General features: G+C 59.4%; 56 protein-coding genes (1 of these 56 running past the window's edge). 24 read left to right on the top strand and 32 right to left on the bottom strand.

The window, feature by feature from the left end; translation table 11 throughout:
- From MWU49_RS14960 to rplM, 4 genes are all read right to left on the bottom strand, one after another.
- Positions 1–1,185 carry the 5' portion of a cytochrome bc complex cytochrome b subunit gene (locus tag MWU49_RS14960; RefSeq protein ID WP_246973971.1) on the bottom strand. The gene continues 90 nt to the left of window position 1, outside the view, so 1,185 of the gene's 1,275 nt are visible here — the first part of the coding sequence; its start codon is at positions 1,183–1,185; the stop codon falls past the left edge of the window.
- Positions 1,186–1,190: 5 nt separating this feature from the next.
- A complete protein-coding gene (gene petA, locus MWU49_RS14955) occupies positions 1,191–1,778 on the bottom strand; it encodes a ubiquinol-cytochrome c reductase iron-sulfur subunit (protein ID WP_246973852.1) in 588 nt (195 codons plus the stop codon).
- 213 nt (positions 1,779–1,991) lie between these two features.
- Positions 1,992–2,387, bottom strand: a complete 396-nt coding sequence (rpsI, locus tag MWU49_RS14950) for a 30S ribosomal protein S9 (RefSeq protein WP_246973850.1) — start codon at positions 2,385–2,387, stop codon at positions 1,992–1,994.
- A 13-nt stretch (positions 2,388–2,400) separates the two neighbouring features.
- Positions 2,401–2,829, bottom strand: coding sequence for a 50S ribosomal protein L13 (gene rplM, locus MWU49_RS14945; RefSeq protein ID WP_246973848.1), 429 nt, complete (start codon positions 2,827–2,829; stop codon positions 2,401–2,403).
- A 248-nt stretch (positions 2,830–3,077) separates the two neighbouring features.
- Between rplM and MWU49_RS14940 the strand changes: the two genes are divergently transcribed.
- The 4 genes from MWU49_RS14940 (at position 3,078) to MWU49_RS14925 (ending at position 7,732) form a co-directional block, all read left to right on the top strand.
- A complete protein-coding gene (locus MWU49_RS14940) occupies positions 3,078–4,115 on the top strand; it encodes an aldo/keto reductase (protein ID WP_246973847.1) in 1,038 nt (345 codons plus the stop codon).
- Between the two features lie 664 nt (positions 4,116–4,779).
- The gene (locus MWU49_RS14935; protein ID WP_246973845.1) at positions 4,780–5,403 is read left to right on the top strand and encodes a TetR/AcrR family transcriptional regulator; all 624 of its coding nucleotides are present in this window, start codon (positions 4,780–4,782) and stop codon (positions 5,401–5,403) included.
- Positions 5,400–7,025: an NAD(P)/FAD-dependent oxidoreductase gene (locus MWU49_RS14930; protein WP_246973844.1), complete on the top strand. Its 1,626-nt coding sequence runs from the start codon at positions 5,400–5,402 to the stop codon at positions 7,023–7,025. The genes MWU49_RS14935 and MWU49_RS14930 overlap by 4 nt, the downstream gene beginning before the upstream one ends.
- Complete coding sequence (locus MWU49_RS14925) at positions 7,025–7,732, top strand: SGNH/GDSL hydrolase family protein (RefSeq protein WP_246973843.1); 708 nt, start codon at positions 7,025–7,027, stop codon at positions 7,730–7,732. The genes MWU49_RS14930 and MWU49_RS14925 overlap by 1 nt, the downstream gene beginning before the upstream one ends.
- On the opposite strand, the gene MWU49_RS14920 is transcribed toward MWU49_RS14925, so the two are convergent.
- From MWU49_RS14920 to MWU49_RS14900, 5 genes are all read right to left on the bottom strand, one after another.
- Positions 7,725–8,387 (bottom strand): outer membrane beta-barrel protein, encoded by a 663-nt coding sequence (locus tag MWU49_RS14920; protein ID WP_246973842.1) that lies wholly within the window; start codon positions 8,385–8,387, stop codon positions 7,725–7,727. The two genes, MWU49_RS14925 and MWU49_RS14920, sit on opposite strands and share 8 nt — an antisense overlap.
- Before the next feature lie 361 nt (positions 8,388–8,748).
- The gene (locus MWU49_RS14915; protein WP_246973841.1) at positions 8,749–10,017 is read right to left on the bottom strand and encodes an outer membrane protein transport protein; all 1,269 of its coding nucleotides are present in this window, start codon (positions 10,015–10,017) and stop codon (positions 8,749–8,751) included.
- Between the two features lie 346 nt (positions 10,018–10,363).
- Positions 10,364–11,509, bottom strand: a complete 1,146-nt coding sequence (locus tag MWU49_RS14910; RefSeq protein WP_246973840.1) for an acyl-CoA dehydrogenase family protein — start codon at positions 11,507–11,509, stop codon at positions 10,364–10,366.
- Between the two features lie 183 nt (positions 11,510–11,692).
- Entirely contained in the window at positions 11,693–12,775 is a 1,083-nt protein-coding gene (zapE, locus tag MWU49_RS14905) for a cell division protein ZapE (RefSeq protein WP_246973838.1), read from the bottom strand.
- Between the two features lie 67 nt (positions 12,776–12,842).
- On the bottom strand, positions 12,843–13,475 hold the full coding sequence (locus MWU49_RS14900) for an alpha/beta fold hydrolase (RefSeq protein WP_246973837.1): 633 nt from the start codon (positions 13,473–13,475) through the stop codon (positions 12,843–12,845).
- 116 nt (positions 13,476–13,591) lie between these two features.
- On the opposite strand from MWU49_RS14900, the gene MWU49_RS14895 reads away from it, so the two are divergent.
- Positions 13,592–14,137, top strand: a complete 546-nt coding sequence (locus tag MWU49_RS14895; protein WP_246973836.1) for a YhcB family protein — start codon at positions 13,592–13,594, stop codon at positions 14,135–14,137.
- A gap of 291 nt (positions 14,138–14,428) precedes the next feature.
- On the opposite strand, the gene MWU49_RS14890 is transcribed toward MWU49_RS14895, so the two are convergent.
- Both MWU49_RS14890 and MWU49_RS14885 read right to left on the bottom strand, forming a co-directional pair.
- Complete coding sequence (locus MWU49_RS14890; protein ID WP_246973834.1) at positions 14,429–15,304, bottom strand: diacylglycerol kinase family protein; 876 nt, start codon at positions 15,302–15,304, stop codon at positions 14,429–14,431.
- Between the two features lie 62 nt (positions 15,305–15,366).
- The gene (locus MWU49_RS14885) at positions 15,367–16,122 is read right to left on the bottom strand and encodes a Nif3-like dinuclear metal center hexameric protein (RefSeq protein ID WP_246973833.1); all 756 of its coding nucleotides are present in this window, start codon (positions 16,120–16,122) and stop codon (positions 15,367–15,369) included.
- 226 nt (positions 16,123–16,348) lie between these two features.
- Here MWU49_RS14885 and MWU49_RS14880 point away from each other — a divergent pair, with 226 nt between their 5' ends.
- A complete protein-coding gene (locus MWU49_RS14880) occupies positions 16,349–17,446 on the top strand; it encodes a trypsin-like peptidase domain-containing protein (protein ID WP_246973832.1) in 1,098 nt (365 codons plus the stop codon).
- A gap of 316 nt (positions 17,447–17,762) precedes the next feature.
- On the opposite strand, the gene hisC is transcribed toward MWU49_RS14880, so the two are convergent.
- From hisC to MWU49_RS14850, 6 genes are all read right to left on the bottom strand, one after another.
- Positions 17,763–18,821, bottom strand: coding sequence for a histidinol-phosphate transaminase (gene hisC, locus MWU49_RS14875; RefSeq protein ID WP_246973831.1), 1,059 nt, complete (start codon positions 18,819–18,821; stop codon positions 17,763–17,765).
- A gap of 72 nt (positions 18,822–18,893) precedes the next feature.
- Positions 18,894–20,192: a histidinol dehydrogenase gene (gene hisD / locus MWU49_RS14870; protein ID WP_246973830.1), complete on the bottom strand. Its 1,299-nt coding sequence runs from the start codon at positions 20,190–20,192 to the stop codon at positions 18,894–18,896.
- A gap of 187 nt (positions 20,193–20,379) precedes the next feature.
- A complete protein-coding gene (gene hisG / locus MWU49_RS14865; RefSeq protein WP_246973827.1) occupies positions 20,380–21,021 on the bottom strand; it encodes an ATP phosphoribosyltransferase in 642 nt (213 codons plus the stop codon).
- Positions 21,022–21,031: 10 nt separating this feature from the next.
- Positions 21,032–22,294 carry a UDP-N-acetylglucosamine 1-carboxyvinyltransferase gene (gene murA, locus MWU49_RS14860; protein WP_246973825.1) on the bottom strand — a complete coding sequence of 421 codons (1,263 nt, stop codon included), beginning with the start codon at positions 22,292–22,294 and terminating at the stop codon, positions 21,032–21,034.
- 41 nt (positions 22,295–22,335) lie between these two features.
- Positions 22,336–22,590, bottom strand: coding sequence for a BolA/IbaG family iron-sulfur metabolism protein (locus MWU49_RS14855; protein WP_246973823.1), 255 nt, complete (start codon positions 22,588–22,590; stop codon positions 22,336–22,338).
- A gap of 140 nt (positions 22,591–22,730) precedes the next feature.
- On the bottom strand, positions 22,731–23,411 hold the full coding sequence (locus tag MWU49_RS14850; protein ID WP_246973821.1) for an ABC transporter substrate-binding protein: 681 nt from the start codon (positions 23,409–23,411) through the stop codon (positions 22,731–22,733).
- A 172-nt stretch (positions 23,412–23,583) separates the two neighbouring features.
- On the opposite strand from MWU49_RS14850, the gene MWU49_RS14845 reads away from it, so the two are divergent.
- From MWU49_RS14845 to mgtE, 11 genes are all read left to right on the top strand, one after another.
- Positions 23,584–24,552, top strand: a complete 969-nt coding sequence (locus MWU49_RS14845) for a KpsF/GutQ family sugar-phosphate isomerase (protein WP_246973820.1) — start codon at positions 23,584–23,586, stop codon at positions 24,550–24,552.
- The gene (locus tag MWU49_RS14840) at positions 24,552–25,049 is read left to right on the top strand and encodes an HAD hydrolase family protein (RefSeq protein WP_246973819.1); all 498 of its coding nucleotides are present in this window, start codon (positions 24,552–24,554) and stop codon (positions 25,047–25,049) included. The genes MWU49_RS14845 and MWU49_RS14840 overlap by 1 nt, the downstream gene beginning before the upstream one ends.
- A complete protein-coding gene (gene lptC / locus MWU49_RS14835) occupies positions 25,046–25,603 on the top strand; it encodes an LPS export ABC transporter periplasmic protein LptC (RefSeq protein ID WP_246973818.1) in 558 nt (185 codons plus the stop codon). Before MWU49_RS14840 ends, lptC begins: the two co-directional genes overlap by 4 nt.
- Positions 25,587–26,105 carry a lipopolysaccharide transport periplasmic protein LptA gene (gene lptA / locus MWU49_RS14830; protein WP_246973970.1) on the top strand — a complete coding sequence of 173 codons (519 nt, stop codon included), beginning with the start codon at positions 25,587–25,589 and terminating at the stop codon, positions 26,103–26,105. The genes lptC and lptA overlap by 17 nt, the downstream gene beginning before the upstream one ends.
- A complete protein-coding gene (lptB, locus tag MWU49_RS14825; RefSeq protein WP_246973817.1) occupies positions 26,102–26,827 on the top strand; it encodes an LPS export ABC transporter ATP-binding protein in 726 nt (241 codons plus the stop codon). The genes lptA and lptB overlap by 4 nt, the downstream gene beginning before the upstream one ends.
- Before the next feature lie 240 nt (positions 26,828–27,067).
- On the top strand, positions 27,068–28,528 hold the full coding sequence (locus MWU49_RS14820; protein WP_246973816.1) for an RNA polymerase factor sigma-54: 1,461 nt from the start codon (positions 27,068–27,070) through the stop codon (positions 28,526–28,528).
- A 41-nt stretch (positions 28,529–28,569) separates the two neighbouring features.
- Positions 28,570–28,869 carry a ribosome-associated translation inhibitor RaiA gene (gene raiA / locus MWU49_RS14815; protein WP_035231672.1) on the top strand — a complete coding sequence of 100 codons (300 nt, stop codon included), beginning with the start codon at positions 28,570–28,572 and terminating at the stop codon, positions 28,867–28,869.
- Positions 28,870–28,884: 15 nt separating this feature from the next.
- Positions 28,885–29,358, top strand: a complete 474-nt coding sequence (gene ptsN / locus MWU49_RS14810) for a PTS IIA-like nitrogen regulatory protein PtsN (RefSeq protein WP_246973815.1) — start codon at positions 28,885–28,887, stop codon at positions 29,356–29,358.
- A gap of 81 nt (positions 29,359–29,439) precedes the next feature.
- Positions 29,440–30,291, top strand: coding sequence for an RNase adapter RapZ (gene rapZ, locus MWU49_RS14805; protein ID WP_246973812.1), 852 nt, complete (start codon positions 29,440–29,442; stop codon positions 30,289–30,291).
- 35 nt (positions 30,292–30,326) lie between these two features.
- Positions 30,327–30,596 (top strand): HPr family phosphocarrier protein, encoded by a 270-nt coding sequence (locus tag MWU49_RS14800; RefSeq protein ID WP_246973810.1) that lies wholly within the window; start codon positions 30,327–30,329, stop codon positions 30,594–30,596.
- Positions 30,597–30,751: 155 nt separating this feature from the next.
- The gene (gene mgtE / locus MWU49_RS14795; RefSeq protein ID WP_246973809.1) at positions 30,752–32,116 is read left to right on the top strand and encodes a magnesium transporter; all 1,365 of its coding nucleotides are present in this window, start codon (positions 30,752–30,754) and stop codon (positions 32,114–32,116) included.
- A gap of 529 nt (positions 32,117–32,645) precedes the next feature.
- Here the strand turns inward: mgtE and MWU49_RS14790 are convergent.
- Entirely contained in the window at positions 32,646–33,437 is a 792-nt protein-coding gene (locus MWU49_RS14790; protein ID WP_246973808.1) for a BPSS1780 family membrane protein, read from the bottom strand.
- Between the two features lie 30 nt (positions 33,438–33,467).
- A complete protein-coding gene (pmbA, locus tag MWU49_RS14785; protein WP_246973807.1) occupies positions 33,468–34,823 on the bottom strand; it encodes a metalloprotease PmbA in 1,356 nt (451 codons plus the stop codon).
- 42 nt (positions 34,824–34,865) lie between these two features.
- Here pmbA and yjgA point away from each other — a divergent pair, with 42 nt between their 5' ends.
- Positions 34,866–35,405 carry a ribosome biogenesis factor YjgA gene (gene yjgA / locus MWU49_RS14780; protein ID WP_246973806.1) on the top strand — a complete coding sequence of 180 codons (540 nt, stop codon included), beginning with the start codon at positions 34,866–34,868 and terminating at the stop codon, positions 35,403–35,405.
- Between the two features lie 137 nt (positions 35,406–35,542).
- Here yjgA and MWU49_RS14775 read toward each other — a convergent pair whose 3' ends face one another.
- From MWU49_RS14775 to MWU49_RS14735, 9 genes are all read right to left on the bottom strand, one after another.
- Entirely contained in the window at positions 35,543–37,036 is a 1,494-nt protein-coding gene (locus MWU49_RS14775) for a C13 family peptidase (protein WP_246973805.1), read from the bottom strand.
- Positions 37,037–37,077: 41 nt separating this feature from the next.
- Positions 37,078–37,539, bottom strand: a complete 462-nt coding sequence (locus MWU49_RS14770; protein WP_246973804.1) for a cyclic nucleotide-binding domain-containing protein — start codon at positions 37,537–37,539, stop codon at positions 37,078–37,080.
- Complete coding sequence (tldD, locus tag MWU49_RS14765) at positions 37,539–38,975, bottom strand: metalloprotease TldD (RefSeq protein WP_246973803.1); 1,437 nt, start codon at positions 38,973–38,975, stop codon at positions 37,539–37,541. Before tldD ends, MWU49_RS14770 begins: the two co-directional genes overlap by 1 nt.
- Positions 38,975–39,811, bottom strand: a complete 837-nt coding sequence (locus tag MWU49_RS14760) for a carbon-nitrogen hydrolase family protein (protein ID WP_246973801.1) — start codon at positions 39,809–39,811, stop codon at positions 38,975–38,977. Before MWU49_RS14760 ends, tldD begins: the two co-directional genes overlap by 1 nt.
- Complete coding sequence (locus MWU49_RS14755; protein WP_246973800.1) at positions 39,808–43,671, bottom strand: YhdP family protein; 3,864 nt, start codon at positions 43,669–43,671, stop codon at positions 39,808–39,810. Before MWU49_RS14755 ends, MWU49_RS14760 begins: the two co-directional genes overlap by 4 nt.
- The gene (locus tag MWU49_RS14750) at positions 43,659–44,252 is read right to left on the bottom strand and encodes a Maf family protein (protein WP_246973799.1); all 594 of its coding nucleotides are present in this window, start codon (positions 44,250–44,252) and stop codon (positions 43,659–43,661) included. The genes MWU49_RS14755 and MWU49_RS14750 overlap by 13 nt, the downstream gene beginning before the upstream one ends.
- 136 nt (positions 44,253–44,388) lie before the next feature.
- Positions 44,389–44,880 carry a rod shape-determining protein MreD gene (gene mreD, locus MWU49_RS14745; protein ID WP_246973797.1) on the bottom strand — a complete coding sequence of 164 codons (492 nt, stop codon included), beginning with the start codon at positions 44,878–44,880 and terminating at the stop codon, positions 44,389–44,391.
- Entirely contained in the window at positions 44,870–45,718 is an 849-nt protein-coding gene (gene mreC / locus MWU49_RS14740) for a rod shape-determining protein MreC (protein WP_246973796.1), read from the bottom strand. The genes mreD and mreC overlap by 11 nt, the downstream gene beginning before the upstream one ends.
- Positions 45,718–46,755: a rod shape-determining protein gene (locus MWU49_RS14735; RefSeq protein ID WP_246973795.1), complete on the bottom strand. Its 1,038-nt coding sequence runs from the start codon at positions 46,753–46,755 to the stop codon at positions 45,718–45,720. Before MWU49_RS14735 ends, mreC begins: the two co-directional genes overlap by 1 nt.
- A 284-nt stretch (positions 46,756–47,039) precedes the next feature.
- Here MWU49_RS14735 and gatC point away from each other — a divergent pair, with 284 nt between their 5' ends.
- The 6 genes from gatC to MWU49_RS14705 all read left to right on the top strand — a co-directional run bounded on the left by gatC (position 47,040) and on the right by MWU49_RS14705 (position 52,350).
- Complete coding sequence (gene gatC / locus MWU49_RS14730; RefSeq protein WP_246973794.1) at positions 47,040–47,327, top strand: Asp-tRNA(Asn)/Glu-tRNA(Gln) amidotransferase subunit GatC; 288 nt, start codon at positions 47,040–47,042, stop codon at positions 47,325–47,327.
- 15 nt (positions 47,328–47,342) lie between these two features.
- Positions 47,343–48,803, top strand: a complete 1,461-nt coding sequence (gatA, locus tag MWU49_RS14725) for an Asp-tRNA(Asn)/Glu-tRNA(Gln) amidotransferase subunit GatA (RefSeq protein WP_246973969.1) — start codon at positions 47,343–47,345, stop codon at positions 48,801–48,803.
- Complete coding sequence (gatB, locus tag MWU49_RS14720) at positions 48,800–50,239, top strand: Asp-tRNA(Asn)/Glu-tRNA(Gln) amidotransferase subunit GatB (RefSeq protein ID WP_246973793.1); 1,440 nt, start codon at positions 48,800–48,802, stop codon at positions 50,237–50,239. The genes gatA and gatB overlap by 4 nt, the downstream gene beginning before the upstream one ends.
- 84 nt (positions 50,240–50,323) lie before the next feature.
- Positions 50,324–51,139 carry a crotonase/enoyl-CoA hydratase family protein gene (locus MWU49_RS14715; RefSeq protein ID WP_246973791.1) on the top strand — a complete coding sequence of 272 codons (816 nt, stop codon included), beginning with the start codon at positions 50,324–50,326 and terminating at the stop codon, positions 51,137–51,139.
- Between the two features lie 237 nt (positions 51,140–51,376).
- Positions 51,377–52,159: a cyclic nucleotide-binding domain-containing protein gene (locus MWU49_RS14710; RefSeq protein ID WP_246973789.1), complete on the top strand. Its 783-nt coding sequence runs from the start codon at positions 51,377–51,379 to the stop codon at positions 52,157–52,159.
- Between the two features lie 32 nt (positions 52,160–52,191).
- Complete coding sequence (locus MWU49_RS14705; protein ID WP_246973786.1) at positions 52,192–52,350, top strand: hypothetical protein; 159 nt, start codon at positions 52,192–52,194, stop codon at positions 52,348–52,350.
- Between the two features lie 7 nt (positions 52,351–52,357).
- Here MWU49_RS14705 and MWU49_RS14700 read toward each other — a convergent pair whose 3' ends face one another.
- The 4 genes from MWU49_RS14700 to hemA all read right to left on the bottom strand — a co-directional run bounded on the left by MWU49_RS14700 (position 52,358) and on the right by hemA (position 56,465).
- Positions 52,358–53,122, bottom strand: coding sequence for a HesA/MoeB/ThiF family protein (locus tag MWU49_RS14700; RefSeq protein WP_246973783.1), 765 nt, complete (start codon positions 53,120–53,122; stop codon positions 52,358–52,360).
- A gap of 86 nt (positions 53,123–53,208) precedes the next feature.
- Entirely contained in the window at positions 53,209–54,045 is an 837-nt protein-coding gene (prmC, locus tag MWU49_RS14695) for a peptide chain release factor N(5)-glutamine methyltransferase (RefSeq protein WP_246973780.1), read from the bottom strand.
- Between the two features lies 1 nt (position 54,046).
- A complete protein-coding gene (gene prfA, locus MWU49_RS14690; RefSeq protein ID WP_246973778.1) occupies positions 54,047–55,132 on the bottom strand; it encodes a peptide chain release factor 1 in 1,086 nt (361 codons plus the stop codon).
- 70 nt (positions 55,133–55,202) lie between these two features.
- Positions 55,203–56,465: a glutamyl-tRNA reductase gene (gene hemA, locus MWU49_RS14685; protein ID WP_246973776.1), complete on the bottom strand. Its 1,263-nt coding sequence runs from the start codon at positions 56,463–56,465 to the stop codon at positions 55,203–55,205.
- Between the last annotated feature and the right edge of the window lie 152 nt (positions 56,466–56,617).

The raw sequence follows: 56,617 nt of genomic DNA, 5'->3' as shown, positions 1-56,617 counted from the left end.
ATAAATCGTGCCGAACTGCGCCATCATGGTCTTGCCCGGAGTCGCCGGCTGGGTACCGAAGTAGCCCAGCATCAGGAAGTCCAGAACGAAGATAGCCATGAAGATCTTGCTCCAGATACCGCGATAACGGATGGACTTGACCGGATGACGGTCCAGCCACGGAATCACGAACAGGATCACGATGGCACCACCCATGGCTACCAGACCCCAGGCCTTGGAAGACATGATGAAATCGATGGTCGTGGCACGCAGCATGGCGTAATACGGGCCGTAGTACCAAACCGGCGCGATGTGATCCGGGGTCTTCAGCGGGTTGGCCGGCTCGAAGTTCGGTTTCTCCAGCAGGTAACCACCGCCATCAGGGAAGAAGAAGATCACTACAGCAAAGATCATCAGGAAGACGATAACGCCCGGCAGATCCTTCACGGTGTAGTAAGGGTGGAACGGGATGCCGTCTACCGGAATGCCGTTTTCATCCTTGTTCTTCTTGATTTCCACGCCGTCCGGGTTGTTGGAACCCACTTCGTGCAGCGCCAGGATGTGCAGCACCACCAGGGCCAGCAACACGATCGGGATGGCCACAACGTGCAGCGCGAAGAACTTGTTCACGGTCGCGGTGGAAAGCAGGTAGTCACCACGCACCCAGGTGGTCAGGCCTTCACCAATTTCCTTGGCGTCTGCCGGGCTGATGCCAGGCAGCAGCTCAAACGGGATGGCACCGGCCAGGGAAATGATTACCTGGGCACCCCAGTAGGACATGTTGCCCCAGGGCAGTACATAACCGAGGAAACCTTCCGCCATCAGCGCCAGATAGATCAGCATACCGAAGATCCACACCAGCTCGCGCGGCGGCTTGTAGGAGCCGTACATGAGACCACGGAACATGTGCAGGTACACCACAGCGAAGAACGCGGATGCGCCCACGGCGTGCATGTAACGGATCAGCCAGCCCCACTCCACATCACGCATGATGTATTCAACGGAGGCAAAACCTTCGCTGGGAGAGAAGAACATGGTCAGCCAGATACCGGTGAGCAGCTGGTTGACCAGTACAACGATGGACAGCACGCCAAAGTAGTACCAGAAGTTGAAGTTCTTCGGTGCGTAGTATTCGGACATGTGACGCTTGTAAGCGTCAACCACGGGCAGACGCGCATCTACCCAGTCAATCACGCGATTCACCATTCCCATCATGCCTTGGTCTCCCCTTCTTCAGAGCCAACAATGACGACGGATTCGCTCAGGTACGAGTGAGGCGGAACCACCAGGTTGGTCGGCGCCGGCACGCTCTTGTACACGCGGCCAGCCAGGTCGAATTTGGAACCGTGACAGGGGCAGAAGAAACCGCCGAATTCCAGTTCCACGGTAGGCTGTTGCTCAAACAAGGGAGAACAACCCAGGTGGGTACAGGTGCCCACCAGTACCAGATATTCTTTCTTGATGGAACGCCATTCGTTCTTGGCATATTCCGGCTGCTGGTCTGCGTCAGACGCAGGGTCACGAAGATTCTCGTCCAGCTTGGAAAGAGAGCCCAGCATGTCTTCGGTACGACGCACAACCCAGATGGGCTGACCTCGCCATTCCTCGACCACGCGCTGGCCAGCCTCCAGTTTGCCAATATCAATCTTTACCGGGGCACCGGCATTCTTGGCCTTGGCACTGGGTTGCCAGGATTTTACGAATGGAACAGCCACACCGACCGCACCCGCAGCACCAATTGCCGAGGTCAGGCCGATCAAAAACGTGCGGCGGCTGCTATTTACGCCGTCGTTGCTCATTGAGTTTTTCTCCCCTTAGATCCCACGCTCGGGGTTTGCCGGGACACGAGGCTCATCCTCGTGCTACGGGCGGAGTAAGGCGGCGCAAATGGTAAAGAAAAAGCCCACACCTGACAACCGGTTATTCCCTGCCCGAAAACCCTAAACGCCTGATTTAGACACAAAAAAGCCCAGCATTGCTGGGCTTTTTTGTGAACCGGTTGACCGGAAGTATCAACGCTTGGAGAACTGCGGACGACGACGCGCCTTACGCAGACCAACCTTCTTACGTTCAACTTCACGAGCATCACGGGTCACGTAACCGGCACGACGCAGCTGACCACGCAGCTCGCCATCGTATTCCATCAGCGCACGGGTGATACCGTGACGGATGGCGCCAGCCTGACCGTTGTTGCCGCCACCGCTAACGGTAACCAGCACATCAAACTTGTCAGTAGCTTCAACCAGTTCCAGCGGCTGACGAACAACCATCTGGTTGGTCTTGCGACCGAAGTACACGTCCAGCGGACGACCATTCACGGTGATCTTGCCACTGCCCGGACGCAGGAATACACGAGCAGCAGAAGTCTTGCGGCGACCGGTGCCGTAGTTGGTTTCTACAGTTGCCATCGTCTAAAACCCCTTAGATTTCCAGCTGCTGCGGCTGCTGAGCAGTATGAGGATGCTCGGCGCCTGCATAAACTTTCAGTTTGCGATACATGTCGCGACCCAGCGGGTTACGCGGCAGCATGCCTTTCACAGCCTTCTCGATGATCATCTCCGGCTTTTCAGCCTGCAGAGTCGCGAAATTGGCTTCTTTCAGGCCACCCGGGTAACCGGTGTGACGGTAGTACATCTTGTCGTTAGCCTTGTTACCGGTAACGGCCACTTTTTCGGCATTGATTACGACAATGTAATCACCGGTGTCGACGTGTGGAGTGTACTCCGGCTTGTGCTTACCGCGCAGACGGCTTGCGACTTCGGTCGCCAACCGACCCAGCGTTTTGCCGGAGGCGTCTACCACATACCAGTCGCGCTTTACGCTTTCCGGTTTTGCGCTGTAGGTCTTCATGGAATTCTGCCCTAAAATCAATATGTTACGGGTCGTAAACACCCGCCGGCGGCAGTTCCGCCGGGCAAGAGAGCGCGAATTCTACCCAAGCCCCCCACAGAACACAAGCGGTAAAGAGGGGAATTGTTGCATTGTCGCGCCCAACAATGGTCAGGACCATTTCCGCCCTTGTGGACGACAGGCCTGCATGATCAGATTGGGCGCCTATCATGGCGCAGTTTGACGCCGCAGTAAAACAGGAGTGAAACATGGAATACCGTCGTCTCGGGCGCACCGACCTGAAGGTGAGCAGCCTGTGCCTTGGCACCATGACCTGGGGCAATCAGAACACCAGCGAGGAAGGCCATGCCCAGATGGACATGGCGCTGGATCACGGCATCAATTTTTTCGACACCGCCGAGATGTATGCGGTGCCCGCCAGCCCGGAAACCTCTTTCCGTACCGAAACCATCATTGGTGAGTGGTTCGCCAACACCGGCAACCGCGACAAGGTCATCCTGGCGACCAAGGCGGCCGGCCCCGGCGATTACGTCAAGCATATCCGTGGCGGCCCGCGCTTTTCTGCCGACAGCATGGCAGACGCACTGGAAGGCAGCCTGAAACGCTTGCAGACTGACGTGATCGACCTGTACCAGCTGCACTGGCCTGAACGCACCACCAACTATTTCGGCCGGCTGGGCTACAAGCACCGGGACGGCGAAGACGGCATCGCCATCAGTGAAACCGTTGCCGGCCTGAAGAAACTGATGGATGCCGGCAAGATCCGCCACTGGGGACTCTCCAACGAAACCCCATGGGGCGTGATGACCTTTATTCATGAAGCAGAAAAGATCGGCCTGCCCCGCCCGGTGAGCATCCAGAACCCCTACTCCCTGCTCAACCGAAGCTACGAAGTGGGCCTGGCGGAAGTGAGCCATCGTGAAGACGTGGGCCTGCTGGCCTATTCTCCGCTGGCCTTCGGCATGCTCACCGGCAAGTACCGCAATGACAACTGGCCGGAAAAAGGCCGCCTGACCCTGTTCAAACAGTTCTCCCGCTACACCAATGCCGAGTCCATTGCCGCCACGGAAGCCTACTGCCAGCTTGCAGAGGAACGCGGCATCCGTGTCACCCAGATGGCCCTGCAGTTCGTCACCACCCGCCCCTTCGTCACCAGCAACATCATTGGCGCCACCAACCTTGAGCAGCTAGAGGAAAACCTGAAGAGCGTGGACCTGTCCCGGGACAAGGAGCTGGAAAAAGCCCTGGAAGCGATTCATACCCGCTTCCCGTATCCGGCACCTTAAGAGAGACGCAACACGCATCACGCTGCACGCACCATGCACAGAAAACAGGGCCGCTATCGCGGCCTTTTGTTTGACTGCCTGACTGCCTGACGCCTGACGCCTGACGCCTGACGCCTGACGCCTGACGCCTGACGCCTGACGCCTGACGCCTGACGCCTGACGCCTGACGCCTGACGCCTGACGCCTGACGCCTGACGCCTGACGCCTGACGCCTGACGCAAAAAAGGCCCGCCCGGTTTCCCGGGCGGGCCTTTTTTGCGTCGGCACAACACTCGCTAGAACCTGCTGTAGGAACCGGAGTGCAACGGAGGTAACAGCCGCAGGCTGGCCCGTAGGGTGAGCGAAGCGAATAACTTGCCTGCAAGCGATCCGAGCCTTGGCTAGGTAAGGATTCCAGAAGAGAGTTTCGAGTGACGAGTTTCGAAAACCTAAAACCATTGGCCAGATTCGGGGGTTGTGTTTTGCCTTTCGAAACTCGCTTCTCGCAACTCGAAACTCATTCCTCGCCAAGGCTCGGATCGCTTGCAGGCAAGCTCCAACAGCGGCTTTGACCATAACACCACAGCAGCTCCGCCCAGCCCCATAGCCGCTCTGACAAAGGCTCTTGACGACAACGCTCCTGCCATGCCAATGTTAACACCGTTAACTTAAATAACGGATCAGCATGGCACGCACCGCATACCACCACGGCGACCTGCAGCAGCAGGCCCACCAACAGGCTCTGGATATTGTCCGCGAGCATGGCGACAGCGCCATCAGCCTGCGGGCATTGGCCAGGCAGCTGGGGGTGAGTGCCCCGGCCCTGTACCGCCACTTTGCCGACCGCGAAAGCCTGCTGGCCGAACTGGCTATCAGTGGCTTTGAATGGTTGCGGCAGCGATTACTGAGCGTGGATCAATCCGATTCCCGTCAGGCGTTGATCGGCATTGGTCTCGCCTATGTGGCCTTTGCCCAGCAAGAACCCAATCTCTATCGCCTCATGTTCGGCGGCCGGGTATTGCCACAGGGGGTGCATCCACGCCTGGACGAGGCGGGAAAAAATGCCTTTCAGGTACTCGAAGACACCATTGCCAGCGCCAGCGAGTGCGGCTACCTGAAGCCCATGCCGCTAGCACTGATGACTGCAACAGCCTGGTCTCTGGTCCATGGCCTGTCGCTACTGACCATCGACGGGCATTTGCCCGCAGCGGACACCGAATCGCATCTCGCCGAGGGAGTCACCAGCCTGTTGCTGGATGGCGCCATCGCCACGCCCCCCAACTCAAAGAACAACGAGGACACCCCATGAGCAGCCCCCAACCCAGCACCATTCGTGTCGGTCGTCGCTATCGTGCCAATCGCCTCAGCGGCCCCTATGACGCCATCATTATCGGCTCCGGGATCGGTGGCCTGACCGCCGCTGCCTGCCTCAGCAAACTTGGCAAGAAGGTGCTGGTGCTGGAGCAGCACTATACCGCCGGCGGCTTTACCCACAGCTACGACCGTAATGGTTACGAATGGGACGTAGGGGTGCATTACATCGGCGACATGGGCGCAAAACACACCATGGCTCGGCGACTTTTTGACTATGTCACCGACAACCAGCTGCAATGGGCCGCCATGGATGCGGTGTACGACCGGCTCTTTATCGGTGAGCGCCAGATCGATCTGGTCGCCGGCCCCAAACCCTTCGCCGATGAACTGAAAAAGCAGTTCCCGGGAGAGGAACAGGCCATCGATACCTATATGGATTATCTTGCCCAGGTGGCAAAGGCCATGCCCGGCGTCACCCTCGGCAAGGTATTGCCGAAACTGCTGGCCGGCCCATTCAGCCATCTCGCCCGCCGCAAGGCCCCCGCTTTCCTGAACCAGACCACCCAGAAGGTGCTGGAAAGCCTCACCAGCAATCAGGAGCTGATCGCCGCCCTTACCGGCCAATGGGGCGACAACGGCATGGTGCCCAGTGAATCCAGCTTCATCATTCATGCCCTGATTGCTCGTCATTACCTGCATGGCGGCTACTACCCCATTGGCGGCGCCTCGGAAATGGCCAAGACCATTATCCCGGTGATCCAGCAGGGTGGCGGCGAGGTATTCACCTACGCGGACGTAAAGGAAATCCTGATTGAGAACGGCAAGGCCGTGGGCGTTCGCATGGCAGACGGACAGGATATCTTTGCCCCGGCCATCATCAGCAACGCCGGGGTATTCAACACCTTTGGTCCGCTGCTGCCGGACAACGCGCCTCACAAGGATTTCTACCAGATGAAGCTGGGGCAGGTTCAGCGCTCCATGGCCAGCGTCTGCCTATATATCGGCATCCAGGACAACGCCGAAAACCTGCAACTTCCGAAGACCAATTTCTGGATCTATCCCGGAAGCGACCACGCCGGTCAGGTTGAGGCGTTCCTTAACGACCCGGAACACCAGGAAATCCCGCTCACTTATATTTCCTTTCCCTCCGCCAAGGACCCGAGCTTTGCGGAGCGCTACCCCGGCCGTGCCACTATCGAGATCGTCGCCCCCGGGCCCTTCGAGTGGTACGAGGAGTGGGCCGACAAACCCTGGGGCAAACGCGGCGACGATTACGAGGCGAAAAAGGAAGCGTATTCCCAGCGGCTGCTGGAAAAGCTCTACGAAAAAATGCCACAGCTGCGCGGCAAGGTGGATTACTACGAGCTGTCCACACCACTGTCCACGGATTATTTCTGCCGCTACAGCACGGGAGAAATTTACGGACTGGACCATACCCCGGAACGGTTCGAGCAGGACTGGCTGAAACCCAAGACCCGCATTCCCGGGCTCTATCTGACCGGACAGGACATCATGACCTGCGGGGTGGTGGGCGCCATGATCGGCGGCCTGCTTACCACCATTGCCGTGGGTGGTGCCAAGAGCCTGCCGCTGGCCAAGAAGATGTTTGTGGGCTGATGCATATACCGTTCTGGCTGGGGGTAGCTGGCCTCGCCCCCATCATCCTTCCACAGGCCTTGCACACCCGCCGCACCACCTTGCGACTGCCGGAAGGCTCAGGCCCTTCAGAAGGCCAATGGGGTGACGGGAACCCTGGCCTGCGGCTGCTGGTCATCGGCGAGTCCACCGCCGCCAGTGTGGGCGTGGACAGCCACCAGCAGGGACTGGCCAGCCAGCTCGCCCGGCAGCTGAGCCAGCAGGGCAAAACTGTGGCCTGGCATACCAGAGGCACCAATGGCATCCGCATGGCCGCACTGCTGGATCAGTTACGTCGCACAGGTGAATTGCCCGCCTGCGACGCAATCTTTATCAGCATGGGAGTGAATGACACCACAGGTCTGACCACAAGAAAGCAGTATTACCGACAGTTGGAACAGCTGATCGGTATACTCAGGGATCGCCGCCCAGACGCCGTGATCTATCTTCTTGCGATCCCTCCCATGCATCGCTTCACGGCTTTGCCCTCACCACTGCGAGCCATGCTTGGCTGGCGATCAAGACTGCTGGATCTGCAGCAACAAAAACTGGCCCATGCGCTGCCCGGGCTGCTCCACCTTGGCTATCCCGATCTGGATAATCCCGCCCTGCTGGCCCGGGACGGCTACCATCCTGGCGAACTGGGTTACCAGGTCATGGCGGAGGCCATCGCCAGACAGATCAGTTAAACACCATGCCGATGCCGAAGCGCCACAACCCCTGATCCACGGTATCCACTCCGCGCCCCACATCCAGCCACTGCTGGCTGTAGCCGGCACGCACAAAGGTGCTGTCATCAATATCCAGCCGCAGGCCCGCTCCGGCTTCGTAGCTGAACACCGTATCAGACAGAGTAGGAGTCGACAGACCACAGTAATAACCCCACCAGGGATCGTACCAGCACACCGGCACCGACGGGCCGGTGGCCACATTGGTATCCAGGTAGGTCGCCCCCAGTGCACCATGCACGTAGGGTGTCAGTGCCTTGTCAAAGAAATGCCAGGTTCCATGCAGGTTCATGGTGGTCATTTCCAGCTCGCCCCGACCATCAAAACTGCCATTGGCATCGGACGTTGTGTCAGTGCGAAAATCTGTTTCTACCCACTCCATGGCAAACCCCAGCGCAAGGTGCTCGTCATGGTTATAGGCCATGTCAAAACCGAAACCGACATCATCGGTAATGTCGACACTGGAGCCTCGCTCTCCGGTCACCTTTTGCCCTTGCAGGCCAATCACCCGGATACTGCCCTCCCAACGTTCAGCACGATAGCTGTTGGGAATTTCCGCCAGCAACTGCGCAGGAATGGCCAAAAACAACAACACAGAAAATACGTTTTTTTTCATGTTCATCCTTTTCCAGAAGTGGCTGACCACCGTCAGACAGGACAGCTGCGGGAATGTGCGGCTACTGAGGCCTTCCAGTAGGAGCGTCGGTTAATCGCTTCGCTCACCCTGCGGGCGCTCCTTCGCTGCGTTCGGTGACAGCGCGATTCCAAACCGGGATCAAAAGAGGATTTACCACAGAGAGCACAGAGATCACAAAGAAAAGACGATTCTCAACTCTGTGTGGCCTGTGCCCTCTGTGGTAAGTCCGCTTTTGATCTTTGCGTGCTGCATGTTGCGTGAAGCGTGTTGCAGCCGCGAAGCGGCATAAAAAAGCGAGCCGGAAAGGCTCGCTTTTTTATATCACGGGAAAGCAAATAAATCAGAAACGGTAGCTCATCTGCGCACCGATCACATCGGCATCCAGCTCGAATTCACCCAGCAACTGTCCCCGCTCTACCAGATTGGTATCCGCATCATCCACAAAGATATGGGTGTAAACCAGATCGATATCCATGTTGTCTGCAGGTTTGAAGCCAGCACCGATGGAGACACCGGTCTTGGCAGAATCGGGAGAAGTCGGCGAACGGTTTTCCGAGCTCTGGGTGGAATCTTCCTGGTAAACGCCAAATCGCAACACGGTTTCGCTGGCCAACGCATGGCGTACCCCCAGCGAATAGCGAGTGGTGTTACCCCAGCCAAACTCCTGCACAACAGGGCTGGGAATCGGCGCACCAGTATGCTCAATCACCAGCTCGTCCAGGTTGCTCCATTCCATCCATTCTACCCCGAACAGTAACTGTGTCCGCTCGGACAGATCACCGGCGTAGGAGAACTGCAGGGAAGCCGGAAGATCCACAGAGGTTTTACCGCTGTAGGTTCCCGCCAATGCGGCGGCCACAGCAGGAGGGATACCTTGTGCGATCAATGGCAGCGGAGAGAAGGTGATATCACCGTCAATGTCGTATTCCACCTTGGAGCGATACGCCAGACCAAAGTGGTTGTTGTCATCCGCATCGAAAGTCAGGCCGATGTTCCAGCCGAAGGAATCATCATCCCCTTCCAGCCGCGTAAAACTGCTTTCCAGATCGGCCTCAATCTTTTGATAGTTGAGCCCGACACCCACATTCAGGTTGTCGGTGACCTTGATGCCCAGCGCAGGATTGATGTTGTAGGCCTTCAGATCCGACATGGTGGCGTAGCGGTCACCGGTAGTGGGTGAAAAGGGCGCCAACGGATCGGCAGCCACATTACCCCAGTTATCCTCGTATTCGATCTTGGTACCGAAGGGGGCGGTGATGCCGAGGCCGAAGGTCATGGTGTCACTCACCGGCAGGGCCAGAAAGGCACTTCCCAGCACCGGATCCAGATCTTCAAAATCACCCGGACCTGACGGGCCCTGGGTCTTGAAAGACGTATCCACTGTCAAATACTGCACGGCAGCGGTCAGTTCCGATTGCTTCAAACCAGCCAGGGTCGCCGGGTTGTACCACTGGTTGGAGGCATTCTCGCTAAGGACGGCTGCGCCGGCAAAGGCGGTGCCCTGTGCCGAAACAGACTGCTCACTTACGGCAAATCCCGTCGCCAGTACCTGAGCGGAAAAAAGGCTGGCAACCGTAGCCACAAGCACTTTCGCATGGGTTCTTTTCATTGTGACTCTCCCTGATCTCAATAAAACAACTCAAACACGCTGGGCTCAAAGACCCTTATTTGTATAAAAAACCGACAACTTACGGTTACTTCCCAGCCTATGCCTAACATTTGGCGCAAAAAAGCAATTTTTTGTAAAACGGGGAAGTCGTCGCAGGGACAGGGAAGTCAGCTGAAATGAGGAGGGAACCAGCTGGCGCACGGTTTTGCTTTTCGCATGTTGCATGTTGCATGTTGCATGTTGCATGTTGCGTGTTGCGTGTTGCGTGTTGCGTGTTGCAGCCGCAGAGCGGCCCAAAAAAAAGGCCGCCCGAAGGCAGCCTCTTTTATTCGGAACCCGACGAGAATCAGTCGGCCAGTACCGCCTTGGCGATGATGGTCTTCATGATTTCGTTGGTGCCGCCATAGATACGCTGTACACGGGAATCGGCGAACATGCGGGCAATCGGGTATTCCCACATGTAACCGTAACCACCGTGCAGCTGCAGACACTCATCAATCACTTCGCACTGCAGGTCAGTGATGTAGTACTTGGCACCGGCTGCGGTGGGGATATCCAGCTCTTTCTTCAGGTGCAGTTCCAGACAACGGTCCACATAGCAGCGAGCCACTTCAAGCTTGGTGTGGATTTCCGCCAGCTTGAACTGGGTGTTCTGGAAATCAGCAACAGACTTGCCGAACGCCTTGCGCTCTTTCACGTATTCAACGGTCTGCGCCAGCGCAGACTCGGCCATGGCCAGACCACCGATGGCGATACCCAGACGCTCCTGGGGCAGTTCCTTCATCAGGTAGATGAAGCCCATGCCTTCTTCACCCAGCAGGTTCTCGGCAGGCACCTTCACGTCCTGGAAGAACAGTTCGGAGGTATCCTGGGCCTTCATACCCACCTTCTTCAGGTTGGTGCCCTTTTCGAAACCTTCCAGGTTGGTGTCGACCACGAACAGGCTGATGCCCTTGGCACCCTTGGTCGGATCGGTCTTGGCAACCACGATCACGATGTCAGCGTTCTGACCATTGGTGATAAAGGTCTTGGAACCGTTCAGCACATAGTGGTCACCCTGCTTAACAGCGGTAGTCTTCACACCCTGCAGGTCAGAACCGGCACCCGGCTCGGTCATGGCGATGGCACCGATGCACTCACCGGTAACCATCTTCGGCAGGTACTTCTCTTTCAGGAACTCGCTACCGTTATGCTCAATGTAAGGGGCAACGATCTCGGTGTGCAGACCCCAGCCGATGCCGGTGAGGCCCAGGCGGGAGATTTCCTCGTTGATCACCACGCTGTACAGGAAGTCGGCTTCGATACCGCCGTACTGCTCTTTCACCATCGGGCACAGGAAGCCCTGTTCGCCAGCCTTCAGCCACACATCGCGCGGCACAACACCCTGCTTTTCCCATTCTTCGTTATAGGGAACAGCTTCGGCTTCCAGGAACTTGCGAACGGTATCGCGGAAGGTTTCGTGGTCAGAACTGAACAGCGTACGGGGGATCATGAATCTCTCCGGTCTCGTGTTATGGGAGCTGCCCCGAAACCGGACATGGCCGGGGCACAGAATGCCCCATGATGTTCACTTACCCCTTGAGTGGGCAATGACCGAATAGATCACGCCCCTTTGGCGCTGAGAATTCCGGCCAATATTCGTGAAAGCTGCGCCAACGGCGTAGCCAGGCGGCTATCAGGCCCGATGCTCGCGCCCAAGATATTCAGAAGACTGCATTTCCTGCAGACGGGAGCGGGTACGCTCGAATTCGAAGTCCAATCGGCCACCGGCATAGATATTTTCGATGGGCGCTTCGGCGGTAATCACCAGCTTGACGGCGCGATCGTAGAACTCATCCACCATATTGATAAAACGGCGGGCCATATCATCCTTGCTGGCGCTCATCTGCTCCACATTACTCACCAGCACGGTATGGAATTCCCGCGCGATCTCGATGTAATCGGTCTGGCTGCGCGGGCCATCACAAAGCGCCTTGAAATCGAACCAGACCACGTCATCAGCACATTGCAGTGCCGGGATCTTGCGTCCCTCAATGAGAATATTGCAGGACTCACGATGGCGGGAGTGGTCGGGTTCCAGAGTCTGGAAGCGCTCACGCATGAAGGCATCCGCCACTTCCCCGAGAGGGCAATGATACAGCTCCGCCTGCTCCAGCAGACGCAAGCGGTAATCCGTGCCGCCATCCACATTCAGCACCTGGGTGTGCTGCTTGAGCAGCTCAATGGCAGGCAGAAAACGGGCTCGCTGCAGACCGTCCTTGTAGAGACCATCCGGCACGATATTGGAGGTAGCCACCAGGGTTACGCCATTGGCGAACAGCTCCTCCATCAGCCCGGCCAGAATCATCGCATCGGTAATATCGGTGACGAAGAATTCGTCGAAGCACAAGACCCGGGCCTGGCTGGCAAATTTGCGGGCAATGTTAATCAGCGGGTTCTTTTCGCCTTGCCGCTCGCGCATTTCACGATGCACCTTCTGCATGAAACGGTGGAAGTGCATGCGGCGTTTTTCCTCAAAGGGCAGCGCCTCGAAGAACACATCCATCAGGTAGGTCTTGCCACGGCCCACGCCACCCCACATGTACAGTCCCATCTGCGGCTGGGGTTTGCGAAAACGGCCAAGCAAGCCGCCCTTTGCCGGCGCTTCCAGCAAACGATGGTAAAGATCATCCAGCGCTTCCACGGCCTGCAACTGGGCGGCATCCTGGAAGAAATCCGGGCGCTGGAGGTCTGCCTTGTATTGTTCGAGTGGGGTCATAGTCATCAGTACAACAGATATGAGCGGGCAAATTTAGCGCCGGTAAAAGGCACAGGCAATGGTGGTATCAGGCCGGCAGATGACTGGCCGCCGCTTCCTTCAGCTCCACCAGACGGCCATGGAAAAAATGGCCGCATTCGGGGAAGCGAATCAGGTCCGGTTGTAACGGTGTGGCAGCCGCCCACTGGAACACCTGCTCGGCGGGTACCACTTCATCCTCTTCTCCCTGCACCACGGTCACCGGACAGCCGGTTTTTTCAATCTCTGTGAACGGATAATGATGCACCGGCGGCGCCACCAGCAGCAGGTGGTTAACCGGATCGCCGTTGGCACAAAGAATTTCGGCGCCACGGGCGGCCACGAAACTGCCAAAGGAAAAACCGGCAAGCCACAATGGCAACTGCGGCCATTGCTGACGCAGCCAGCTGTGCACCGCGAGCAGGTCCTCGGTTTCCCCGATACCGTCGCTGTAAGCCCCCTGGCTTTCACCCACACCCCGGAAATTGAAACGCACCACAACACCGCCCTGATCACGCACCATACGGGTCAGAGTGGTGACCACCTTGTTGTCCATGGTGCCACCGAACAGCGGATGGGGATGACAGACAATGGCAATAAACTCCGGCGCGTCACTGCCCTGCTCGATGACCGCTTCCAATTGGCCAGCCGGCCCGGCCAGCTGTTCACGTTTCGCCGCCATCTGTCTCCCCTGTCGAAGAATTGTTACGAGTTATCCCCTTGGCGACTCACCGGCACTGTGCTGCAATAGTCTCGAGTCTGTCGCCACGTTCAGGTGACATTGTACAGGAGTATGCCATGGATATGCTGACAACCGGGGTGCTGAGCTTTGCTGCCGGCGTAATCGTTGGAGCGGGCCTGCTATTCTGGCTGTTACCGGCACGGCGCCAGGCCGGCCAGTTGATCAGGGATCGGGATGAGGCGCGCCAGGCGCTGAATCATTATCGCGAGCAGGTGGACGATCATTTTCTGCATACCGCGGAACTGGTCAACGACATGACCCAGGCCTATCGCACCGTCCATGAGCATCTTTCTCGCGGCGCCCAGGCGCTGTGCTCCGAGGGAGGCCGCAAGCGGGCCGTGGCCAAGTCGCTGGACTCCGCGTCCAACCGGGAAAACTCCAACCCGGTTTCTCCACCGCTGGATTATGCTCCCAGCGCCAAGGGCGGTACTTTGGCCGAGGATTTCGGCCTGCGCAATAACAAGGTGGAAGGCCCGTTCGAGCCGGTGGATGTGGCCCCCACGGCGGTACCTGATGCCATCGTGGAGCCGCCCCGAGATTATGCCGAGGGCTGCGACGAGCAGGGCTGCCCCCCGGAAGAAGACAAAAAGCGAGAAGTCTGACGCCGAACGTCAAAGAGCAGGATCAGGAACGGAAATGCCGGCAAGGCATTTCCGTTTTTTATGCCCGGTGAGGCCGGGTGGGAGATTCTGCTTGAGGAACGAATGGCACCGTATCTGCCATTCCCGTTACGCCCAGTAGAAAGTTCAAAGTTTAAAGTTTAAACGCGGCGAACCCTTGTGGGGTTTGCGGTTCCGTGCCCGCGCCCCCATGCGGGCGCGGGCACGGCTATCGAGGAATGACCAACTTCACCGCGCATTTCAACTTTGAACTTTAAACTTTCAACTCAGCCCCTATGGCAGGAAGGTATCCGGCACCCGCACCGGCACCGCCAGCTCATCCACCTCGATCTCTGCCGGCAACATTCCCGCCGGGTCGCCATCCGCCTGTATCGGCTCCTCAGCCCCTTCACACTGGATGGTGACCTTGCCAGCACGCAGGCTGGCCACCCCATCTACCTGTTCCATGCGGCCGAATAACAGGGCCGTCAGGCATCCGATCAGAAAACGTACGCCCGGCTTCTGGAACAACAGCACCTGCACCTGGGGGCGAAGGATATTGGCTTCCCGGCTGAGCACAAAGCTGCCACCGTAATGCTTGCCATTGGTGACAATGGCGGAAAAACAGTCCAGCGGACGACCATCCACGGTGACCCGGTAGCGGCGCTCCCCGTAACGACCGATTTGCCCGAGCATGGCCAACACATAGGCCAGCTTGCCAAACCGCTTCTTGATAGCCAGATCCACGCCATCAACAACCCAGGCGTCATAGCCGATGCCACACATCATGATGAAGCGGCGGCCATTCAGACGCGCCGGGGTGACCGGCACGCTCTTGCCATTCACAACGACCCGGGCAGCCTCTTCCGGCTTTTTCGGCAGGCCCAGTTCCTTGGCCAGCACATTGGCGGTACCCGTGGCGAACACCCCCATGGCCACGCCCGGAGCCAGACCGTTAAGCACCTCGTTGGTGGTGCCATCGCCGCCCACCGCAACAACGCAATCGCCCTGATCCTCCAGTGACTGCAAATAGCGGGTGGCATCATTGGGTCCGGTGGTGTGATAAAGACGCACCCTGGCCTGCTGACGCTCCAGTTCGGCCACAAAACGGCAAAGCAGCGCCTCCCGGCCGCCCCCTGCCGCCGGATTGTAGATAACGGTGATATTCATGACTGCGGGTAAATCCTCGTACTACTGCCGGTTGGGCATGACTGCGCGTCTGCGCACGCTTGCTAGGCCGGATTGTCGATGTCGATAAAGGTATGCTCGATGCCGTAATTGTCGCTGAGCCATTGGCCCAGCGCCATGGCGCCATAGCGCTCGGTGGCATGGTGACCACAGGCGAAGTAGTGAATGCCGGTTTCCCGGGCGAAATGCGTGGTGGGCTCGGAAATTTCGCCACTCAGATAGGCATCCACCCCCTTGAGTTGGGCCTTGTCGATGAAGCCCTGGGCGCCGCCTGTGCACCAGGCGATGGTTTCAATCTCGTCGCCGGGATCGCCCACATGCAAGGGAGTTCGCCCCAATACAGCTTCAGCCTGGGAGCAAAATTCTTCCGCGCTCATGGGACTGTCCAGGCGTCCCACATTACCGATGGGTGTGGCGGAATCGTCCAACCCACCTTCAATGGTGAAACCCAGGCGGCGCGCCAGCTGGGCGTTGTTGCCCAGAGTCGGATGGGCATCCAGCGGCAGGTGATAAGCAAACAGATTGATATCATGGCGCAGCAGGGTCTGCAGGCGCTGCTTCTTCATACCACGAACACGCTGCTCCTCCCCCTTCCAGAAGTAACCATGATGCACCAGGATCGCGTCGGCCTCTTCCACGATAGCCGCATCAATCAAGGCCTGACAGGCAGTCACACCACTCACCACCCGGCGAATCTGCTCCCGGCCTTCCACCTGGAGTCCATTGGGGCAATAGTCCTGGAAACGGTCTGCCGCCAGTTCCTGGTCGAGAACAGACAGCATGTAATCGCGCTTGAGCATGACACCTACCGGGCAATATCCTGAACATGGAGGCCGAAATACCGCGCAATCACACTCCACCGGGAGGCTGACTGCACGGCGGCAGCGCTAGAATTTCACTGCCACAGGCCCTACTATGCGCGCAGTTTACCTACCCGGGCCTGCACTTGTCTCGCCACCCGGCTGTTCTCAACGCTCAGCCAGCAGGGGACAATCGGTTACCGCATACCTATTGGGGGCACTTTCTGTGGTCAGAGTAATACGTTTTTTTGCCGGCCCGATCCTTGCCGGTCTGGCCGTGGGGCTTGCCGTACTATGGTGGTATGAGTGGGGTCCCAGTGCCCAGCCCGCGCGCAACGACACCGGCGTGGCAAGTTACGCCGGCGCGGTCAATCATGCTGCACCGGCGGTGGTGAATATCTACACCACCCAGATCGTTACCAATGATGATGATGCAGAAGCCCCGCTGTTCAACCGTTTCATGGAACAACCCCGCCGTGAACGGGCCCTGAGCAGCCTTGGCTCCGGCGTGATCGTGGACGACGAGGGCTACATCCTCACCAGCTACCACGTGATTCGCAATGCAGATGAAATCCTGGTGGCCCTGCGTGACGGCCGCGACAGCCCGGCCCGCGTAGTCGGTACTGATCCGGAAACTGACCTGGCACTACTGCACATTGCCCTGGAAGACCTGCCTGAGGTGGACCTGAGTGGTAATGGCCCGGTGCAAGTAGGCGACGTTGTGCTTGCCATCGGCAATCCGCTGGGCGTGGGGCAAACCGTGTCCATGGGGATTGTCAGCGCCACCGGCCGCAGCCACCTGGGCATTGCCACCTTCGAGAACTTTATCCAGACCGATGCCGCAATCAACCGCGGCAACTCCGGTGGCGCCCTGATCGACACAAATGGCCACTTGATCGGCATCAATACCGCCATCCTCTCCGCCGACGGCAGCTGGCAGGGCATCGGTTTCGCCACCCCGGCTTCCATCGCCAGCGAGGTGATGACGGACCTGATTGAGCATGGCCGGGTAATTCGCGGCTATCTGGGCGTCACGGTTCAGGACATGACCCCTTCCCTCGCGGAAACCTTCGGTATCGACGAGGTGCGTGGCGGCGTGGTCACCGCGGTGGTCGTGGACAGCCCGGCCCACAAGGGCGGCCTGCAACCCGGCGATGTACTGGTGGGCGTCAACGGTGACGTCATGAAGGATGGCTACGAAGCCATGAATCGCATTGCGGGCATGAAGCCGGATCAGCAGGTGACACTGAACATCATCCGCAACCGCCAGCCCATGAACGTGGACGTCGTCATCGGCACCCGCCCTCCGGCGGAAGCGGAATAGGAGACGCTACACGCAACACGCAGCATGCAACACGCCTGAAGCAAAAAGGCCCGCCCGGTAAACCGGGCGGGCCTTTTTGCATCGATAAAACACTCGAGGCTTGAATGGCACTGGCGTGTTGCTTGTTGCGTGAAGCGTGCCGCGTCTCTCTGTGGGAGCCTGCCTGCAGGCGATCCGAGCCTGGGCGAGGTAAGGATTCCAGAGGCGCATCTCAAAGATCAAAACCCAAACCACTGTCAATGATTCTGGTTTTGCCTTTCGAAACTCGTTACTCGCGACTAGAAACTGATCACCTCGCCAAGGCTCCAGAGCCCTATTACAGCAACGTATCCAGCGTCTCGATCAATGCCTGGTTCTGCTCAGGAGTGCCAACGGTAATGCGCAGGTAATCCGCAATCCGCTCGGGCTTGCCGAAGTGGCGAACGATGACGCCCTGCTCCCGCAGACCTTTGGCCAGGCTCTCCCCACTGTGTTGCGGATGGCGGGTAAACAGGAAGTTTGCCGCAGACGGCAAGCTCTCGAAGCCACGTTTATCCAGCTCACCATCAAGCCAGTCACGCTGGCTGATCACCAGCTCGCAGCCTTTATCGAACCATTCCCTGTCCTCAAACGCGGCCGCGCCGGCAGCAATGGCGATACGGTCCAGGGGGTAGGAGTTGAAGCTGTCCTTGATACGGTTCAGGCCATCAATCAATGCCGCATCGCCCACCGCCAGACCGATACGCAACCCCGCCAGGGAACGGGATTTGGACAGGGTCTGGGTAACCAGCAAATTCGGATACCGATTAATCAGGCTGATGGCGCTTTCGCCACCGAAATCAATATAGGCTTCATCTACCACTACCAACGACTCGGTATTGGCCTGCAGCAATCGCTCGATCTCGCTCAGTGGCAGCAGACGCCCGGTGGGCGCATTGGGGTTGGGGAAGATGATCCCGCCATTGGGCTTGAGGTAATCATCCACCGCAATGGCCAGTTCGCCATCCAGGGGCACAGCTTCATAGTCGATCTGGTACAGACCGCAGTAGACCTTGTAGAAGCTGTAAGTGATATCCGGAAACAGCAGCGGTTTGTCCTGCTTGAAGAATCCCAGGAACAAATGTGCCAGCACTTCATCGGAACCGTTGCCCACAAAAACCTGATCGCGCTGGACACCGTAGTAGGACGCAATGGCCTCCTTGAGCTGACTGCTGTCAGGATCCGGATACAGACGCAGACGCTCATCCGCTTCTCCGCGGATCACCTCCAGTACTTTCGGTGACGGACCCAGTGGATGCTCGTTGGTGTTCAGTTTCACCAGCTTGCTCATCTTCGGCTGCTCACCCGGTACATAGGGCTCCAGCTGATGAACAAAATCACTCCAGTATTTGCTCATAATGTCTCCGCCTGAGGCCTGACGCCGGACGCCGGACACACACCTCCACGTCAGGCGTTTGGCGTCTGGCTTCTAGCGTTTGATTCGGTATTCCGCACTGCGGGCGTGGGCGGTAAGGCTCTCGCCGCGGGCCAGCGGGGAAGCAATCGCAGCCAGGGTGCTGGCACCCTCCGGTGAGCAGCCAATCAGGGAGCTGCGCTTCTGAAAATCATAGACCCCCAGCGGTGAAGAGAACCGTGCTGTGGCGCTGGTGGGCAGAACGTGATTGGGGCCGGCGCAGTAGTCACCCAGCGCTTCCGGGGTATGACGCCCCAGGAAGATGGCGCCGGCGTGACGAATCTTTTTCGCCCAGGTTTCCGCATCGTCGATGGACAACTCCAGGTGCTCGGAGGCAATGGTGTTGGCGATCTCGATGGCCTCGTCCAGATCCTTCACCTGAATCAGGGCACCGCGGTTTTTCATGGAAGTGCGGATGATGGTTTCCCGCTCCAGGGTCACCGCCAGCTTCTCCATGGATACCTCAACCTGCTTGAGGTATCCCGCATCCGGACACAACAGGATCGCCTGGGCTTCCTCATCGTGTTCCGCCTGGGAGAACAGATCCATGGCAATCCAGTCAGGATCGGTCTTGCCGTCACACACCACCAGAATCTCGGATGGCCCGGCAATCATATCGATGCCCACTTTGCCGAACACCTGACGCTTGGCCTCGGCCACATAGATATTGCCCGGGCCGACAATCTTGTCCACCGCCGGAACGGTTTCAGTGCCATAGGCCAATGCCGCCACGGCCTGGGCACCGCCCACAGAAATGAAGCGATCCACGCCCGCAATGGCGGCCGCCGCCAGCACCATGTCATTGAGCTCGCCGCCTGGAGCAGGAGACACCATGATGATTTCGGCAACGCCCGCCACCTTGGCAGGCAATGCATTCATCAACACCGAGCTGGGATACGCGGCCTTGCCTCCGGGCACATAGATACCGGCACGATCCAGCGGCGTGACCTGCTGTCCGAGCAGGGTGCCGTCCGCCTCACGGTAACTCCAGGAATCCTGTTTCTGTTTTTTGTGGTAACTGCGCACGCGCTCGGCGGCAGCTTCCAGCGCTTCACGCTGTTCAGCGGGAATGCGCGCCAGCGCCGCCTGCAACTGCTCCGGCCCTACCACCAGCGCCGCTGCAGCAGACACCTCACGGCGATCAAATTTGGCCGTGTACTCCACCAGCGCCTCATCACCGCGACGGGCTACATCGCGCACGATGCCATGGACCCGCTCAGCCACTTCCGCATCGCGCTCTTCGGACCAGGCGGTCAGAGCGGCCAGCTGCGCATCGAAGTCAGCGTCTTGAGTGTTGAGCCAGGTGGTTTCCATGCTGGGGTACCGTTTAAAAGTCAGAATCTATTTTTACCACAGAGGGCACAGAGTTCACTGAGGGAAAGACAGGACATTTTCTATCACCGGGATCAGCAGAAACTCTCGCCCCACTCAATCGGGGAAGGGATTAACGCCGTGGTCTCTGTGACCCCTGTGGTAAAAAGCACTTTTCGTCTTTCCGCAATTACTCTTTACGCGCCGCCACGGCCTCGGCCAGCTTGTCCAAGATCGCCTGGATGTCCCCGTGACGGGTTTTCATGCTGGCGCGATTGACGATCACGCGGGTGGAGATATGGGCGATCAGCTCGGTGGGCTCCAGGCCATTGGCGCGCAGGGTATTGCCGGTATCGACGATATCGACAATGCGGTCAGCCAGGCCCACCAGCGGCGCCAGCTCCATGGCACCGTATAGCTTGATCACTTCCGCCTGCTTGCCCTGCTCGGCAAAGTAGGCCTTGGCCACATTGACGAACTTGGTGGCTACACGCAGGCGCCCGCCCACTTCAGGTGCGTCATTCACTGCCGCCACCATCAACTTGCAACGGGCGATGTTCAGGTCCAGCGGCTCGAATACGCCATCGGCGCCATGCTCCATGAGCACATCCTTGCCGGCCACGCCTATGTCCGCCGCACCGTGCTGCACATAGGGCGGCACGTCGGTGGCACGAATAATGATGATCTTCACATCATCCCGGGTGGTGTCGAAGATCAGCTTGCGCGAGGCGGACGGATCTTCCAGCAGTTCAATCCCGGCAGCCTTGAGCAGCGGCAGGGTTTCCTTGAGGATGCGGCCCTTTGACAGGGCAATGGTCAACGGTTTGCTCATCAGTATTCCGTTATCGGGGCACGCGACGGATCACCGCGCCCAGCGATTGCAGTTTCTCTTCGATACATTCGTAGCCGCGATCAATGTGATAGATGCGGTCCACGGTGGTTTCCCCCTCCGCCGCCAGGGCTGCGATCACCAGGGAAGCAGAAGCACGCAGGTCCGTGGCCATCACCGGCGCGCCGGTAAGCTGCTCGACACCTCGACAGATCGCGGTATTGCCCTGCACTTCAATATCCGAGCCCATGCGATTCATTTCCTGAACGTGCATGAAACGGTTTTCGAAAACGGTTTCAACAATGGTCCCGGTACCCTCGGCAATCAGGTTCAGGGCCATGAACTGGGCCTGCATGTCCGTTGGCATGGCCGGATACGGCGCCGTTCGCAGGGACACGGCTTTGGGACGACGCCCTTCCATGTCCAGCTCGATCCAGTCGTCGCCGGTGGTGATTTTGGCACCGGCTTCCTGCAATTTCTGCAGCACCGCATCAAGGATACCGGGCACGGTGTCCTTGGTCTTGATACGGCCACCGGTGATGGCAGCCGCAATCAGGTAGGTCCCGGTCTCGATCCGATCGGCAATCACCTGGTGGTGACATCCGCCCAGTTTTTCCACCCCTTCGATGGTGATGGTATCGGTACCAGCGCCGCTGATCTTGCCACCCATGGCATTGATGAAGTTGGCCAGATCCACCACTTCCGGTTCACGGGCAGCGTTTTCCAGGTAGGTGGTGCCTTCGGCCAGTGCCGCGGCCATCATCAGGTTCTCAGTACCGGTCACAGTCACTGTATCCATGACGATGCGCGCGCCTTTCAGACGCCCTTCCACGGAGGCATGTACGTAACCGTTGGCCACCTCGATCTGGGCACCCATGGCTTCCAGGCCACTGAGATGGATGTCCACCGGACGCGAGCCGATGGCACAGCCACCCGGCAGGGACACGGTAGCCTTGCCGAAATGTGCCACCATGGGGCCCAGCACCAGAATGGAGGCACGCATGGTCTTCACCAACTCATAAGGCGCCACCAGCTCCTTGATGGTGCTGGCATTCACCTCCACCCGCATGCGGTCATCAATCACCACTTCCACGCCCATACGGCCCAGCAGCTCAATCAGAGTGGTCACATCCTGAAGATGCGGCAGGTTGCCCACGGTGACCGGCTCACTGGCCAGCAGGGTGGCGGCCAGAATCGGCAGGGCGGCGTTCTTGGCGCCGGAAATGCGGATCTCGCCGTCCAGACGGCGGCCACCGGTGATGATCAATTTATCCATGAACTGTCTCTAGGCTTGTCTTGAAAGGCCCGGCGTGAAACTCAGGCCAGCCCCATCTTCTGGGCTTTTTCCCACTCGGCGGGAGTAAAGGTGATGATCTGCACCGCGTGGATGGTGTTGCTCTGGATCTGCTCGTTGATGGTGGCATAGACCAGCTGCTGCTTCTTCACCGGCATCAGACCCGCAAAAGCCTCTGACACCACGCGAATCTGGAAACGGTCACCGCCACCTTCCACGGCCACATCGGCATCGTCAAAGCCGGCTTCCACCAGCGCTTTTACCTCTTCCGGATTCATCTTGGCTCCTTATCGGGGGGCTTTTGCAGAAATTCTGGCCCCAAACAGCGCAGGAGCGGACCGCAAGTCCGCTCCATCTCAGGGGCGCAATAATACGCGAGCCGCCGCAGCCTTGCCACGGCACCCTATTCAAGAAATCATCATGCGTCAGCGGCGGCCTTGTTGCCCTCACCGCCAGCTTCACCCTCTTCCTCATCATCAAGGCCGGTATCGATCTTGGCGTCAGCGGTCCAGTTGTCGATCACCTGGTCCATATTGCCGTACTGCTCCATCCCCTGGGCAAACTGGCTCTTGAAGGTGTCCGCCAGGTCCAGACCATTGACGTAAACGTTGATGACCTTCCACTGGTCGTTGCGGGAATACAAGGTATAGAAGATGGGGATGGTCTTGCCGGTATTGGTCTGGATCTCCATGCGCACCCGTGCATAGTCACCCCGCAGATCCTCATCCTGCATGGGCAGGGTGTTGATCTGCTGTCCCTCATACAGCGTGATGCCGGACGCATAAGTGTTGATCAGACTGTTCTTGAACACATCCAGGAAGCGGTATTTCTGCTCCTTGCTGGAGGGCCCGAAGTAGTCCCCCATGACCATTCGGGTAATCCGCTTGAAATCCACCAGGTCCACCAATTCCTCACGAACCAGCTCCCGGGCTTGCTCCGGGTCGGCCTTCAACTGCTCCCGGTCGGCATCAATGCGCGCGGTCATGCGCTCTACCGCATCGACCACTACCTGGCGAGGATCACTCTGGGCCTGGGCGAGTGCCGCCATCAACATCAGAATCAGCGCCACAGCCTTGGTAAAATAGTGTTGTTTTTGCATCCAGTCTCTCCCTGTCGTCATCGGGCGGTTTTACGGGGTTCAGCCGCCCCTGTCCAGAACCTGTATGAAGTATTGGAGTCACAACCGGGTAGAACAGTTCCGAAAGAACGCTTTTCGGCTCAACCCGGAGCGGTTTTGGCGTGTATAATCGCCGCAATTACAGGGAGATTGCATGAGTCACGACCATATCCGTGTCGGTAAACGGGTCCTGGATATCGAGGCCCGCGCCGTCAGTGCGCTGAAAGAAAGCCTGGACGACCAGTTTTCCCAGGCCTGCGAACAGATGCTCAAAGCCAGCGGCCGCGTCATTGTGACCGGCATGGGCAAAAGTGGCCACGTGGGCAACAAGCTGGCAGCCACACTTGCCAGCACCGGCACCCCGTCCTTTTTTGTCCACCCCGGCGAAGCCTCCCATGGCGATCTGGGCATGATCACCAGCGATGACGTGGTGCTGGCCCTGTCCAACTCCGGAGAAACCGCCGAAGTGCTGGCGATCCTGCCGGTGATCAAGCGCAAGGGCACCGTGCTGATCGGCATGACCGGACGCCCCGGGTCCACTCTGGCGCAGCTCTCCGACGTGCATCTCACTGTGGCAGTCTCGGAAGAGGCCTGTCCGCATAATCTCGCCCCTACCTCCTCCACCACCGCGGCCCTGGCCATGGGCGATGCCCTGGCCATTGCCCTGCTGGAAGCCCGCGGCTTCACCGCCGAAGACTTTGCCCTCAGCCACCCCGGCGGCAGCCTGGGCCGGCGCCTGCTATTGAAGGTGGATGACATCATGCACGCTGGAGAGGCGCTTCCTGCGGTGACCACCGAGACCAGTGTCAGCGATGCGCTGCTGGAAATGACCCGTAAGGGACTGGGCATGACTGCGGTCACTGCCGCTGACGGCACCCTGGCCGGAATCTTCACCGATGGCGACCTGCGCCGGCTTCTGGATCGCGATCTGGATATCCGCACTGCCAGCATCGCCGAGGTAATGGTCAGCAACCCGATCACCATCGCCACCGGCCATCTGGCCGCCGAGGCGCTACAGATCATGGAAAGCCGCAAGATCAACGGGCTGGTAGTACTGGATAGTGAGCACAAGCCGGTGGGCGCGTTCAACATGCAGGATCTGCTGCGCGCGGGGGTGGTGTAATGCAGATTTCCGCAGTGGACGCCCAGAACCTGCGCCTGATGGCCTTCGATGTGGACGGCGTGATGACCGACGGGCAGATTTATTTCAGCCCGCAAGGGGAAACGATCAAGGTATTCCACACCCTGGACGGCCACGGACTGAAAAAGCTTGCCGCCAGCGGAGTCACCCTGGCCATCATCACCGGCCGCAACACCCCCATGGTAGCAAAACGCGCCGCAGACCTTGGCATCCAGCATGTGATACAGGGCCGCGAAGACAAGGGCGTAGCACTGGCCGATCTGGCCGACCAGCTGGGCATTGCCGCCAGCCAAACTGGCTATGCTGGTGATGACGAGCCTGACGTGAGCGCCCTGGAATGGGCCCAACTCAGCTTCGCCCCCGCCAACGCCCATGACTCCGCAAAACAGGCAGCGGATCACCACACCCTGCGCAGCGGCGGTGCCGGTGCAGTGCGGGAAATCTGCGACGCCATCCTGGCCCAGAGGGGTAACCCATGAAGCGTCAGGGCCTGCTGAGCGCCACCGGCATACTGCTGCTGGGACTGGTGGTATTGATGACCTTGCACGAGTGGGATACCAGCCTGCCCGGCGAGGACCAGGCGGTGCTGACCGCGCCCGCCATCATCGCCAGGCAGATTTCCGCCCGGGCGTTCAACGAGGAAGACGGCTCCCTCCAGTATCATCTGATCGCAGACAATCTGCTCCAGTATGATCACAACCCGCTCACGGAGATGGCCCGTCCGCGGCTGGCCATGGCCAACGAGCAAGGCACCTGGACCATCAGCAGTGACAACGGGACCGTGCAGGACAACGGCAAACTGATCGTTTTTTCCGGTAGCGTGGAGGCACGCAACCCCGACCAGAAAATCGAACTGGACACCGACGAATTGCGTTTTGACAGCGATACCAATATCGCCACCAGTCCTGCTGACGCCACCCTGCGGTTTGAAAGTGGCGAAACCCGCGCCGGCTCGCTGGAGGCGGATCTCGACAAGGGGATATTATCCCTCGATCAAGGAGTGAAGAGTGAATTCAATGCCCCGGCATCGTAAGGCTCTGGGTGCCTGCCTGACCCTGTTCGCCAGCCTTGCCTGCGCCGCCCCGGTGGAAGGTCCCATTTCAGTATCCGCAGACAGCGGCCGCTTCGAACAGGAAGCCGGCACTGGCGTTTACAGCGGCAACGTGGAGCTACTGCAGGGCAACCGCACCATGAAAGCGGAAAAGATGTCCCTGTTCACCAGTAATGGTGAACTGACCCGGGTGGAAGCAGCCGGCAACCCGGTTCAGCTGTCTGAAGGCAAAGATCTGGAAGCCCATGCCAACAACCTGGTTTACGACATCAAGGCACGCACCCTGGTACTGACCGGCGATGCCTTCATTCGCCACAAGGGCAACACCTTCGAAGGCGCCAAGGTAGAATACAGCCTGGACTCCAAGCGCGTAGACGCCAGCAGCGAAGGCGACCAGCGGGTACGGCTGGTGATTCCCGCTGAGAATCAGATCCCCGGCAATGAACAGCAAGACAACCCAGATGCGGAGCCCACCACCCCATGACGCACCTACGCGCCCATCACCTGGCCAAGAGCTATAAAGGCCGCCGGGTGATCGAAGATGTTTCCCTGGACGTGGATTCCGGGCAGATCGTTGGCTTGCTGGGCCCGAACGGTGCCGGCAAGACCACCTGTTTCTACATGATTGTCGGGCTGGTGGAGGCCGATGCTGGCCGGATCGAGATCAACGAGAACGACATCACCCACTTGCCCATGCATGGCCGCGCCAAGCGCGGCATCGGCTATCTGCCCCAGGAAGCCAGCATCTTCCGCCGCCTGACCGTGGAAGAGAACATCATGGCGATCCTGGAAACCCGCAAGGAACTCAGCAAGCAGGAACGCCACGAGCGCATGGAAAGCCTGCTCAAGGAGTTCCACATCACCCACATTCGTGATTCGCTGGGCATGAGCCTTTCCGGCGGTGAGCGCCGCCGCGCCGAAATCGCCCGCGGGCTGGCCACAGATCCGGATTTCATTCTGCTGGACGAGCCCTTCGCCGGGGTCGATCCGATCTCCGTGAATGACATCAAGGGCATCATCCGCCACCTCAAAGAGCGCGGCATCGGCGTCCTGATCACCGACCACAATGTGCGTGAAACCCTGGACATCTGCGACACCGCCTATATCGTCAGCGCGGGCCACATCATCGCCTCCGGCGACGCCGACACCATTCTCTCCAATCAGCAGGTGCGGGATGTGTATCTGGGAGCGGATTTCAGACTGTAAGTTAGTGAACAGCGGGGCGAGCCAGGCCTTGAAGGTATTGAAACGCCCGAAGCCGCGCCAGAGCCATGGCGCGGGCAGCAGGGCCCCAAACCCACCCTTGCTACAACCGCGCGCTGTTAACTGTTAACTATTCACTGTTAACTGCCTCTACCACACCTTTCCCGCTGGCACAATTATTGCTAGATCAAGTTTGAAGCTGTTATTCTCGGGTTTTTGGGGACCACACCAAACCTGAGCAGTATGAAGCCCACACTACAACTACAAATCGGCCAGCAGCTGACCATGACACCGCAGCTGCAGCAGGCCATTCGCCTTCTTCAGCTGTCCACCCTGGATCTTCGTCAGGAGATTCAACAGGCCGTGGAAAGTAATCCCCTGCTCGAACTGGCTGACGATTTTGGTGACGATTCCCTCCCCGAGATTGACGAAGAACGTCAGGATGAGGAACTGAGCACTGAACGCGACGACGCCCTCGAGGAGTTTGTCGACGGCGACCCGGGCATCGAAACCGAGTGGGATGATGTCTATTCAGGGCAAAGCAGCAGCACCGCCGCCTTGCCCGACGATGCCGACGAGTGGCAGCAGCGCCATGCGGTGTCCGGCAATCTGCAGGACCACTTGCTGTGGCAACTCAATTTGACGCCCATGAGCGACGTGGATCGTCTGATCGCCATGGCTATCATCGAATCAGTGGATGACCGCGGCTACATGACCACCAGCATCGACGACATTGTCGAGATGGTGAACCGCCAGGACGACCTGCTCACCGAAGGGGACGTACTGGAAGCCGATGAAGTACTCGCCGTTCAGCATCGCCTGCAGCAATTCGATCCACTGGGTGTGGCCAGCCTCAATCTGGCCGACTGCCTGGGCGTTCAGCTGCGCCAGCTATCCGCTGACACCCCGCACCTGGTTCTGGCACAGGCCCTGCTTGAGCACCTCGACCTGCTGGAAAAGCACGATTACGCCGCCCTGCGCCGAGTATTGCAGACCAGCGAACAGGAACTGCTGGATGCACTCTCCCTGATCCGCACCCTGGATCCGGCCCCCGGCGAACAGATCGGCGAAAGCCAGGTGGATTATGCCGTGCCCGACGTGATCGTGCGGCAGCACAATGGTCGCTGGCAGGTCAGCCTCAATGACGACATTCTGCCCCGGGTCAACCTGCAGCATCAGTACGCCAGCCTGGCCAAGCAGACCTCCGGTGAGGATGGTCAGTACCTGAAAAACTGTGTGCAGGAAGCCAAGTGGTTCATCAAGAGCCTGCAAAGCCGCCATGACACTCTGCTCAAGGTAGCGACACGCATCGTGGAAGTGCAACAGGATTTCTTCGATTACGGCGAAGAAGCCATGAAGCCGCTGGTACTGGCGGACATTGCTGACGCCGTCGAGATGCATGAATCGACCATCAGTCGGGTCACCAACCAGAAGTACATGATGACACCCCTCGGCGTCTTTGAGCTGAAATATTTCTTTTCCAGTCACGTGGGAACGGACGGTGGTGGCGAGTGTTCCTCCACTGCTATTCGTGCCATTATTAAGAAGCTGGTCGCTGCCGAGAATCCCCGTAAGCCGCTCAGTGACAACAAACTGGCAAGCTTGCTCAACGAGCAGGGAATCAACGTAGCGCGCCGGACCGTTGCCAAGTATCGTGAGGCAATGAGAATACCGTCATCCAGTGCTCGCAAGCGTTTGGTGTAGAGCACCAGTGACGGCCCAATAAGCAGGTAAAGGAGCCAGCCATGCAAATTAATATCAGCGGTCATCACCTGGAAGTTACCGATGCTCTTCGCACCTATGTGGGCGACAAATTTTCTCGTCTCGAGCGTCACTTCGACCAGATCACCAGTATCCAGGTCATCCTTTCTCCGGAACCGAAGACCCACAAGGCAGAATCCACTATCCACATTTCCGGGGCCGACCTGTTTGCCACCGCTGAAGCCGATGACATGTACGCGGCTATCGACAAACTGACCGACAAACTCGATCGTCAGATTCTCAAACACAAGGAAAAGGCCGTCAGCCACAAGCACGGTCACTAAACCGAAGCGACAATTATGCGAGTTCGCGAAATACTCACCGAAGCACGTACCCATAGCGGGGTACAGGCCAGCAGCAAGAAACAGCTGCTGGACCAGGTTGCACAGCTGGCCGCGGCCAGCTGTGACACCCTCAATGAGCAGGAGGTATTCGATGCCCTGGTAGCCCGGGAAAAACTGGGCTCCACCGGCATCGGTGAAGGCATTGCCATTCCTCATTGCCGTCTGGGGCACTGCCAGCAACCGGTGGGACTACTGCTCAAGCTGGACACGCCGATCGATTTCGATGCGGTGGACGGGCGCCCGGTGGACCTGGTTTTCGTACTGCTGGTCCCCCAGGAGAATCCGGAACAGCATCTCAAGACACTGAGCCACCTGGCCACCCTGTTCAACGACGATGACTATCGCAATGAACTGCGCAGCAGCCAGGACAACCACAAGCTTTATCAAACCGCCGTAGAATCCGAGGCCGAACTCAGACTGGCATCATGACATCACGAGCTGCCCAGCCTCGCTGCCATCAACCGAATGCTTTGCGTGCCAGCGTAAAGCTGCCAGCGTGTTAGCGTCATCATGAAACTGACCATCATCAGCGGCCGTTCCGGCTCCGGCAAGACCACCGCATTGCAGGCCATGGAAGACCAGGGCTATTACTGCGTGGACAATCTTCCGGTGGGCATGCTGCCCACTTTGGCCAGTCAGCTGAACGACGGCGAAGCGCCCATCGAGCGAGTGGCCGTGGGCATTGATGCCCGCAATTTACCCGCCCAGCTGCAAGCCTTCGACCGCATTCTCGATGCGCTGCATGAACAGAAGATAGAAACCGAGATCGTCTATCTGGATGCGGACGACAACACCCTGCTGAAACGTTTCAGCGCCACCCGCCGTCGCCACCCCTTGGGCACTGGCCAACGCACCCTGGAAGACGCCATCCAGCACGAACGGGAACTGCTGGCCAACATTCGCCAGCGTGCAGATCTGGTCATCGACAGCAGCAACTATGAAGTGCACAGCCTGCGTAACCAGATTCGCGAACGCGTGGCCCGGCGACAATCCAATCTGTCACTGCAACTGGAGTCCTTCGGCTTCAAGAACGGCCTGCCCAACGACGCGGACCTGGTGTTTGATGTACGCGTGCTGCCCAATCCTCACTGGGATCCGGCATTACGCCCCCTCACAGGGATGGACCAGCCGATCATTGATTTTCTCCAGCAGCATCAGGCCAGCCATGACATGCTCGATGACATCAGCGGCTTCGTACAGCGCTGGCTGCCCGCCTTTGCCCACAGCGACCGTAGCTACGTGACCGTGGCCATCGGCTGCACTGGCGGCCGTCATCGCTCCGTCTTCGTGGTTGAACAGCTGGCCGCCCGGCTGCGCGGTGAAGGCATCGAGCTACAGGTTCGTCACCGCGAAAAGCACTGAGCCGCGGCGCCTTTTTATTCAGGACCCCCCTTGCCATGATTGAAAGACAACTCGACGTGATCAACAAGCTCGGTCTGCACGCCCGCGCCGCCGCCAAGGTGGTCAGCGTGGCCTCGCGTTATGACAGCCGTATCCACGTGATCCATAACGGCAACCCCATCGATGCCAAGAGCATCATGGGCCTGCTCATGCTCGGCGCTGCCAAAGGCAGCCAGGTCACCTTCCAGGTAGAAGGCGACGACGAAACCGCCGCCATGGAAGAACTGGAAGACCTGTTTGCGCGGATGTTCGATGAAGGAGAGTAAAAGACAGTTAATAGTTAACAGTGAAAAGTGAACAGTTGAAAAATCAAGTACCACACACCCTGCAGGACTGTTAATGTGTGGACATCCCAGCCGAGCAGCAGCACATTTTGTTTTCGCTGTTAACTATTCACTGTTAACTGTTAACTGATTTTTCCATGCCCGCCGACAGCAGCCGCAGCCAGCAACATCTCAAAGCGATCAATCGCGCGCTTGCCAGTGGTACCTATACCCAGGTTCGCCAGCTGGTCAACAACCTGCCCGGCGCAGAAGTGGCTCACTTGCTGGAATCCTCGCCTCCGCGGGAGCGGGAAATTCTCTGGCAGCTGCTCAACAAGGAACAGGAAACCGAGGTTCTCCAGTACCTGGGCGAAGAGGTCCGGGTTGAACTGCTGCGTAACCTGAGCACCGATGAGCTGGTGTCCCTTGTCGAAGAACTGGACACCGATGACCTGGCGGATTTGCTGCAGGAGCTGCCAGACCATGTCACCAGTCAGGTCATGGCCAGTCTCGACGAGCAGAATCGCGAGCGCCTTGAACATGTCATGAGCTATCCGGTGGATACTGCCGGCGGCATCATGAATACCGACGTGATCACGGTGCGCCCGGAGATCACCTTCGAGGTAGTACAGCGCTACCTGCGGCTGCGCGGCGAGATCCCACGCACTACGGATAACCTGGCGGTAGTTAACCGGAAAAACCAGTTTATTGGCCTGCTGCCACTCACCAAGGTATTGATCAGCGATCCCGGCACCACCGTGCGGGAAGCCATGATCACCGACATCCAGTCTATCCCCGCCACCATGCCGGATTCCGAGGTGGCGAAGATCTTCGAACGGCATGACCTGGTGACCGCTCCGGTGATCGATGAGGATGGCATGCTGGTGGGTCGTATCACCATCGATGACGTGGTAGACGTGATCATGGAAGAAGCGGATCACTCTTTGATGAGCATGGCCGGCCTGGATGACGACGAGGACACCTTCGGCTCCGTCTGGCAGACCGCCCGCCGCCGCGCGCTATGGCTGGGCATCAACCTGCTCACCGCCCTGGCCGCCTCCGCCGTGATTGGGCTTTTTGAAGCCACCCTGGAAAAGGTGGTGGCGCTGGCCATCCTCATGCCCATCGTGGCCAGCATGGGTGGCATTGCCGGCAGCCAGACCCTGACCCTGGTGATTCGCGCCATGGCCCTGGGGCAGATCCAGTCCAACAACACCCGTTATCTGCTGTTCAAGGAATTGTCGGTGGGGGCCATCAACGGCTTACTGTGGGCCACCGTCATCGGCATCACCGCCGGGCTCTGGTTCAGCGATCCCAGCATCGGCCTGGTAATTGGTGTCGCCATGGTCATCAACCTGATCATGGCCGCCTGCGCTGGCGCACTGCTGCCCATGGTGATGAAAAAAATGGGTATCGACCCGGCCCTGGCCGGCTCTGTAGTGCTCACCACAATCACCGACATCGTCGGCTTCATGGCCTTCCTGGGCCTGGCGACGATTCTCTATGCCAACCTGCTGGTGTGAACGGGGTACGCTGCACGCAACATGCTTCACGCAACACGCAAAACCTGCTTCTCCCAAATTCCACCTCGCATCGCAGGCGCCCACGAAAAAGGTTCATCGCGGATTTGAGGGAATGGCTAGCAGCACGACCCATGCCGTAGGAGCGTCGCTCGCGGCGCGATTCCAGACCAGGATCAAAAACGTTTTCACCACAGAGATCGCAGAGACCACTACCACTGAGGAAACCCATTGTTTTCACTCGGTGGTCTCTGCGATCTCTGTGGTAAAACTGGCTTTCCTGCTTGTGTGGGAAATTCAGCTTGCTGAACGCTGCTGTGGACCAGGGTATGCTGCTAGCCCCGTCGTTCAGCGAAATGGATCTCCCACCAGATATCGATTTGGCCCTGGGCGGAGTAAACCGCTGGAATCGCGCCGCGAGCGACGCTCCTACGGGAAGACCACGGTAGGAGCAACTTCCCGCAATTGCGCGATGAACCACAAAAAAGCCGAAGGACTTCCTTCGGCTTTTTTTGTTTGTCGCTCTGCTTTGCTATTCCACAAACACCTGCTTGAACGACGCGTAGTAAGCCCCAGCCAACAGCGGGCCAGCCAGTAGCAACCCGAGAAATAACGGGATCATTGCTACCGCCACCAGTATCGTTGCCACGATGCCATAGAGAATCAGCGGCAGCAGGTTTTTCAGGCAGGCCTTGAAACTTACACCCAACGCTTCGCCCGGCCCCATATTGCCAAGGAACACCAGCGGAATACTGAAGTAGAACAGGAAACCCATGCCAACAAACAGCACGAACATCAGAGCAATGGTGATGCCAATGGCGGCGCCACCGGCGGCCGGTTGCGGCATCTGACCGGCTTCCATGGCATTGAGCATATTCATATCAAAGCCCATCACCAGGAACACCATGGCCACCGCAGCAATGATCGCCACCACATAGACCGCCATCTGGATCAACGCCAGAATCACCAGCGGACCGGTATTCTCTGAAAAGCCGGCAAACAAGTCGGCAAATTCCGCAGAACCCTCGCTGTCCAGCCGGTAGAAAATCTTCACTACGCCGGCGTACAGCAGGGTCATCAGAAACATGCCTGCCAACCAGCCGATGAAGGGAATGAACTGCACTGCCATGTTCAGCAACATGACCACAACCAGACTGCCGATCACCAGGCCCCAGTTACCGGCCAGCATCTCCTTACCCTGGCCAAACCAGCCCATGGCATCGGACACGGTGATTTTTTTCGGTTCGCCCAGCACCAGCTCTCCAGCGGTGCGTGCAACCGCCACATCGGCAGCCGGTTGCTGGTACGGATTCATTTCTGACATGTCTATCCCCTGACAACAAAAAAGAAAAAGTTAGCGCCCCGCGATCTTCATGGGCGAAAGCAACAATGAACCACAGGCGATATTGCCGCGGCGGTCCACATCCGTGCCACTTCCCTGGATGCCCCGCAGCATCTCGCCCAGGTGTCCTGCAATCGTAAACTCTTGCAGCGGCTGTTGTATGACACCGTTCTCAAACAGGAAACCACTGGCGCCACGGGAGTAGTCACCGGTCACCACATTGACGCCCTGCCCCATGACCTCGGTGACCAGAATTCCCTTGCCCGCTTTGGCCATCAGAGCCTCCAGCGATTCACCGGTATCCGTGACATGAAGATTGCGCACACCACCACCGTTTCCACTGGGAGCCATTCCCAGTCGACGTCCGGCATACAGTGAAAGGGCAAACTGATTGAGTACACCGTCCTCCACGAAATGCTGTGCCCGGGTTGGCAGCCCGTCGCCATCAAACGGGGCGGAGGCATTACCCGCCGGAAGATGCGGCTGCTCTCCGAGCACAAACCCCTTGGGCAGCACGGCCTTGCCGAGGCTGTCCTGCAGGAAAGAACTGCGCCGGTAGATAGAGCCTCCACTGATGGCCGACACCAGATGCCCCAGCAAACCGGAAGCCACCTGGGGCGCAAAGATGATGGGTAACTCACCGGTCTCGGGAATCACCGCACCCAGCCGGGCCAGGGTACGCTCACGGGCCTGCTCGCCTACCTGTTCGGCGGATTGCAGGGCTGCGCCGATGCGGCCACCGTCATACCAGTAATCCCGCTGCATGCCGTCGTCATCTTCGGCAACCACGCTACAGACACGGCTATGGTGGGTGCCGCGATAACCGTGCAGAAAGCCTTCCGAGGTAGCAAACACGCGCAGACTTGCACCACTGTTAACCGACGCCCCTTCGGAATTGATGATGCGCTTGTCGTTGCGCGCCACCGTCTCACAGGCAAGCGCTTCCTCGATGGCACGCGGGGTATCCATTTCCCAGGGGTGATAAAGATCAAGATCAGGGATGTCCCTGGCCAGATCCGCCGCCGGGGCAAGGCCCGCGAATTGATCCGCCTCGGTATAACTGGCGATGGCAGCGGCGGCCTTGAGGCTGTCGCGCAGGCTGTCACGACTATTGTCAGAGCTGCTGGCGTGCCCCTTGCACTGTCCCTTGAAGACAGTCAGCGACACGCCCCGGTCGCGGTGAAATTCCACCGTTTCCACTTCTCCCTGACGAACATTGACAGAGAAACCCTGACTCAGGCTGACGTTGACTTCCACGCCATCCAGACCCAGGCGCTTGCCCTCTTCCAGTACCCAACTGGCCGTGTCTTCAGCCTCGCGCAGCTGCGCGTCATCGAGTACTGCTGTCGTTGCGGGAGAATCAGTCATAAAATAGCGCTTCCGTTACCTTGACGATAAATAGTGAATCCGATGACCGAGTATAACGACGACCAGTGGACCAGCAAGTCAGAACAGAAACGGGATGACCTGGTATTGCAGGAACTGGGGCAGTCGCTGATGGAGCTTAAACAGGGTGAACAGCAACGGCTGCCACTGAGTGATGCCCTGAAAAAAGGACTGGAAGAGGCCCGCCGCATCACCAGCAACGAAGCCCGTCGGCGCCACTCGCTCTACATCGGACGTCTGGTTCGCGAATCTGACAGCGAACTGATCGAGAAAGCCCTGGCCTCCCTCAAGGATCCGTTCCGCCAGCAACGTCTGAGCAACTGGGTAGACCAGATTGCCAACAGCGAACAGGCCAGGGATGCCGATGACACCCTGCAGCAGATTCTCCAGGCCTTTCCCCACGGTGACCGCCAGCAGCTGCGCAACCTGACCCGCAACGCACTCAAGGCCAAGGTGCCGGACCTGACCACCGCCACACCGGAAGCGAAGGACAAGTTCAAACGCGAGCGCCGCAAGCTGATGAACTACCTTAACCAGCTGGACAAGACCGCCCCGCTATATTGAGTTGACGCAGCACGCGACACGCTTCAAGCAACACGCCGAATACCTCTCTCCCGCGCACCATTGCAGTGGCTCGCGGGCGGGTCTTCTATAACCCGGGAGGCCCTGGTCGCGTTGTAGCTTGTAGCTTGAAGCTCCTCTTACTCCGGAGCTTTGAGCGTCTCACTCTGCCACCAGCTAACAAACGCCTTACCCACGGATTTCTGCGGCAGTGAGTGCTCTTCTTCGTCGACCCCCTGCTCTGCTTCCATGGCCGTCACCCGGTCATTGGCCGCGGCAAACCAGGCGTCCGGATCGTGAATGCCGGCGCTCATGTCTTCGCCGTACAGCGCCTTGCTGAACCAGGTACGCTCAGAGTCGTCACTGCAACCGAAGGAGGTGCGATCCTGAGCGGCAGAGGCAAACACCGCCCGGTGCGGCGCCGCCAGGGCGTTGACCCACTGCCCGGAATAGCAGGCGGAAATCACCACCCATTGGTGTTTTACCTGCAGATCGTTGAGCCACTGGCGGCCATCATCCACGGTCAGGTTATTAAGATTCAGGTTACGGGCATCCAGCACCAGCTCCCCGTTCATGGCACCGTGGCTGACCACGTGTACCAGCAACAGATCTTCTTCGGGGTCCATCAGGCCATCCAGGGCGCTGAGGGCCTCACGCACACTGGTGCGGGTGGCCAACGGCAAGTCACCACTGCCGCCGTTGACCAGTTTGACTTGCCGACGGTTGAGGTCCAGCACACCGCCCAGGCGTTCGCTGACCCAGTCCACTTCGCGACTGAAGACCCCCTGGGTGCCATCCCCGCCCACGGCCAGGAAATACACATCACGCACACCGGGACGCTGTGGCGCCAGCGAGGACAGCACCGACTGCAGCCGGCTGGCCTCGGTGTACAGGCGCGCCTCCATGCCTGACGCCTGCTCCCGCTCACGCCGCTCCCAGGCCTGCTTGCTGGGGTAGTACTGACCAGACACAAAGTAGCCCCTCTCTTCCCGGGGGCCCTCTTCACCGGGGCGGATACGCACGCCTTTACCCTCAGCCTGGCCGCTCTCAAACTGAGCCTTGATGACCACCCCGTCCGGCCGGGTCAGCTCCCCCTTGCCCTGGAAAGAGAACCAGTCGAATTCACCGCGGTAAGTGAGCCCCTGCGCATTTCGATATGTCCCCTCCTCCAGGTAACCATCCACAAACCGGCCTTCGAACTCTTCCCCGGAAGCGGTGTACCAGGTCCCCTGACCATGGGGCTGAAAGTGCAGGAATTCGCCCTGATAGGTGTTGTCATCCAGCCAGGCGACACTTCCCTTTAGCAGCTCGCCTTGCTCGAAAGTCCCCTGGTAGCGGGCATCATCACACACATAGGTGCCCTCGCCCTGCAGCACTCCACTGACAAAACTGCCTTCCATGACACAACCATCACGATCCTCAAGTCGCCCTTTACCGGTCATCATTCCCTGACTGAACTCACCACGATATCGACGGCCATCCGGCCAGGTGAGCTCGCCCTCGCCATGGAACAGGTTGTCTTCGATATCTCCGTCATAGACAGCACCATCGGGTAGCTGCACATCAGCAGGCATCTTGACGGGATCACAGGCATTCAGGAACAGAGGCAGCAGCAGGACAAGGGACTTGTTCATCGCAGGTAATCCGTAATTGAAAGACAGCAACAGCCGGGTTGTCAGCCTGCCGCCAGCTTGAACTGAGCCAATTGCGAGGAAGTGCGGCGCAAGTGAACGCACAACAGGCGGGCGATATTTTCCATTACCTGGGTGGCAGCCGCCGGGCTGCGCTGGCGTAATTGCTCCAATCCCTTGTGGGTCATGACGATCAGGGTGGCATCCTCAGCCACACGCACGGTGGCTGAACGGGGCTGGTTGTCTACCAGCGCCATCTCTCCCATGGAATCACCCGCATGCAGATGGGCGATAACCACTTCACCGCCATCCACGTTGGTCTTCACAATATCCAGACTGCCGCGGACCACAAAGCAGACAAAGTCACTCTTGTCGCCTTCCCGGCACAGGGTTTCTCCGGCGACCACCCGGTTCACAAACACCAGGGTTTCCAGCAGCGTCAGTTCGTCATCATTGAGCCCGTCGAACAGGCGCATGCGTGCCAGAGTATCCAGCACAGAGGACATCAGGCAGTCCCCCCCACGGTCAGGGCGTCTACCCGCAGAGTGGGCTGGCCGACGCCGACAGGGACAGACTGGCCGTCCTTGCCACACACACCGATTCCGGAGTCCAGCGCCAGGTCGTTACCCACCATGGAGATCCGGTCCATCACTTCCGCGCCACTGCCGATCAAAGTCGCCCCTTTCACCGGGCAGACAATCTTGCCCTTCTCAACCAGATACGCCTCACTGGTGGAGAACACGAAACGCCCGGAGGTGATGTCCACCTGGCCACCGGCAAAGTTCACCGCGTAAATGCCACGATCCAGGCTGGCGACAATTTCCTCCGGGTCACTTTCACCGGGCAGCATGTAGGTGTTGGTCATGCGCGGCATGGGCAGATGGGCATAGGATTCACGGCGTCCATTACCGGTAGGCGCCACGCCCATCAGCCGGGCATTGGTCTTGTCCTGCATGTAACCCACCAGCTTGCCCTTTTCGATCAGGGTGTTGCAGGCACTGGGAGTGCCTTCGTCATCCACATTCAAGGAACCTCGCCGGTCTGCCAGGGTGCCGTCATCCACCACCGTACACAGGCTGGAGGCCACCTGCTGACCCAGCTTTTTGGCAAACATGGAGGTGCCCTTGCGATTGAAATCGCCTTCCAGACCATGGCCTACCGCTTCATGCAGCAGCACCCCCGGCCAGCCGGGACCCAGTACCACCGGCATGGAACCCGCCGGCGCCGCTTCAGCTTCCAGATTCAGCAGGGCACCACGAACCGCTTCCCGGGCCCATTGCTCCACGCGATCGTCCTGCAGCAACCAGTCATAGCTGACCCGGCCGCCGCCGCCGGCACTACCCCGCTCGCGACGCCCGTTGCGCTCGGCAATCACACTGACATTGCAGCGAATCAACGGCCGCACGTCAGCGGCCAGGGTGCCATCACTGGCCACCACCATGACCACATCCTGCACCCCGCTGAGACTGGCGGTCACTTCCACAATGGCAGGATCCAGCGAGCGTGCCAGGGCATCAAGACGCTGCAACAAGGCGACTTTCTTTTCCGCCGGCCAGCCCTGCAGCGGATCCTGTGCCTGATAGCGCACCGGAGCCTGACGACTGGCCAGCTGGATACAGCGATCCTGACCCTGCCGGGTGATGGCACGGGCCGCGCCGCTGGCCTGCTGCAGGGCAGCCAGCGTGATGTCATCACTGTAGGCAAAGCCGGTCTTGTCCCCCTGCACGATGCGCACGCCGGCACCACGCTCGGTACTGAAACTGGCATCGCGGACAATGCCATCCTCCAGCACCCAGGCCTCATGGCGGCTGTGCTGGAAATAGATATCCGCATAATCCGCCTGGCCGGTGAGCTTGCCGTTCAACAGGGCTTCCAGCTGACCGGTATGCAGATCGGCAGGAGCAAGCAGAATGGATTCGGCAATGGACAGGGTATCGCTCATCAGGGGCCTTTTATCGTCAGTCGTTGGTGCTGCTGCACCGGAATGCGTTGTCGAATGTCCTTCATGGTAGCAAGGTCCAGCGTCGCAACAAGTACATCCGGCGAGTCCCCCAGCGTGGCCTCCACCTCGCCCCAGGGGTTGGCCAGCAAGGAATGTCCGTAGCTGGCTCGCCGCGGCGCATGCTGGCCACACTGGTTTGCGCCCAGGGTGTAGCAGCCACTCTGCAGCGCGGTGGCCCGCATCAGCAGCTCCCAGTGGGCCGCTCCGGTCACGGCGGTAAACGCCGAGGGATACACCAGCAAGTCTGCACCGTCACTGGCAAGACGCTGGGCCAGGGCCGGAAAACGCAAATCGTAGCATATAGCTAGCCCGACCTTGAGCCCAGCCAGGGTTACCACCCGGGTGGCCTCACCCGGTTCGAACACATCGGATTCACAATATCGTCCCTGGGCATCATTCACCTGGGCATCAAACAGATGCAGCTTGTCATAGCTGCCCTGAACCCTGCCTTTTTCATCGATAGCCAGGCAGCGGGTGCGCACCCGCGGTGCTGGCACCGGGCTGCCATCGGGCCGCTCACCTGCGGGAATGCTGCCGCCGATAATCGCCATACCGAGAGTTCTTGCCTGTTCACAAAGCCACTCTTTCAACCAGACGTACTGGGCGGACAGGCCGCGGTAATCACCGCCGTACTGGGCAAAGTTTTCCGGCAGCACGGCCAGGGCGGCGTCCTGCCCGGCGGCCTTTTGCAGGGCCCTGCGGGCCATGTCCAGATTGGCCTGGACATCATTGCTGCTGGTCATCTGGATAGCCGCTATCTTCACTGATTGCGTCATTCGAATATCCCTTCGGTCTCGGTCACTTTCGGGTTGGCCCAGGTCCCAGTCACGGCGTATTCCAGGGTGGCGGTGCGGTCCAGTTTGTCGCCCCAGATCCGCTCCACCACAAAGATCCCGGCACAGGCCGCCGGCCCCGCCAGACACCCCGCGTAGAGGTTACTGGACAGCGGCAGGGTCACTTCCATCTTGTGGTTCAGGGTTTCCTTGTCCAGGTTCATCTCCCCCTGAACCTCGATCTGTGCAGACGGGGAACGAATGGCCAGATTACTGGTAGACACCAGAGGCCCTTCCACCAGAAAGTCTCCGGTAATGCTGTCGCAGCTCAGCCCCTTCTTGTAAAGGTCAGAGAAGTTAAGCCGCAGCCGGCGCTGGATAGTGCCCAGATTGAGCACCCCCAGCACCCGCAGAAATGACGTTCGGGTATCGGTTTCCGGAATCCGGCATTCGCCGATATCCACCCGCGCCTGGCCGTCCAGGGCCAGATAGTCCGGGTTCAGCGGCCAGTCCTGCCAACCTAGCACCACCTTGGCCTGGGCATCCTCGGATTCGATCAGTTCCGGCATTTCCCAGGCCCGCAAGGCACGGCCCAGCTTGTCAGTGGTGATCAACCCGCTAAAGCGGCTGTACTGGGCGCGGCTGTCGTCTTCCTGCTCGGTCCAGTCCAGAGTGCCGACAATCTCGGTGAATCGCCAGCGACCCAGCAGATCGGAAATACGTACACCGCGGGGTAACGGCCGCACACTCCCTTTCCATTCACCGTAGAGCTCACCATCGACACGGATATTGTCCAGCCGGGCATCCATCGCCGGCAATTGCATCGGCGACACTGGCGGTGCTGCCAGGTCCCCTTCCTCGCCCTCCCCGGCGGGCATGGAAATGTTCATGCGGCTGACCGACAGCGACAAGGGAATCTCCCCACGAGCGGTAAAGCCCTCGGGAATACTGACCGAACCGGCAATAGCCTGACTACTGAGCGCAAGATCCCAGCCCTTGTCTGCCGGTAATACAGACAGGCTGGCGTGATCCACCGCCACGCCAAACAGATCCAGTTGATCAATCCGCAGGCTGACCTTGCTCACCGACGTCGCATCCCCATCCTCAGGCGTACTGACGGGCGCACTCTCAAACGCCGGCACCATCTGTTCGGACACAAACTCGATCCAGTCTGCCGCATTGGCCTGGGCCAGCTGGCCGCGCAGGGAAATCCCTGATTCCGGCAGAACCAGACTGCCGGCTCCGGCAAGCACGTCCCCTCTCACTGGTGACTCAGCGATGGCAATCCGGCCTCGCCAAAGATTGTTGTAGTCCAGGTACAGGTTCTGACGACTGCCCTCGCCGCGGACCTCCAGATCCAGGCTGCCTTCCTGCTCTGCCTTCTTGCCCAGTGGAGCCGGCGCATCTATCACTACCCCCTGCAGGGAGGAATGCGCACGCAGGGCGAAGGATGAGCCTTTCCAGGGCACATCCAGAGCCATTTCCACCGGCATGTCGCCACTGGCCGGCGCCAGCCAGGCAAACCCCAGCCAGTTGCGCACCTGTTCCACCGGCACAGCACCGTTCAGAGTCAACTGGCTTCCCTTTGCCCCGGTCTGCCAGTGACCGCTGACCCTGCCTCCCAGAACCGAGGCCTGCAGATCCGGAATCTGTACCCCATCACGCAGATGGAAATACACCGGCGCCTGCAGCTCACTGACCACCAGCCGCCGCGCCGGGTTTTCCAGCGCGCCCTGTTCCACCTGGCCATCCACGATCACAGTCAGCCCCTGATCCGGCTGCCGTTTGAACGGGAAATCCAGCAACAACCTGCCGCTGACCTTACCGGCCTGCATTCGCCAGTCCAGCAACTCCTCTGGCAGCTGTTTTTGCAGGGGGGTATCGTGCATCAGCGAATCCAGGTCTGCCAGTGGCCCTTCCACCTGCCCTGACACGATCAGCCTGGGACCTTCCTCGGTGGTAAATGCCGGCACATCCACATACACCTGGCGGACCTGACTGCCATAGATATGCCCCCGGGAAGCCACACCTCTGACTTCACGGCCGTTGATAAACACATCCGCGTCCACATTACGGGCCAGAGGCCAGTCAGGGAGGATCGACATGACCACATCCTCGCCCTGATAACGCATCTGGAAGGTACGATCCTGCTGGCGCTCGGGATCAATTTTCACCGGCCCCTGATAGAGCAGCTGGCCACGCTTCAGGTGTCCGCCCTGAAGCGCCTGGCCAAGCCAGTCAGACAAGCCATCTGGCAGTTTGCGCAGCGGGATATAACGGCTGGCATGGGCGCCATTGCCATCATAGATCTCTGCCGCCAGACGCAATTGCGGCATCAGGCCCTTACTCACATCGACGCTCAGCATGGCTTCACCATGGGCATCATCATTGACCACCCGGAGTCGGCTGGAACGCACCTTCAGGGTGTCGCCATCACGCTGCCAGTCAAACACTCCGGCCATTTGTCCTGCCAACGGTTGCTCGAACAGCAGCGGCAAATCCAGCGCCAGGCTGTCGCTGTACAGATGCACCTGCCCCTCTTGCAATGAGCCGGACACCCAGCCACTCAACCGTGACACCCCGGGGATCTTCTCCCAGGCCTGGTTACCCAACGCGGTGAAGCGGGCCTGGAATTTTTCCAGTTGACGGCCAGCGCCGCGGACATAAACCCCGTCCACCACACCCTGTGGCTCCAGCGCCACCAACAACTGACGGACCTTGTCGGCCTTTTCCGGCAACCCAAAAGGCCACTTCTGGAACTGCTGACTCAACGCCCGCACCGGCAAATCCCCGCTGCGAAACTGCCACGATCGCGTCTCACCCTCAGTGTCCCACTGTAGCGCCATATCCCCCAGGCGCAGCTGCCCGGCCGGGGTCTGCCCGGACAGGTCCAGCAATGACAGTTCCGCCTGCTCATCGCTACGCTGCAGGGCCAGCCTTGCCGATACCGCAGACAACGGCCAACTGGCCTGGCCATCACCCAGGGTCAACGCAGGAACGGCCAGGGCAATCTGCCCCTCTCGGGGCTGGCCGGCCTGCAGGCTGCCCCAAAACTCCACCTTGCCCTGCAGGCTGTCCACCGTCAGCGGCATCTTCAACGTGGACGGTAACCACTCTTCCAGGCGCTGCCCGCTGATCCGCAGATAGAGATCGGCATTCACCTCATCAAGGGAAAAGGCATCGTCGTGAAGGTGTGCCTTGGCTTCCACCCGCAGAGGGCGATCCCGGGCTTCCAGGTTCAGCGACAACAAGTGATTGTCACCGTCGTTGATCAGAGTGGCATCCAGTTTGGATGCAGCCAGCGGCGGCATACCCGGCCAGTCCAGAGACAACTGGACATCGTGCATGGTGAGTAATTGCTGCCGGTAGAAGATCCGCAGAAAACGCTCGACCGGAGCCGCTTCGCCGCCGGCATCCCGCTCGCCGATATTCAGCCCGCGCAGTCGCACCTTGCCGTCATCGCCACGCACCAGGTGCAGCGCCACCCCTTCAATGCTCAATTCCCTGAGCACCAGATCGCGCACCAGCAAGGACCTCAGCACATCCACACTGAGGGTCACTTCCTGCAACACCAGCGGCGATTCACCTTCCGGGGCAGGCAGTCGGATTTTCCGGGCCACAAACTGTGGCACCAGCCCTTCCATCTTCCCTTCCAGTTCATCGATGACCAGCGGCGTCTGCACCCGCTCCTCGAAGAACAGTTCGATCTTTTCCCGGTAATCCGGCACCAGCAACATGGCCTGCCTGGCCAGCACCACATAGGCCGCCAGCAACAACAGGCACAACGCCACCAGGCCCCACAGGGACAGATAGAGTCGTCGCCAGGTCTTGAAAGGAATCCCTGCCATAATCAGTCGATACACCAGTAATCAATGCCTGCCTGTTCCAGCAGCGCCACGGTCTGCTCCAGCGGCAACCCAACCACTCCACTGTAGCTGCCGGTTATCTGCGCCACCAGCGCCGCACCCAGCCCCTGAATGCCATAGCCCCCGGCCTTGTCATTGCCCTCCCCGGTGGCCACATAACGGGCCATCTCCCGGTCGGTCAAATCCCGGAAACGGACCCGGGTAATGCTGGTGGCGACCTGACAACTTGCGCCACAGGTCAGCGCCAACGCAGTGATCACCCGATGCTCATTACCACTGAGTGCCGCCAACATGGCCAGCGCATGATTGCGGCTTTCGGGTTTGCCCAGAATCAGGTTCTCCAGTACTACAGAGGTATCCGCCCCCAACACAGCCCCGGCGGGCAGCCCCTCAGCCTGACGACGCAGCTCTCCCACGCGGGACTTTTCCAGAGCCATACGCTCCACGTAGGCCTGCGGATCTTCATTGTCCAGCGGCGTCTCATCAATATCCGGCGCTTTCAAAACCGTAAAGGGCACCGCAATCTGCTGCAGCAACTCGGCACGACGGGGGGAGCCAGAGGCAAGGTAGAGAGTCATAAGAATCAGTTAACAGTGAATAGTTAACAGTTAACAGCGAAAACAACAGGCAGTCGCGGGCACCGGCTCCTGATAAAATACAAGGCCCCGATCGCGTAACTGTTCACTGTTAACTATTCACTGTTAACTGAATTTATCAGCGTACAATAAACCGTAACTGAACCCAGCGCAGCAGTGCACAGACTGGACGCCAGACAATGGCGCTGGCCAGGGAGGAATACAGAATGGTGTAGGGAGGATAGAGGGTACGCCCTCCGGCTTCCTGCACCAGATACGCCAGCAGACTCACCGAGCCCACCAGCAGGAAAATCACCGCACACTGCTGCAGCACCGTGAACACCCGCATGCGCTTGTAGGCGAGCAGCATGATGAAGGCCCCGAGTGAAAAACCCAGCCCCCACTGCCCCAGCGTTGTCCCGGTCAACACATCCATGTACAGGCCAACGAAGAATCCCCACAACACCCCGACCCGGCGCGGCAGAGTCAGCACCCAGTAGACCAGCACCAGCAGCATCCACTCCGGGCGCACCCAGTTCACCGCATCCGGAAGGGGTATCACCTCCAGCAGTGCAGCCAGAAACAGGGTGACAATCAGTACACCGGTACCGGCAGGACGATCATCCCTCATCGGTCACCTCTTCGGCCTGACGTGCGGGCTGCGGCGAGCGCTGCACCAGCAGCACATGGCTGGCCCGGTCGATACGGGCAGTAGGACGAGCCGTGATTTCTGCAAAAGCAGCTCCGGACTGGTGCCGCACGCTGGTGATGGTAGCCACCGGATAACCACGGGGGTAGCGCTGCCCCAGGCCCGTGCTGACCAGCAGATCCCCCTCCTCGATATCCGCCGTGTCCGGCACATAGAGCAGGCGCAGCCCGCCAGCCTGTCCTGTACCGGCCAGTACCGCACGAACGCCGTTGCGGTTCACCTGCACGCTCATGGCATGGCTGGCATCAGTGACCAGCAGCACCCGTGAACTCAAGGGGCCAGCCTCGACCACCTGGCCGATCAGTCCCTGGGCATCCAGTACTGCCTGGCCCTTGATCACCTGCGAGCCCGCGCCCTTGTTGATCACCAGCTCCTGGCGGTTGGGATCCGCATCCAGACCGATGATTTCTGCCACCAGTACATTGGCGTCCAGATCAGCAGAGGAATTCAGCAGTTCACGCAGACGCACGTTCTCGGCTTCCAGAACCGCCAGGCGCTGGACTTTCTGTTCCAGGATCAGGGATTTGCGTTGCAGTCGCTGGTTCTCTTCCAGCAGCGAGGAGCGGCTTTGCGCCTGCTCGGTGAGCCACTGGCCAGAGTCCACCGGCAGATGGGCGATGTAGTGAACCGGGGCGGTCAACGCCCCCAGAAAATAACGCACTGGCGCCGCCCACGGCGTACGCTGATCCAGCACCATCACAATGATGGACAGGATCAGCGCAGCAACCAGACGGTAGAGAGGATTGGCCGGAGCCGACATCAGCCCATGGCCAGCATGTCAAAGCCCTGGCTGTCCATCAGCTCCAGCGCCTTGCCACCACCGCGGGCCACACAGGTCAGCGGGTCATCGGCAATGATCACCGGCAAGCCGGTTTCTTCAGACAGCAGGCGATCGATGTCACGCAGCAAGGCACCACCACCAGTGATCACCAGGCCGCGCTCGGCGATATCGGAAGCCAGTTCCGGCGGAGACGCTTCCAGTGCGTTCTTCACCGCGTTGACGATGGCCGCCAGCGGCTCTTTCAGGGCTTCCAGAATCTCTTCGGAATTCAGGGTGAAGCTGCGCGGCACCCCTTCGGCCAGATTCCGGCCACGCACATCAATCTCGCGGATATCGCCACCCGGGTAGGCAGTACCAATCTCGTGTTTGATGCGCTCGGCGGTGGACTCACCGATCAGGGAGCCATATTCCTTGCGCACAAAGGCCACAATCGCTTCATCGAAGCGGTCACCGCCAATCCGCACGGATTCGGAATACACCACACCATTAAGGGAAATCAGGGCAATCTCGGTGGTACCACCACCGATATCCACCACCATGGAACCGCGTGCTTCCTCTACCGGCAGGCCGGCACCGATAGCGGCAGCCATGGGCTCTTCGATCAGGTAGACGTCACGGGCACCGGCACCATAGGCGGAATCCTGAATGGCACGGCGTTCCACCTGGGTGGATTTGCACGGCACACACACCAGTACACGGGGTGCAGGCGGGAAGAACCCGGTATCGTGCACCTTCTTGATAAAGTACTGGAGCATCTTCTCGGTCACGTCGAAATCGGCGATTACGCCGTCTTTCATGGGCCGGATGGCGGTAATATTGCCGGGGGTACGACCCAGCATGCGCTTGGCGTCGGCGCCAACGGCAGCCACGCTCTTCTGGGCACCGTGGTGACGGATGGCAACCACAGAGGGCTCATCCAGCACGATGCCACGGCCGCGCACGTAAATAAGAGTATTAGCGGTCCCCAAATCGATGGAGAGATCGGTGGAGAACATCCCCCGAATACGCTTGATCATGGACATCCTGGCCAGTTTCCTGATTTTTTCGCGAAAATCCGATGCCCGGCGGAAAAAAGCAGGGCATCGCTAAGATGGCGCAACTCTAGCAACGGCGCGATCATTGGGCAAGCAATGGCGTCACGCTTCTCTTCGCTTCGGCGCGCCTTTCTCGCCGCCGGACAGTGGTCGCGGACAGGCGGTCTATGGTACTTTTTGCGCCTTTCCGGCCCCATCGACAGGGGTGCAACCCTTTGCACTCCACGCCGGCAGTGCTTAGATACCGCGCCAACATGGAGAAAACCATGGCCATTGATTCCAAGGTGGTAGCCCAGGTCGCCCACCTGGCCCGCCTGAAAGTGGACCAGGCTGACACCGACGCCCTGTCCAGCCGCCTCAACGACATCCTCGCGATGGTCGACCAGCTGCAGCAGGCCGACGTGGCCGACGTGGCCCCCATGGCCCACCCGCTGGACGTGACCCAGCCACTGCGCGAAGACGAAGTCAGCGAGCCGAATATCCGCGACAAGGCGATGGCCATCGCCCCGGCTGCCGAAGAAGGCTGCTTCCTGGTTCCCCGGGTGATCGAATAAACAATGAGCGACGCCATGCACACCAAGACCCTGACCGAACTCAAGGCCGGCCTGGCCAACGGCGACTACTCCTCCCGGGAGCTCACCGAACACTTCCTGGCCCGCATCAAGCAATATGACGGCGAGCTGAACAGCTTCATTACCGTCACCGAAGAGCAGGCCCTGGCCCAGGCAGATGCCGCCGACCAGGCCATCGCTGCTGGCCAGAGCAACCTGCTCACTGGCCTGCCCATCGCCCACAAGGACATTTTCTGCACCGAGGGCGTGCGCACCAGCTGTGGCTCAAAGATGCTGGACACCTTTATTGCCCCTTACACCGCTACCGTGGTGGAAAAAATGGCAGCACAAGGCGCGGTCATGCTGGGCAAGACCAACATGGACGAGTTCGCCATGGGCTCTTCCAATGAAACCAGCTTCTATGGCGCGGTGAAAAACCCCTGGGATCTGGAACGGGTTCCCGGCGGCTCCTCCGGTGGGGCCGCGGCCTGTCTCGGCGCGCGTCTGGCCCCTGCCGCCACGGGCACCGACACCGGTGGCTCCATCCGCCAGCCCGCCGCCCTGAACAACATTACCGGCCTCAAACCTACCTATGGCCGGGTCTCCCGCTGGGGCATGATCGCCTTCGCCTCAAGCCTGGATCAGGCTGGCCCCATGGGACAGAGTGCCGAAGACTGTGCCCTGATGCTGCAGGCCATGGCCGGCCACGATCATCGCGACTCCACCAGCCTCAATGAAAAGGTGGACGATTACCTGGGCGCACTTAAGGAAGACATCAGCGGCCTGACCATCGGCATTCCGGAAGAGTTCTTCCCGGATACCCTGGACGGCGCCATTGCCGACAACAGCCGCGCCGCCATTCGCGAACTGGAAAAGCTCGGTGCCAAGGTAGTCTCCGTTTCCCTGCCCAGTATCAAGCTATCGGTGCCGGCTTACTACGTGATCGCCCCGGCTGAAGCCAGTTCCAATTTAAGCCGCTTCGACGGCGTGCGCTTCGGTCACCGCTGTGATGAGCCGCAAGATCTGGAAGACCTTTACAAGCGCTCCCGCTCCGAAGGCTTCGGTGACGAAGTGAAGCGCCGCATTCTGGTGGGCACCTATGCGTTGTCCGCCGGTTACTACGACGCCTACTACCGTCGTGCCCAACAGGTTCGTCGCCTGATCCGCGACGACTTTGCCCGCGCCTTTGAAAAGGTGGACGTACTGATGGGCCCCACCGCACCGGAGACGGCATTCAAACTCGGCGCCAAGAAAGATGATCCGGTCAGCATGTACATGGCCGACGTCTTCACCATTGGTGTGAACCTGGCCGGCCTGCCCGCCCTGTCCATGCCCACCGGTTTCATCAACGGCCTACCCACCGGCACCCAGGTGATCGGCAACTATTTTCGTGAAGGCCAGATTCTCAACGTGGCGCACAAGTATCAGCAGGTAACCGACTGGCACCGCCAGCTGCCGACTTTTGGAGGTGAACAATGAGTTGGGAAGTCGTGATTGGTCTGGAAATTCACGTCCAGCTCAATACCACCAGCAAACTGTTTTCCGGCAGTAAACTGTCCACTGGGGCCGAGCCCAACACCCAGGCATCGCTGGTCGATCTGGGCATGCCCGGCACCCTGCCCGTAGTGAACAAGGAAGCGGTGCGCAAGGCGGCACTGTTTGGCCTCGCCATCAATGCGGATATCTGTCGCCACAGCGTGTTTGAACGGAAAAATTATTTTTATCCGGATCTGCCCAAAGGCTATCAGACCACCCAGCTGGACAAACCCATCGTGGGCGCCGGTGTCGTTGAAGTGCAGCTGGAAAGCGGGGAGAAAAAAGTCGTTCGCATTCATCACGCCCACCTGGAAGAAGATGCGGGTAAATCCTTGCACGAAGACTTTCACGGCATGACCGGCATCGACCTGAACCGCGCCGGCACCCCATTGATCGAAGTGGTCACCGAACCGGACATGAGCAATGCTGAGGAAGCGGTGGCGTTTGCAAAAAAACTGCACGCCATTGTCACGTCCATCGGCATCTGTGATGGCGACATGTCCCAGGGCAACATGCGCTTCGATGTAAACGTTTCCATCCGCAAGCCTGGCGAGCCGCTGGGCACCCGTACCGAAACCAAAAACCTGAACTCCTTCCGCTTCATGGAACGTGCTATCAAGCTGGAAGTTGAGCGTCAAATCGATGTACTGGAAGACGGCGGCGAGATCGTACAGGAAACCCGCCTGTACAACGGCGACACTCACACTGCGCGCTCCATGCGCAGCAAGGAAGACGCCAACGACTACCGCTACTTCCCCTGCCCGGATCTGCTGCCGGTGGAAATCACCGATGCGGATCTGGATGCGCTCAAGGCGGCCATGCCGGAACTCCCGGATGCACGCAAGGCCCGCTTCATGGCGGACTATCAGCTGTCCGAATACGACGCGGACCTGCTCTCTGGCGATCTGGCCACTGCGGCCTTCTTCGAAGGTGCCGCCAAGGCAGGTAACGATGCCAAGCTGGCTGCCAACTGGGTGATGGGTGAACTGGCCGCCAAACTAAACGCGGAAGAGAAAACCATCAGCAACAGCCCTGTGTCTGCGGATCAACTTGGCCAGCTGATTGCCCGCCTGAAAGACGGCACCATCAGCTCCAAGATCGCCAAGCAGGTTTTCGAAGCGTGCTGGGCTGGCGAAGGGGATCCGGACGCCATCATTGAAGCCAAGGGCCTCAAGCAGATGAGCGACAGCGGCGAACTGGAAAAAATCGTCGACGACATCATCGCCAACAACACCCCCCAGGTTGAGGATTACCGCAACTCTGACGATGCCAAGAAGAAAAAGAAAATCGGTTTCTTTGTTGGTCAGGCCATGAAGGCCACGCAGGGCAAAGCCAATCCGCAACAGCTCAACCAGCTTCTGAAAGACAAACTGGGATAACACCGATGCGGACCATCAGATGCCTGACGCCTTGCAGTTTGGTTTCAGGCATCTGACGTCCTGCATCTCGCGAGAAAACCAATCATGACTGAAACCTTCCGCAATCGTGTCACCCTGGAAAAGAAAGACGGCACCGCCTACGTCACACTGTCCCGCGCCGATAAATATAACGGCCTGGACTTCGACATGATGGAAGGCCTGATCGACGCGGCCAAAGCGGTGAAAAAGGACCGCAACCTGCGCGTTGTCATCATGCAGGGCGACGGCAAGGCATTCTGTGCCGGCCTCGACTTCGCCACCGTCATGACACAGCCCCTGAAAGTGCTCAAGGGCTTTACCAAGTACGGCATCAAGAAAACCAACCTGTTCCAGCAAGTGTGCTGGTGCTGGCGTGAACTGCCGGTGCCGGTGATCACCGTGCTGCACGGTTACTGCTATGGCGGCGGCATGCAGATCGCACTGGCGGCAGACTTCCGCTTCGCCACGCCAGACTGCGAAATGTCCATCATGGAAATCAAGTGGGGACTGATCCCGGATATGACCGGCACCGTGACCCTGCGAGAGCTGGTACCCATGGACGTGGCCAAGGAACTGACCATGACCGGGCGCCTGTTCAATGGCGAGGAAGCCAAACGCCTTAACTTGGTCACCCGAGTAGCAGAGAACCCGCTGCAGGAAGCCGAGAAACTGGCCGACGCCATCAAGAGCCGCTCCCCGGACGCCATCAGTGCCGGCAAGAGCCTGTTCCAGCAAACCTGGAACGCGTCCGAAGCACAGGCCTTCGATATCGAAAGCAAGCTGCAGTTCAAGCTCATGCGCGGCAAGAACTACCGCCGCGCCCTGACCGCCGGCAAGAAGAAGCAGGCACCGGAGTTCGGCCCCCGCGAGCGGGATTATTGAGAGAGACGCAGCACGCATCACGCTTCATGCAACACGCGAAAAGCCCGCCCGAAAAACCGGGTGGGCTTTTTTGTACCCTTTCGCCAGCAGCAGAGGCCCGAACACGGCGGTTTTGTCTTTTCCCGTCAGGCATCGGGCGTCCTGCATCCGGCCTGCACATCTGCCAACCCCGTCCTGTTTCCTAATGATTTCTTCCTGCATACTCGAAGAAAACAACGATCGTTGGAGAGGCTCCGCATGATATCTGTGGCCGAAGCCAGTGGCGGTTTTGCTGCCCTGTCCCGGATGTACAAACGCCAGGTGAACGAACTCATCGGGCAGCTGCCCCTGCAACCGCAAACCTTGCCGTTAATCCCCACCGAAAACGCCTTCAAGCATGGCATGTGCGAAAACACCACCTATGTGATCAAGGGTGGCATGCTTGGCATGCGCTGCGAAGACCGCAAGCTGTTTATCTGGGATGAAGGCGACCTGATTCTCCCTGACGCCGGCAACAACGACATCACCTACTATGCAGAAAGCGCGGTATTGCTGGCCGCCTACCCCACCGTCAAACTGGTAGAGGCGATTCTGGAAGATCCGGCGCTGGCACGCCTCTGGACCCGCATCCTGACCACCCAGCAAGCCATGCTGGTACGCCTGCTGGCAGCCTATGTACCGGAAGAATCCTATACCACCACCGGCTTCGCCTATTTCGAACCCGGTGATGTGATCATTCGTCAGGGCGAGCCTGCAGACTACGTGCTCAGTCTGTTCGAAGGTGATGCCGATGTGCTGGTGGATGAGGTAGTGGTCGGCTCGGTCAGCGAAGGAGAAATCATCGGCGCCATTGCCCTGCTGACCCATTCGCCGCGCAGTGCCACGGTAAGGGCAAAAAGTCGCTGTTCGGTGGTCAAGGTACCCAAGCACGAATTCAAGGACCTGATTCGTTCCAACCCGGGCATGATCCACAGTCTGCTTACGGACATGGCCCGGCAGATCAAGACGCTCAATGGACAGGTGGTGGAACTGTCAGCCTGACCGACAGTGCACCACCCAACGGAGGTGCTGTCATGAAACACTTACTTGGCGCAGCGTTTGTGATTGCGGTGGTTATCCTGATCATTATCGGGCTGACCACCGATGAACAGTCCATGGATGTCCACATGGACCAGACCATGACATCGGACACCATGCCGGAGCACGGCGGCCATAACGGCATGCACAACTAGGTAGCCGCTAGGCTCCCTCCTCACGATTTGCCCGGCCGGAACATACCGGGCAAGCCGGATCCTGGCGCATGATCATGTTGCGCCACTCCAGAGTGCGGCCATCAAACAGCTGTAAACGCTGTGGCAGCACCGCCCCCACCAGCAGCTGAATGGCAGCGAGGGCCTGCAGCGTCCCCACCACCCCCACTACCGGCCCGACAATCCCGGCCTGATTGCAGGCCAGATCACCGTCAGTCCCGCCACCATAGACACAGGCGTAACAGGCAGCCTCCCGCTGGCGAAGATCAAATACCGCGAACTGGCCATCCATGCGAATGGCCGCACCACTGACCAGAGGCTTGCCATAGCGAACGCACGCCTGATTGACCGCCTGCCGGGTGGCAAAATTATCAGAGCAGTCCAGCACCACACTGGCATCACAGACTTCCTGATCCAGCCAGGCGGCATCCACACGCTGCACACAGGCGCGGACATCCACATCCGGGTTCAGCTGCTGGAGTTGATCGCAAAGGGCTTCTGCCTTGGGCTGCTGGATCTGGCCACCGCGGAATGCCACCTGCCGGTGCAGGTTGCTGAGTTCCACCACATCATCATCCGCCAACACCAGCTGACCGATACCGGCACCGGCAAGATAGAGGGCCGCCGGGTTGGCCAGACCGCCACAGCCCACGATCAGCACCCGCGCCGCAGACAGCGCTTCCTGCCCGGCCAGATCGACTTCGTTGACCATCAACTGACGGCTATATCGTTCAAGCTGTTCGTCGTTAAACATGGATCAAATCCGCTGCACGCAACATGCTTCACGCCTCACGCGAAAGATCAAAATTCCGGTGGAGATTGCCTTCGGCAATTTCCACCCTAGGAAGAAGCCGAAGCGAACCGGCCAAGAGTGACACGATCATTGCCGCCCAGATCCTGCGCTGTACGCACCTGATCAAAACCGGCCTCAGCCAGCAATGTCCGCACCGCTTCGCTCTGCTCGAAACCATGCTCCAGCATCAGCCAGCCGCCATCAACCAGCTTGCCACTGGCCTGGCGCACGATGTCGGACAGGTCCGCCAGTCCATGATTTTCTGCCACCAGGGCCGAGCGGGGCTCGAAGCGCACATCGCCTTCGTCCAGATGATGGTCCGCAGCATCGATATAGGGCGGGTTGCTGACGATCAGATCAAACGGCCCGTCGCAGGGTGTGAGCCAGCTGCCCGCCACACATCGCACCGGGGCACCCAGCTGCCCGGCGTTGTACTGGGCCACCTGCAGGGCTGCATCGCTGTAATCCACCAGCGTTACCTGCCAGTCCGGCTGTTCCAGGGCCAAAGTAATCCCGATGGCCCCGGTACCCGTGCCCAGATCCACTACCGTCGCCGATTTCGGCAACGGCAGCGTCAGGGCCACATCGATCAGGGTTTCGGTGTCGGGACGGGGAATCAGGGTATCGGCGGTGACCCGGAAAGGGCGGCCGAAGAATTCGCGTTCACCGGTCAGGTGGGCCACCGGCTCGCCGGTTTGCCGTCGTGCCAGTAACGCCTCAAAGGCGACCAGCTGATCCGCATCCAGCTCCCGGTCAGACCAGGTGAAAAGCCAGGTGCGGGTCTGTTTCAGCACATGACAAAGCAGCAGTTCTGCATCCAGCGAGGCGGAGGGCGATGATGCCAGCCGGCTGCGGGCATCTCGCAGGGCGACATCGATGCGCATGTTACTGATCGCCCAGCGCGGCCAGCTGGTCCGCCTGGTACTCCGCCAGCAACGCGCCCAGCACTTCATCCAGGTCCCCTTCCATCACCTCGGCAAGGCGATACAGGGTCAGGTTGATACGGTGGTCGGTGACCCGGCCCTGGGGATAGTTATAGGTCCGGATCCGCTCGGAACGGTCACCGGAGCCCACCAGGGATTTCCGTTCCGCTGCCTGCTCGGCGTGGGCTGCATTCTGCTGGGCATCATACAGCTTGGCACTCAGCAGGCTCATGGCCTTGGCCTTGTTCTTGTGCTGGCTGCGCTCGTCCTGACACTCCACCACGACCCCGGTGGGCAAGTGGGTAATGCGCACCGCAGAATCGGTAGTGTTGACGTGCTGACCACCAGCACCGGAGGAACGGTAGGTATCGATACGCAGGTCTTCGTTGCGGACCTGGATATCACCCAGATCTTCTGCCTCGGCCATGATCGCCACGGTACAGGCAGAGGTATGGATACGCCCCTGGGATTCCGTGGCAGGGACACGCTGCACACGATGGGCACCGGATTCAAATTTCATTCGTGAATACACGCCCTCACCAATGACCCGGGCGATCACTTCCTTGTAACCGCCATGCTCACCCTCGCTGGCGCTGACCAGCTCCACCTTCCAGCCCATGCGATCGGCATATTTGGAATACATGCGGAACAGGTCCCCGGCAAAGATCGCCGCTTCGTCACCACCGGTGCCGGCACGCACTTCCAGGAACACGTTGGCGCCGTCGCGGGGATCCTTCGGCAGCATCAGCATCTGCAGCTCATCAGCCAGCTCATCCATGCGCGCCTGGGCATCACGGGCTTCTTCTGCCCCCATTTCACGCATTTCCGGATCGCTGTCCTCCTGCATGGCGCGGGCCGCCTCCAGGTTCTCCAGGCTCTGCTGGTATTCCTGATAGCACTTCACCACCGGATCAATTTCCGAATATTCCCTGGAAAGATCACGGAAACGGTTCTGGTTGCCGATCACATCCGGGTCGGACAACAGGCCGGACAGCTCCTCGAACCGGTCTGCCAGTTTATCCAGTTTGCCTTGCAGCGACGCTTTCATAAATTCGCTTCCACGCTTCACGCGACACGCGGTCCGCAGACGCGCGCAAAATCAGAGTATTGAAAAAGGGCTATTGCGACGATTCATCATCGCCAAGCAGCACCTCACGGGCAGTGAGCAACGCCTCCGCGCGACCTTCCGCCGCCATCTTGCGCAGGGTCACGCTGGGGCCGTGCAGCCACTTGTTGACCAGTGAATGCTGAAAACGGCGCAACACCTCTTCCGGATCACCGCCGTTGTTCAGTTGTTGAAGGGCCTTGTCCAGTTCTTCCGCCGCCATACGGGTACGCTGCTCACGATAATCGCGCAACACCCCAACCGCATCCTGCTCGCGGCGCTGACGGCGATGGCGAACGATGGCGTCCCGAATCAGCTCCGCGGCTTCCTCGGCGGCTTCCTGACGGGCACGGACATTTTCCTGAATAGCTTCCTGGAGGTGATCCACAGTGTACAGGTAGACATCATCCAGATTCCCCACTTCCGGCTCGATATCCCGCGGCACGGCAATATCCACCATGAACATGGGCCGATGACGGCGCTGCTTGAGGGCCCGCTCCACCATACCCTTGCCAAGAATGGGCAACGGTGCTGCGGTGCAGGAAATCAGGATATCCGCCCGCTCCAGCGCCACCGGCAGCTCTTCCAGGCTGATACCCCGCCCGCCCACGCTGGCGGCCAGCTCACTGGCGCGTTCGGCGGTACGGTTGGCGATGGTGATTTCGCTGACCTGCTGTTCGCTGAGATGACGCGCCACCAGCTCGATCATCTCACCGGCGCCGATCAGCAATGCCCGGCTTTTCTTCAGATCGGCAAAGATATGGCGGGCAAAAGACACCGCGGCGTAGGCCACGGATACCGGATTGGCGCCAATCCCGGTTTCGGTACGAATCCGCTTGGCCACCGAGAAGACTTCCTGGAACAGCCGTGACAGCTCGCCATTGAGCAGCCCCGCCTCATGGGCGCGAGCATAGGCTTCGCGCATCTGGCCGAGAATCTGGGGTTCACCCAGCACCAGCGAATCCAGCCCGCCGGCGACACGCATCATGTGCTCCACTGCCTGCTCTCCGCGGTGCTGGTAAAGCACCGCTTCCAGCTTGTCACGGCCAAGACTGCGACGCTGGGCCAGCCAATCCACCAGATCAGGGCAGTTGTCGTCAGTGAGGCAGTACAGTTCGGTACGGTTACAGGTAGACAGCAGCGCGGCTTCCCGCACCCCGGGGGTTTCTCGAAGGCTGGCCAGCGCTGCCTGCGCCTGCTGCGTGGAAAACGCCAGGCGTTCGCGTATCTCCACATCGGCAGTGGTGTGATTAACGCCAACAGCAACCAGATTCATAAGATGTCGAGCCCGTCCGTCGTGACGGCGGCCCCTTTCCCGTCCGTACCAGTCAGCCATAACGGCCCGGAATCCGGGCCGCAAGGGTCACGCATTTTGCGCGAAAGCGCCCGTTAAAACAATGATATGGACCATAGAACCGGGGCAGGAAT

It is taken from the genome of Alcanivorax sp. S6407 (assembly GCF_023016115.1).
Taxonomy (GTDB): domain Bacteria; phylum Pseudomonadota; class Gammaproteobacteria; order Pseudomonadales; family Alcanivoracaceae; genus Alcanivorax.
This window is presented reverse-complemented; position numbering and strand designations above follow the sequence as displayed.

Excerpts from the sequence above, each read along its gene's own strand:
- rpsI (WP_246973850.1), bottom strand. The coding sequence starts at position 2,387 with ATGGCAACTGTAGAAACCAACTACGGCACCGGTCGCCGCAAGACTTCT.
- MWU49_RS14940 (WP_246973847.1), top strand. The coding sequence starts at position 3,078 with ATGGAATACCGTCGTCTCGGGCGCACCGACCTGAAGGTGAGCAGCCTG.
- hisC (WP_246973831.1), bottom strand. The coding sequence starts at position 18,821 with ATGAGCAAATACTGGAGTGATTTTGTTCATCAGCTGGAGCCCTATGTA.
- MWU49_RS14800 (WP_246973810.1), top strand. The coding sequence starts at position 30,327 with ATGATTGAAAGACAACTCGACGTGATCAACAAGCTCGGTCTGCACGCC.
- MWU49_RS14750 (WP_246973799.1), bottom strand. The coding sequence starts at position 44,252 with ATGACTCTCTACCTTGCCTCTGGCTCCCCCCGTCGTGCCGAGTTGCTG.
- MWU49_RS14705 (WP_246973786.1), top strand. The coding sequence starts at position 52,192 with ATGAAACACTTACTTGGCGCAGCGTTTGTGATTGCGGTGGTTATCCTG.
- MWU49_RS14850 (WP_246973821.1), bottom strand. The coding sequence starts at position 23,411 with ATGCAAAAACAACACTATTTTACCAAGGCTGTGGCGCTGATTCTGATG.
- mgtE (WP_246973809.1), top strand. The coding sequence starts at position 30,752 with ATGCCCGCCGACAGCAGCCGCAGCCAGCAACATCTCAAAGCGATCAAT.
- MWU49_RS14820 (WP_246973816.1), top strand. The coding sequence starts at position 27,068 with ATGAAGCCCACACTACAACTACAAATCGGCCAGCAGCTGACCATGACA.
- pmbA (WP_246973807.1), bottom strand. The coding sequence starts at position 34,823 with ATGACTGATTCTCCCGCAACGACAGCAGTACTCGATGACGCGCAGCTG.
- MWU49_RS14715 (WP_246973791.1), top strand. The coding sequence starts at position 50,324 with ATGACTGAAACCTTCCGCAATCGTGTCACCCTGGAAAAGAAAGACGGC.
- lptA (WP_246973970.1), top strand. The coding sequence starts at position 25,587 with ATGCCCCGGCATCGTAAGGCTCTGGGTGCCTGCCTGACCCTGTTCGCC.
- rplM (WP_246973848.1), bottom strand. The coding sequence starts at position 2,829 with ATGAAGACCTACAGCGCAAAACCGGAAAGCGTAAAGCGCGACTGGTAT.
- rapZ (WP_246973812.1), top strand. The coding sequence starts at position 29,440 with ATGAAACTGACCATCATCAGCGGCCGTTCCGGCTCCGGCAAGACCACC.
- yjgA (WP_246973806.1), top strand. The coding sequence starts at position 34,866 with ATGACCGAGTATAACGACGACCAGTGGACCAGCAAGTCAGAACAGAAA.
- hisD (WP_246973830.1), bottom strand. The coding sequence starts at position 20,192 with ATGGAAACCACCTGGCTCAACACTCAAGACGCTGACTTCGATGCGCAG.
- MWU49_RS14790 (WP_246973808.1), bottom strand. The coding sequence starts at position 33,437 with ATGTCAGAAATGAATCCGTACCAGCAACCGGCTGCCGATGTGGCGGTT.
- MWU49_RS14840 (WP_246973819.1), top strand. The coding sequence starts at position 24,552 with ATGCAGATTTCCGCAGTGGACGCCCAGAACCTGCGCCTGATGGCCTTC.
- MWU49_RS14925 (WP_246973843.1), top strand. The coding sequence starts at position 7,025 with ATGCATATACCGTTCTGGCTGGGGGTAGCTGGCCTCGCCCCCATCATC.
- hemA (WP_246973776.1), bottom strand. The coding sequence starts at position 56,465 with ATGAATCTGGTTGCTGTTGGCGTTAATCACACCACTGCCGATGTGGAG.
- prfA (WP_246973778.1), bottom strand. The coding sequence starts at position 55,132 with ATGAAAGCGTCGCTGCAAGGCAAACTGGATAAACTGGCAGACCGGTTC.
- MWU49_RS14760 (WP_246973801.1), bottom strand. The coding sequence starts at position 39,811 with ATGACGCAATCAGTGAAGATAGCGGCTATCCAGATGACCAGCAGCAAT.
- mreC (WP_246973796.1), bottom strand. The coding sequence starts at position 45,718 with ATGTCGGCTCCGGCCAATCCTCTCTACCGTCTGGTTGCTGCGCTGATC.
- gatA (WP_246973969.1), top strand. The coding sequence starts at position 47,343 with ATGCACACCAAGACCCTGACCGAACTCAAGGCCGGCCTGGCCAACGGC.
- raiA (WP_035231672.1), top strand. The coding sequence starts at position 28,570 with ATGCAAATTAATATCAGCGGTCATCACCTGGAAGTTACCGATGCTCTT.
- zapE (WP_246973838.1), bottom strand. The coding sequence starts at position 12,775 with ATGACCCCACTCGAACAATACAAGGCAGACCTCCAGCGCCCGGATTTC.
- murA (WP_246973825.1), bottom strand. The coding sequence starts at position 22,294 with ATGGATAAATTGATCATCACCGGTGGCCGCCGTCTGGACGGCGAGATC.
- MWU49_RS14770 (WP_246973804.1), bottom strand. The coding sequence starts at position 37,539 with ATGTCCTCTGTGCTGGATACTCTGGCACGCATGCGCCTGTTCGACGGG.
- MWU49_RS14915 (WP_246973841.1), bottom strand. The coding sequence starts at position 10,017 with ATGAAAAGAACCCATGCGAAAGTGCTTGTGGCTACGGTTGCCAGCCTT.
- prmC (WP_246973780.1), bottom strand. The coding sequence starts at position 54,045 with ATGCGCATCGATGTCGCCCTGCGAGATGCCCGCAGCCGGCTGGCATCA.
- MWU49_RS14935 (WP_246973845.1), top strand. The coding sequence starts at position 4,780 with ATGGCACGCACCGCATACCACCACGGCGACCTGCAGCAGCAGGCCCAC.
- MWU49_RS14930 (WP_246973844.1), top strand. The coding sequence starts at position 5,400 with ATGAGCAGCCCCCAACCCAGCACCATTCGTGTCGGTCGTCGCTATCGT.
- MWU49_RS14885 (WP_246973833.1), bottom strand. The coding sequence starts at position 16,122 with ATGCTCAAGCGCGATTACATGCTGTCTGTTCTCGACCAGGAACTGGCG.
- MWU49_RS14775 (WP_246973805.1), bottom strand. The coding sequence starts at position 37,036 with ATGAACAAGTCCCTTGTCCTGCTGCTGCCTCTGTTCCTGAATGCCTGT.
- petA (WP_246973852.1), bottom strand. The coding sequence starts at position 1,778 with ATGAGCAACGACGGCGTAAATAGCAGCCGCCGCACGTTTTTGATCGGC.
- MWU49_RS14895 (WP_246973836.1), top strand. The coding sequence starts at position 13,592 with ATGGATATGCTGACAACCGGGGTGCTGAGCTTTGCTGCCGGCGTAATC.
- MWU49_RS14910 (WP_246973840.1), bottom strand. The coding sequence starts at position 11,509 with ATGATCCCCCGTACGCTGTTCAGTTCTGACCACGAAACCTTCCGCGAT.
- gatC (WP_246973794.1), top strand. The coding sequence starts at position 47,040 with ATGGCCATTGATTCCAAGGTGGTAGCCCAGGTCGCCCACCTGGCCCGC.
- gatB (WP_246973793.1), top strand. The coding sequence starts at position 48,800 with ATGAGTTGGGAAGTCGTGATTGGTCTGGAAATTCACGTCCAGCTCAAT.
- MWU49_RS14710 (WP_246973789.1), top strand. The coding sequence starts at position 51,377 with ATGATATCTGTGGCCGAAGCCAGTGGCGGTTTTGCTGCCCTGTCCCGG.
- MWU49_RS14845 (WP_246973820.1), top strand. The coding sequence starts at position 23,584 with ATGAGTCACGACCATATCCGTGTCGGTAAACGGGTCCTGGATATCGAG.
- ptsN (WP_246973815.1), top strand. The coding sequence starts at position 28,885 with ATGCGAGTTCGCGAAATACTCACCGAAGCACGTACCCATAGCGGGGTA.
- MWU49_RS14735 (WP_246973795.1), bottom strand. The coding sequence starts at position 46,755 with ATGATCAAGCGTATTCGGGGGATGTTCTCCACCGATCTCTCCATCGAT.
- MWU49_RS14900 (WP_246973837.1), bottom strand. The coding sequence starts at position 13,475 with ATGGCGGCGAAACGTGAACAGCTGGCCGGGCCGGCTGGCCAATTGGAA.
- hisG (WP_246973827.1), bottom strand. The coding sequence starts at position 21,021 with ATGAGCAAACCGTTGACCATTGCCCTGTCAAAGGGCCGCATCCTCAAG.
- MWU49_RS14700 (WP_246973783.1), bottom strand. The coding sequence starts at position 53,122 with ATGTTTAACGACGAACAGCTTGAACGATATAGCCGTCAGTTGATGGTC.
- MWU49_RS14920 (WP_246973842.1), bottom strand. The coding sequence starts at position 8,387 with ATGAAAAAAAACGTATTTTCTGTGTTGTTGTTTTTGGCCATTCCTGCG.
- lptC (WP_246973818.1), top strand. The coding sequence starts at position 25,046 with ATGAAGCGTCAGGGCCTGCTGAGCGCCACCGGCATACTGCTGCTGGGA.
- tldD (WP_246973803.1), bottom strand. The coding sequence starts at position 38,975 with ATGAGCGATACCCTGTCCATTGCCGAATCCATTCTGCTTGCTCCTGCC.
- MWU49_RS14855 (WP_246973823.1), bottom strand. The coding sequence starts at position 22,590 with ATGAATCCGGAAGAGGTAAAAGCGCTGGTGGAAGCCGGCTTTGACGAT.
- lptB (WP_246973817.1), top strand. The coding sequence starts at position 26,102 with ATGACGCACCTACGCGCCCATCACCTGGCCAAGAGCTATAAAGGCCGC.
- MWU49_RS14890 (WP_246973834.1), bottom strand. The coding sequence starts at position 15,304 with ATGAATATCACCGTTATCTACAATCCGGCGGCAGGGGGCGGCCGGGAG.
- mreD (WP_246973797.1), bottom strand. The coding sequence starts at position 44,880 with ATGAGGGATGATCGTCCTGCCGGTACCGGTGTACTGATTGTCACCCTG.